Source organism: Burkholderia sp. HAN2018, assembly GCF_024704855.1.
Taxonomy (GTDB): Bacteria; Pseudomonadota; Gammaproteobacteria; order Burkholderiales; family Burkholderiaceae; genus Burkholderia; species Burkholderia cepacia.
In genome coordinates this window covers 1-41,465 of record NZ_QOBB01000093.1, presented here as the reverse complement: position 1 = coordinate 41,465, position 41,465 = coordinate 1, and the positions used below count along the sequence as shown (strand labels likewise).

Here is a 41,465-nt window from a genome sequence, read left to right as displayed (position 1 = left end):
TCGACGCGCCGGGCAACGCGCTCGTCACGCTCAACGATCCGGCCTACCCGCCGCGGCTGCGCGACCTGCACGATCCGCCGCCGCTGCTATATGTAAAGGGCCGTCTCGACCTGCTGCACGCGCGCGGTCTCGCCGTGGTCGGCAGCCGCCACGCGACGCCGCAAGGTCTCGCCGACGCGACGCGCTTCGCCCGCGAGCTGTCCGACGCCGGGCTTCCGATCGTGTCGGGCCTCGCGCTCGGAATCGACGGCGCCGCGCATCGCGGCGGGCTCGACGGCCGGTCAGGCACGGTCGCGGTGATCGCGACCGGCGCCGATCTCGTCTATCCGGCGCGACACCGTGCGCTCGCCCACGAAATCGCCGCTCACGGCGCGATCGTGTCGGAATGGCCGCTCGGCACACCGGCCCGCGCCGCACACTTCCCGCAACGCAACCGGCTGATCGCCGCGCTCGCGATCGGCGCGCTCGTCGTCGAGGCCGCCCCGCGCTCCGGCTCGCTGATCACCGCGCGGCTCGCGAACGAACTGGGGCGCGATGTGTTCGCGATGCCGGGCTCGATCCACGCGCCGCTCGCGCAGGGCTGCCACGCACTGATCCGCGACGGCGCGAAGCTGACGGCGGCGCCGCTCGACGTGCTCGAGGAGTACGGGCTGGGCGAACCGGCGGTTCGCGCGACGGGCGATGCATCGTGCACCGGAAATCAGCTCGCCAGCGCCGCCAACCTCCGCGGAACCGAGGCCGCTAGCGTCGCGCAGGCCGATCCGCTCGTTGCAACCGGCCCGCCGGCGCGAATCGAAGCATCGCCAGCGCGACCCCACAGCCCGTCCGAACAGGCCGTACTCGCCGCACTGGGATACGGCCCCGTCACCTACGAATGGCTTGCCGAACACAGCGGCCTGGCCGACGACGTGCTGCACGGCGCGCTGCTCGCGCTCGAGCTGGCCGGTCGCGTCGCGAGCGTCCCCGGCGGACGCTTCGCGCGCGTTGACGCAGCGCCCACCCCGGCCGCGCACGGCGTGCTACATTCCCCCGCATAGGGGCGGCCACGCCGCCGATGATATCCAAGGAAATCCATGCCCGCGCTGAACCTCGACACCGATGCGGATCGGATCGCCGAGCGCCTCGCCGATCCCGGCACGTTGCTCGTCGCCTGCCTGTGCGCCGAGTGGTGCGGCACGTGCCGCGACTACCGGACGGCCTTCGACCAGCTCGCCGACGCGCATCCGGACGCCTGCTTCGCCTGGATCGACATCGAAACGCATGCCGACCAGCTCGACGATCTCGACGTCGAGAACTTCCCGACGATCCTGATCGAAGATACCCACACCGCACGTTTCTTCGGCACGGTGCTGCCGCATGCGGCAATCGTCGAGCGGATGCTGTCCGACCTGAGTGCGGTACCCGGTGCGCCGCACGCACCGAAATTGCGCAACGTCCTGACCGTCGAAGCCTGAATTCACGAGCCGGCCCGGTGGTTTTGCGCCCGTTTGCGCGCGCCGCCGCGCCGGGCGCTTGCCGCCGTTGCAGGCCCCCTCTATGATGAGCCGCTTTTTGCACGCCGAGCCGCCGTCGCGTCGGCGTGTGCTATAAAGCGGTCGTTAAAGGGACCCACAACCGGCGAACCCGGTCTACCAACACACACCTGTCATGTCCAAAGCACTGATCATTGCGGAAAAGCCTTCTGTCGCGAACGACATCGCACGCGCTTTGGGCGGCTTTACCAAGCATGACGAGTATTACGAGAGCGACGATTTCGTCCTTTCGTCCGCTGTCGGCCACTTGCTGGAAATCGCCGCCCCGGAAGAGTACGAGGTCAAGCGCGGGAAATGGAGCTTCGCGCATCTGCCCGTTATCCCCCCGCATTTCGACCTGAACCCGATCGCAAAAAGCGAGTCGCGCCTCAAGGTGCTCACGAAGCTGATGAAGCGCAAGGACGTCGACCGCCTGATCAACGCATGTGACGCGGGGCGCGAGGGCGAGCTGATTTTCCGTCTGATCGCGCAGCACGCGAAGGCGAAGCAGCCGGTCCAGCGCCTGTGGCTGCAGTCGATGACCCCGCAGGCGATCCGCGACGGCTTCGCGAACCTGCGCAGCGACACCGACATGCAACCGCTCGCCGACGCCGCACGCTGCCGCTCGGAAGCCGACTGGCTCGTCGGGATCAACGGCACCCGCGCGATGACCGCGTTCAACAGCAAGGGCGGCGGCTTCTTCCTGACGACAGTTGGCCGCGTTCAGACGCCAACGCTGTCGATCGTCGTCGAACGCGAAGAGAAAATCCGCCGCTTCATCCCGCGCGACTACTGGGAAGTGAAGGCGGAATTCGCGTGCGCGGGCGGCTTCTACGAAGGCAAGTGGTTCGACCCGAAATTCAAGCGCGATGAATTCGATCCGGAAAAGCGCGACTCCCGCCTGTGGAGCCTGCCGGCCGCCGAAACGATCGTCGCCGCGTGCCGCGACCAGGTCGGCACGGTCTCGGAGGAATCGAAGCCGTCGACACAACTGTCGCCGCTGCTGTTCGACCTGACGAGCCTGCAGCGCGAAGCGAACAGCCGTTTCGGCTTCTCCGCGAAGAACACGCTCGGTCTCGCGCAGGCGCTGTATGAAAAGCACAAGGTGCTGACCTACCCGCGTACCGACGCGCGCGCGCTGCCGGAAGATTATCTGTCGACGGTCCAGTCCACGCTCGAGATGCTCAAGGAGAGCCACAACTACCTGCCGCATGCGAAGCAGGTGCTCGACAAGGGCTGGGTGAAGCCGAACAAGCGCATCTTCGACAACTCGAAGATCAGCGACCACTTCGCAATCATCCCGACGCTGCAGGCACCGAAGTCGCTGTCCGAGCCGGAACAGAAGCTGTACGACATGGTCGTGAAGCGCTTCCTCGCCGTGTTCTTCCCGGCCGCCGAATTCCGTGTCACGACGCGGATCACCGAAGTCGCCGGCCATCACTTCAAGACCGAAGGCAAGGTGCTCGTCGAGCCGGGCTGGCTGCAGGTGTACGGCCGCGACGCCGAAGGCGCGGATGCGAACCTCGTGCCGGTGCAGAAGGACGAGAAGGTGAAGACGGACGAAATCGCCGCCGTCGCGCTCGTCACGAAGCCGCCCGCACGCTATTCGGAAGCGACACTGCTGTCCGCAATGGAAGGCGCGGGCAAGCTCGTCGAGGACGACGAACTGCGCGAAGCCATGGCCGCGAAGGGCCTCGGCACGCCGGCCACGCGTGCGGCGATCATCGAAGGCCTGCTCGGCGAAAAGTACCTCGTGCGTGAAGGCCGCGAACTGATCCCGACCGCGAAGGCGTTCCAGTTGATGACGCTGCTGCGCGGGCTCGGCGTGAAGGAACTGACCGCGCCGGAGCTCACCGGCGAATGGGAATACAAGCTGTCGCAGATGGAGCGCGGCAACCTCGGACGCGACGCCTTCATGCAGGAAATCGCCCGCATGACGCAGCAGATCGTCAAGCGCGCGAAGGAATACGATTCCGACACGATCCCCGGCGATTACGCGACGCTCGAGACGCCGTGTCCGAACTGCGGCGGCCAGGTGAAGGAAAACTACCGCCGCTTCGCGTGCACGAAGTGCGAGTTCTCGATCTCGAAGATTCCGGGCAGCCGGCAGTTCGAGATTGCGGAAGTCGAGGAGCTGCTGCGGGAAAAGACGATCGGTCCGCTTTCCGGATTCCGCAGCAAGATGGGCCGCCCGTTCTCGGCGATCCTGAAGCTCTCGTTCGACGACGAGACGAAGAACTACAAGCTCGAGTTCGATTTCGGCCAGGATACGGGCGGCGAGGAAGGCGAGGCGCCCGACTTCTCCACGCAGGAGCCGGTCGGCGCGTGCCCGAAGTGCAAGGGCCGCGTGTTCGAGCACGGGATGAGCTACGTGTGCGAGCACTCGGTGGCCAACCCGAAGACGTGCGACTTCCGCTCGGGCAAGGTGATCCTGCAGCAGGAAATCACGCGCGAGCAGATGGGCAAGCTGTTGGCCGACGGCCGCACGGATCTGCTGCCGAACTTCAAGTCGTCGCGCACCGGCCGCAACTTCAAGGCGTTCCTCGTGAAGCAGCCGGACGGCAAGATCGGCTTCGAGTTCGAGAAGAAGGAACCGAAGGCTGCCGCCGCGAAGAAGACTGCGAAATCGGCGACGAAGGATGCCGAAACCGTGACGGAAGGTGCAGAAGAGAAACCGGCACCGGCTCGCAAGACCGCCGCGAAGACTGCAGCCACCAAGACGGCGGCTCGCAAGACGACGGCCCGCAAGACGGGCTCGTAACAGCCTGGACGCCGGGACGGGCTTTCTCCCGGCGCGTCCTGCTTCGGCAGGCAGCTATAAAAAAACGCGGATCGACTGCTCGATCCGCGTTTTTTCTTTGTGCCGGCGGTAACCGACGCCCGGTCGCCCGGGCCGTCGCGCCGTTACAGCGGCGACGGCGCCGCGACGCGCGTGCGCGGCGAACGCGGCAGGCGCGGCGACAGGTTCGGGTCGGCCGATTCCGGTTGCTCGGCACGCGTCTCGACACCGATCGGCGCGAGCGCGGAGCTCTGCGCGGCCCACTGCTCACCCATCGTCGCGTCGGTCGCGTGGCTGAAATGCTCGACGAGGTGGTCGATGAACGTGCGCACCTTCGCGGGCAGATGGCGCCGGCTCGGGTAAGCGATGTTGATCTCGACCTGCGGCAGCCGGAAATCCGGCAGCAACCGCACGAGCGCACCGCGCGCGATGTCGCTGCCGATCAGGTAACTCGGCAGGATCGCGACACCCATCCCGAGCAGCGCGAACTGGCGCAGCATCGCGGTGTTGTTCGCGACAATCACGTTGGTCGGGCGCACACGCACTTCGCCGTCCTGCCCCGTGAACACACGCTCGTCGCCCCAGTATTCGGTCGGCAGGCTCAGGCTCGGATGCTCGGCGAGATGCTCCGGATGGGTCGGCACGCCGTGCTTCTCCAGATAGCTCGGCGTCGCGCACACGGTCATGCAGCCGGTGGTCAGGCGCCGCGTGACGATGCTCGCGCTGCGCATCTGGCGCGTGACGACGATGCCGACATCGAAACCTTCCTCGACCAGATCGACCTGCCGGTCGACCAGCGTGAGATCCGGCACCACTTTCGGGAAATTCTCCGTGTACGACTGCAACACGGGCGCGAGGTTATGCAGGCCGAACACGACCGGCGCGACGATGCGCAGCGTGCCGACCGGCTCGTGATTGCGCGCGACGACCATCTGCTCGACGTCTTCCAGCTCATCGAGGATCTGGCGGGCACGCTCCAGATAGACCTGGCCTGACTCCGTCAGGGAAAGGCTGCGCGTGGTGCGGTTCAGCAAACGCGTGCCGAGCCTGCCCTCCAGATCGGCGACGTGACGCGTCGCGACCGCGTTGGAGATATCCATTGCACTCGCGGCCCGCGCGAAACTGCCGAGATCTGCAACCTTGACGAACACGCGCATCGACTGCAAATGATCCATAAACGACTCCTGCCGCTGTTACAACTTCAAAAAGATGAAGCAAATGCGTAATTCTCCTACGACAGCGGAAATGATGCAGAGTTGCTCAACAAGGCCCCGGTTGACGATAAAAATAGTCAAAAATCCTCGCCCTCTGCGGATAGTTGATCCAATTATTCCGATTGGGACAACAATTGGGTGAACCTCGTCGTGTAAGCGGCCGAATCAGGAAGGACGTATTTGATGCGACACAACAGCGCACCCATCTGCCCTTCCCGCGAGCGGCGCCGGGTCAGGCCGCCGCCAATTGCGGCGGAGCGTAACAACCTGTTAAAAAGACACCACGAAGGCGGCTGACATAGCATCATGTCGGCCCCGGCCGGGCGGGACGGGTGCGCGAGGTGCGCCGCCGCCACCGCCGCTTTCAACGCGCGACACCCGCTCATCATGAAAATTGCCATCCTCGACGACTACCAGGACGCCGTCCGCAAGCTGAACTGCTTCGAGATGCTTGCCGGCCACGACGTGAAGGTCTTCAACAATACGGTGCGCGGATTGGGACAACTCGCCAGCCGTCTGGCGGAAGTCGAGGCGCTCGTGCTGATTCGCGAACGGACCCCGATTTCGTCGCAACTGCTCGCGAAGCTGCCGAACCTGCGCATGATCAGCCAGACCGGCCGCGTGTCGAGCCACATCGATCTCGAAGCCTGTACCGATCGCGGCATCGCGGTGCTCGAAGGCACGGGCTCGCCGGTCGCCCCCGCCGAGCTGACCTGGGCGCTCGTGATGGCCGCCCAGCGCCGCATTCCTCAGTACGTCGCGAACCTGAAGCAGGGCGCCTGGCAGCAGTCGGGACTGAAGACGTCGGCCATGCCGCCGAACTTCGGCCTCGGCCAGGTGCTGCGCGGCCAGACGCTCGGCATCTGGGGCTACGGCAAGATCGGCCGGCTCGTCGCCGGCTACGGCAAGGCGTTCGGGATGAACGTGCTGATCTGGGGCCGCGAGCATTCGCTCGAGGCCGCGCGCGCCGACGGCTATACGGCCGCCGAAAGCCGCGAAGCGCTGTTCGAGCAGAGCGACGTGCTGTCGCTGCACCTGCGCATGCATGACGACACGCGCGGGATCGTGAAGCAGGAAGACCTGATGCGGATGAAGCCGACGTCGCTGCTCGTCAACACGAGCCGCGCCGAACTGCTCGAGGAAAACGCACTGGTCAACGCGCTGTCGCACAACCGTCCGGGGATGGTCGCGATCGACGTGTTCGAGAGCGAGCCGATCCTGCAGGGCTACAGCCTGCTGCGAATGGAAAACGTGATCTGCACGCCGCACATCGGCTATGTCGAGCGCGAAAGCTACGAGCTCTACTTCAGCGCGGCGTTCCGCAACATCCTCGCGTTCGACGACGGCGACATGTCGAGCGTTGCCAACCCGGAAGCGCTGACGCCGATCCGCAAGCGCTGACCGCGCGGGCTGCGCACGCCGCGCGGCCCCGCACCTCCGTTCCCGATCGTCAGGCGGCCACGCGGCCGCCCGTCATCGCGTCGACGCGCGTGAGGAAATGCTCGCCGTCGCGCCGACCGAGATCGTACGCATGCCGCATCTGCGACGGGCTCGTGTAATCCCAACTCGAAATCGGCACCTTGCTCGAGGGCTGGACGTACAGCCGACGCTGCTCGCCATGCGCGACCGTGAACATCTGCGGGCGCGGATACAGCCGCGTGACGAGCACCAGCACGTCGCCCGGCGTCGGGTCGAGCGCGTCGACCGGCACGTTGTCGACCATCCCGCCGTCGAGCACCGGCCGGCCGCCGCGGCGCAACACCGGCGTGAACGGCGGCGTGCAGGACGACTGCAGGATCAGGTCGGCGAGTTCCTCGACTTGCGTGCAGGCCTGCGCACGTACGAATTCGGGCCGAAAGCCGAGCGTGCGCCCGAGCGTCGGGTGCAGCGTCTTGCGCACGTACTTCTCGATGTTGTACGCGACGAGACCGGCGGCGACTGCGCTGCGCGCACCGAGCCAGCGCGGCACATGCGACACGCCGATGCGGATCTCCGGCGCCGCGGCAAGCTTCGCGAACGGTTCGCCGTAGATGTCGAGCAGCGCCTGACGATAAATCCGGTAATGCGGAAACACGGGCTCGCGCCCGAACAGGTTGCCCCAGTACGCGTTCTTCCGGTTGTGGCGCAGCGCCTCTTCGTAATAGCGCATCACCCAGGCGGCGTCGCGTGTATACAGCATGCAGGCGGTTGCCGCGCCGGCCGAGATACCGGTGATCACGCGCGGGCGCAGGCCGAGCGCCGGCTGTGCGACGTCCCAGAAGCCGGCCTGCCACCAGCAGCGATTGCCGCCGCCCGCAAAGACGATCTGGTCGAACATCGCGCCGCTCAGCTGACGAGCGCGTAGGTCGACGTCGCGTGAACGGCCATCTTGCCGTCTTCGTCGAACAGCTCGACTTCGCCGAATACGAGATTGCGACCCATCCGCAGCACGCGCGCGGTGACGAGCACGTCGCCCTTGCGCACGGGACGCATGAAGTTCGTGTTCAACGACACGGTCGTCATCGGCCGGAACTCGCCGAGCGCGGCCGAGATCGCGACCACCATCGCGGTATCGGCGGCCGCAGTGAACACCTGGCCGCAGATCACACCGCCCGAATGGCGGAATTCGCCGGAAAACGGCAGGCGCAGCGTGACGCTGTCGTCGCCGATCGACACGGGGACCAGACCGAGCGAGCGGACCCAGGGGGCCAGCAGGCGGTCCAGCAATTCGCGGACTGCGTTTTCGTCCATCTTCGAAAGCCCAGAAAGCGTTGCGCGACCGCCGCGCAACACGTGTGGCGTCATCATACCGGGAGCACGAAAACTGCGATCGCTCGTTATCGGGCCGGCAGCCACCGTTGTCGTGACGAAATATTCTCAGGAAATTTGCAGAAAGGACTTGCCAAGCCTGAAATGCTCGTGCATAATCTTTCTTCTGTTGGGGGCGTTAGCTCAGTTGGTAGAGCAGCGGACTCTTAATCCGTAGGTCGAGTGTTCGAGTCACTCACGCCCCACCAGGAATTTCAAAGGCCGGTCAGCGCAAGCTGACCGGCCTTTTCCGTTTACGCCGCTTTCCTGCCGTTGTTCATTTACGCCGCCTCGCTTCGCGTTGCGCGCCCCTCGCGGTACGCGAGCGCACCCATCTTCCGCATCGTTTCCGCTAGAATCGTCCGACAAATATCACACGACCGGCGCAGGCACTGTCATTCGCCCGTCGGCACTGAGAGAGCATGGGACGTCAGACATGGAAGCATGTGAACGGGACGCGACCATTCAGAGGGCCTGGTTGCGCCGATATCGGCCGGTTCGGCGGGTCACGCCATCCCCCCGATCAGGCCGGAATCCGCAGTGCGAAGCACGAAGAACCGGATCCGGTCATGCCGGGTAGGGACGCACTCGTCGCGATGGCGCTCGGCGTCGTGCTGCTCGTCCTGGCCGGCATGCTCGCCGTGACGGCCGGGCAGGCGACCGGCCAGCTGGTCCGCGCACCGGGCACGGTCGTGCGCATCGTGCAGGACAGCGACGCGATGCGCGCGTACCGGCCGATCGTCGCGTACCTCGCGAACGACGGCCAGCGCCGCGAAGTGGCCGGCAATACCGCATCGACCGTCCCCGCCTACGACATCGGCGAGAACGTCGAGGTATGGCTCGACCCCGGCCACCCCGAACGCCCCGCGCTGATCGACGATTTCGCGCAACGCTGGTTTCCGGCGATCGTGCCGGCGCTGCTCGCCATCGCGTCGTTCGCGATCGGCGGCCTGCTGATCGCCGGTGAGCGCCGCCGCCGGTCGTCCGCCCCGCCGCCGGCCCGCCGCGCCCGCAAGCACGTGCGCAGCCGCTGGGATATCGCGATCGTGCTGATTCCGATCGCGATCGGCACGGGCTTCATCGCCGGCGCCGGTGCAGCCGGCCTGCGCCAGTGGCAGGTCATCCACCACTATGCGCGTTCCACCGGCCATGTCGTCGAGATCGCGAAAAACGCGCACTCGCCCCGCGCGCGCACGTCGCTGTATTCGGCGATCGTCGCGTTCACGACCGACAGCGGACGCCAGATCAAGTTCGCGCAGGGTTCGGCGTCGTCGCATCCGGGCCTGCACGAAGGCGAAGCGGTCAACGTGCTGTACGACCCCGTCACACCCGAGCGCGCGGTGGTCGACCGCTTCTGGGATCACTGGGGCCTCACGGCCATCCTGTTCGCGATCGGCGCGCCGTTCCTCGCGGCCGGGCTGTTCATCGCCGCGACGCTGTGGCCGGAACATCCGCCGCACGAAGCCGCGCCATGACGTTCGCGTGCCGCCCGCGCACCGCGCGGCACGACGACCGGCTCGGCGCGCGCGTCACCGCTCCCTGAACGCCTCCACTTTCGCGCGGTTCCCGCAGGTGCGCATGTCGCACCAGCGCCGCCCGACGCCGCGCCCGCGATCGACGAAGAACCACGTGCAACGGCCGCACTGGCGCACGCGCGCAAAATCGTCGCTGCGCAGCAGATGCTCGAACCCGAGTGCGGCCGCGTCGACCCAGCGCGACGCGACGCGCGCGTCGGGCCGCCACGCGAACCGGCCGTCGACCGCATCGAACGCGCTGCGCCCGATCGCCTCGCGGATCGCAACGGCGAGCCGGCCCGCCGCGCGCGCGCCGGCAGTGCCGCCACTGCCGGCCGTCAGGTGTGCGATCGCGGTGTAGGCCTCCTCGCGAAAGCGATGCAGCGCGACCAGTGCGTCGGCGTCGTCCTGCCGCGCATGACGCAGAAGCCGCGCCAGATCGGCCGGCGCCAGCAACCCCGATCGCTCCGCCCACGCATGCACGGCCGGCCAGTCGACGAACTTGTCCGCGTCGCGCGTCTTGCCCGTGTCGGCCACCGTGTTGAGGAAGTCGAGCGCCGGATGGCCGCCGACAAAATCGGCTGCCCCCCATTCATGCGCATGTCGCACGGGTTCGTGTCGAGTAACCATTTATTTTCACCTATCGGTTTCACACCCGGACGATCCGGAGTAACCTGTTAACAACCAAAATAGGTTAGCACGGAGATGCCGATGCTCGAACTCGCCAACCGCTTCATTTTCGAAGGCCACCGGATTGCCTGGGGAACGTTCGGCGAAGGCCCGCCGCTCGTGCTCGTGCACGGCACGCCGTTTTCGTCGCAGGTGTGGCGGCGGATCGCACCGTGGCTCGCGCGCCGTCATCGCGTGTTCTTCTACGACCTGCTCGGCTACGGTCAATCCGACATGCCGGATGCGGACGTGTCGCTCGGCCGCCAGAACGCGCTGTTCGGCGCGATGCTCGACGCATGGAACATTTCGCGACCGCGCGTGCTCGCGCATGACTACGGCGGCGCCACCGTGCTGCGCGCGCACTTCCTCGACGGCGTCGCCTACGCGGATCTCACGCTCGTGAACCCGGTCGCGATTGCGCCGCAGGGTTCGCCGTTCGTGCGCCACGTCGCGCAGCACGAAGCTGCCTTCACCGGATTGCCCGCGTATGCGCATCACGCACTTGTGTCGGCCTATCTCGGCAACGCCGTCGCCCGGCCGCTGAGCGACGAGGCGCTGTCGATCTACCGCGCGCCGTGGCTCACGCCCGCCGGCCAGGCCGCGTTCTATCGCCAGATCGCGCAGATGCGCCAGCACTACATCGAGGAAGCCGAGGCCCGTTATGCGCCACCGGACTTTCCGGTGCGCATCGTATGGGGCGAGGACGACGCGTGGATTCCGCTCGAACAGGGGCAGGCGCTGGCCGATCGCATCGCCGGCGGCCAGCTGATCAAGGTGCCGCGAGCGGGCCACCTGGTGCAGGAAGATGCGCCGGAAGCGATCGTCGCGGCGGTACTCGACCAGTCAGGGAAAGGTTGACGCCGCCTGTACCGCGTGTCGCTTGTCGCGTGCCGCGTCAGAACACCGGCACGCCCTGCGCGAGCGTCGAGATGAACTTCGCGGTGCGCGGATCGCGCGGGTCGCCGAACAGGTCACGCGATGCACCGGCCTCGACCACGCGCCCTTCCGCGAGAAACACCGCGTCGTGCGCGATCGACGCGGCCAGGCGCAGGTCGTGCGTCGCCATCAGCATCGTCGTGCCTTCGCGCGCGAGCTGGCGCAGCACCTCGACGACTTCGACGGACAGCTCCGGATCGAGTGCCGACGTCGGCTCGTCGCACAGCAGCACCTGCGGCGACGGCGCAAGCGCACGTGCGATCGCGACGCGTTGCTGCTGGCCGCCCGACAGCGTGCCGGGCCACGCGTCGGCCTTGTTCGCGATACCGACCTTCTCGAGCAGCGCGAGCGCGCGTTCGCGGGCCCGTTCGCGCGGCCAGCGCTGCACGGTGACGAGCCCTTCCATCACGTTCTGCACGACGCTCAGGTGCGGAAACAGCTGAAAGTTCTGGAACACCATGCCGGTCTGGCGGCGCACCGCGAACACGGCGTCGCGCGCCGGCCGGTGCGTCGGCGAGAAGTCGATGCGGGCGTCGCCGACCGTCAGCGCACCTGCCTCGGGTACTTCGAGCAGGTTCACGCAACGCAGCAGCGTGCTCTTGCCGCTGCCGGACGGCCCGATCAGCGCCGTCACGCTGCCGGGCTGCAAGGCGAGGTCGATCCCGTGCAACACGCGCTGCGTGCCGAACGACTTGTCGATGCGTTCGAGCCGGATCATCGCAACTCCGCCTGGAACAGCGCGTGACGGCCGAAGCGGGTTTCGAGGCGACGCTGCAGCGTGGACAGCACCGAACTGAGCAGCAGATAGATCAGCGCGGCTTCCGTATAGAGGATCATCGGTTCGTAGGTCACGGCCGCGATCCGCTGAGCGGCCTGGAAGATCTCCGGCACGGTCAGCACGGCCGCGAGCGACGTGTCCTTCACCAGCGAAATGAACGAATTCGACAAAGCCGGCAGCGCGACGCGCGCGGCCTGCGGCAGGATCGCGCGGCGCAGCGCCTGCGGGCGCGTCATCGCCATCGAGTACGCGGCCTCCCACTGCCCCTTCGGAATCGATTCGATCACGCCGCGGATCACCTCCGCGTTGTACGCGCCGACGTTCAGCGAGAAGCCGATCACGGCGGCCGTCAGCGGATCGAGCACGATGCCGACGCTCGGCAAGCCGTAGAAGATCACGAACAGCTGCACGAGCAGCGGCGAGCCGCGAAACAGCCAGATGTAGAACCGCACGACGGCCTGCGCCCAGCGCGGCCCGAACAGCCGCACGAGCGCCGCGCCGAACGCGAGCAACAGACCGATCGCGAACGACGCGAGCGTGAGCGGAACCGTGAACACGAGCCCCGCGACGAGCAGGGGCTTCAGCGATTCCGCCATCAGGTGAAGCCAGGCCGGCATCGTTCAGCCTCGCGTCACGGCTGCGACACGTCGCGGCCGAAATACTTCTGCGAGATCTTCGCGTAGGTGCCGTCGGCCTTGATGTCCGCGAGCGCCTTGTCGATCGCGGCCACCAGCGCGGGGCTGCCCTTGCGCAGCAGCACGCCCGATGCATCGCTGGCGCCGCCCGCGTCGGTCGCCGCGATCTTCAGTTTCGCGTCCGGCTTGTGCTTGCGGAAATCGAGGTACGACAGCGAATCGTTGATCGTCGCGTCGACGCGCCCCGAGCTCAGCAGGTCGATCGATTCGTTGAAGCCCTGCACCGGCACGACGTCCGCGCCATGCGCGGCCGCGAGCTTGCCGAAATTGCTAGTGAGCGTGTTCGCGGACTTCTTGCCCTTCAGGTCGTCGAACGAGCGGATCGTCGTGTTGTCCGCGCGCACGATCAGCACCGCGCGCGACGTGATGTACGGCGTGGAGAAATCGTATTTCGCCTTGCGCGCGTCGGTGATCGACACTTCGTTGACGACCGCATCGTAGCGGTTCACGTCGAGACCCGCGATCAACCCGTCCCACTTGCCTTCGACGAACTGCGGCTTCACGCCGAGACGCTGCGCGATCGCGGTCGCGATGTCGACGTCGAAGCCCGTCAGCTTGCCGGTCTCGTCGTGGTACGTGAACGGCGCGTACGTCCCTTCGGTACCGACCCGGAACACGCCGGACGACTTGATCTGAGACAGGTCGTCGGCCGCCAGTGCGCTCGTGACCGAAACGGCCTGCAGCATGGCGACGACCAGGATGGAGCGAAGGATTTTCATGGTGCGGACCCCGAATGATTGGAGGGAATGATCCCGCGGCACGCGCGTGCCGTTCGAGAAGTCCGCGAATTCTACCGACGCGTCGAGGCACGGCAAAAACGCAAATCGGCTATCGATATGAGCCGATCGAATAACGCGTCGATCAACGCGCCGCTCAACGCACCGATCGACGCGCGCACCGGCCGCGAAACCGGTGCGCGCGGCTTACACACCGCTCACCACGGCAGCGAATACGTCTTCGTGTTCGTGAAGCTCTTCATCGCTTCCTGCACGCCTTCCTTGTACCCCAGCCCCGAGTCCTTCACGCCGCCGAACGGCGTCAGTTCGAGCCGGTAGCCCGGCACTTCACGCACGTTCACGCTGCCGACTTCCAGCTCGGTGATGAAGCGCGTGATGTGATCGAAGCGGTTCGTGCACACCGACGACGACAGCGCATAGTCGGTGCTGTTCGACATCCTGATCGCTTCGTCGATGTCGCGGAAACGCATGATCGGCGACACGGGCCCGAAGGTTTCGTATTTCACGAGCGGCATGTCGGGCGTCACGCGATCGATCACCGTCGGCGAATACAGCGCGCCGTCGCGAACGTTGCCGACCAGCAGCCGCGCCCCGCGCGCGATCGCGTCGTTCACCTGCTGCTCGCAGAACTTCGCGGCCGCTTCGTCGATCACCGTGCCCATGTCCACCGACGGATCGGCCGGATTGCCGTACGACCACGCACGCGTTTTTTCGACGACCAGCCCGGTGAAGCGATCGGCCACCGACTCGTGCACGAGCATCCGCTTGATCGCGGTGCAGCGCTGCCCCGAGTTCCTGTACGAACCCGACACCGCTAGCGTGCTCGCTTCGTCGAGATCGGCGTCTTCCATCACGATGATCGGATCGTTGCCGCCGAGTTCGAGCACCGCGCGCCGGTAACCCATCCGCGCCGCGATCGATTTGCCGATCGACACGCCGCCCGTGAACGTGATGAGGTCGATCGCCGGGTTCGTGATCAGTTCGTCGGCGATCTCCTTCGGGTCGCCGGTGAGCACCTGCAGCATCTGCGGCGGCAGGCCCGCTTCGTACAGGATGTCCGCGAACAGGTAGCACGACAGCGGCACCTTCTCGGACGGCTTCACGACGATCCGGTTGTTGGTCGCGATCGACGGCACGATCTTGTGCGCAACCTGGTTCATCGGGTGGTTGAAGGGCGTGATCGCCGAAATCACGCCGAGCAGCGGATCGCGCTGCGTGTACACGCGGCGCTTCTTGCCGTGCGGGGTCAGGTCGCACGAGAAGATCTGCCCGTCGTCCTTCAGCACTTCGCCGGCGCCGAACGTCAGCACGTCGGCCACGCGGCCCGCCTCGTACGTCGAATCCTTGATGCACAACCCGGCCTCGGCGGTGATAAGGGCCGCGATCTCCGCCGTGCGCGCACGCACGATGTCGGCCGCGCGGCGCAGGATCGCCGCGCGATCGTGACGCGTGAGCGCCGGCCGGTATGCACGCGCGGCCGCGAACGCGCGCCGCACGTCGTCGAGCGTCGCCTTCGGCACGGTGCCGACCAGCACACCGTCGTACGGGTTGCGCACTTCGATCACCGCGTCCCGATGAATCCGTTCGCCGTCGATTCGCAGTGCTTCGCGACGAATCTCGCGGACGTCCGTCGATGCTGCAATGGCGTTCATGAGTGTGTCCCCTTGCGGATGCGTATGCATCACTGCAGATGGTTGAGCGCGATGTCGATGATGTCGAAGTTGCGCAGCCGCGCACGGCCCGTGACGTCGCCGGCGACCGGCTTGCTGAAGATCAGCGGCACGATCTGCTCGGAGATCCCGCCGTGCGAACGCAGCGGCACGTCGAGGCCCGACAGGTCGTGCTTGATGCGGCGCGTGCCGAGCACGACGTCCTGCTTCGAGATCACGATCAGGTCGCCCATGCGCGCGGGCGGCAGCTCGAAGCGCGCGCAGCCCTCGGCGCCCGTCAGCACGACCTCGATGCCGTCGACCGCGGCGAGCCGCGCGCGCAGCGCCTCGGCATCGGCCGACGCCGGCACGTAGACGGTCGCGAACGAGCCGAGCGCGCCGTGATGCACGACGTACGGATCGGTGATCGGCAGGATCACGCGCGCCGCGTCGTGACCGAGCCATTCGTCGAACAGCTCCTGCAGGTAGATCACGTTCGGCTCGCCGGTTTCGTCGTCGTGCTTCGCGTTCATCCCGTGGTCGGCCGTGATCGCGACGATCGCGCCGAGTTCGTCGAGGCGCTGCAGGTACGTGTCCATCATCGCGTAGAACGCGTTTGCGCCTTCCGTGCCGGGCGCGCACTTGTGCTGCACGTAGTCGGTGGTCGACAGGTACATCAGGTCGATCGGGCGCGTCTCGAGCAGGCGCACGCCGGCCGCGAACACGAATTCCGACAGGTCCGCGCTGTACACGCTCGGCACGGGCTTGCCGACCAGCTCGAGCACGTTGTCGATGCCGTTTTCCTCGACGGTCGCCTCGTCGGCCTTTTCCGACGAGAAGCAGATGCCCTTCAGCCCCTTGCCGAGGAGGCGGCGCAGCTTGTCCTTCGCGGTGACGACCGCGACGCGCGCCCCCTGCTCGGCGAAGGCCGCGAGCACGGTGGGGGCGACCAGGTACTTCGGATCGTTCATCAGCACCTCGGCGCCGGTGTCGCGATCGTAGAAATAGTTGCCGCTTATCCCATGCACCGCCGGCGGCACGCCCGTCACGATCGACAGGTTGTTCGGGTTCGTGAAGCTCGGCACCACGCACTCGCCCTTGAGCGCCGTGCCCGGTTTCAGCAGCGTGCGCAGGAACGGCGCGACGCCGGCCCCGGCGGCTTCCTCCAGGTATTCGTATGCGCAGCCGTCGACGCACACGACCACCACCGGCCGGCGCATCCAGTTGTAGCGGCGGCCGTTCACTTCCACGGATACAGGCGTTTCAGTCATGACGTTCATTCCTTTCGGTTCGAAGGGTAGAGCCGTCGGCGCCCGCGCCGCGCCGAAGGGAGGTGCCTTCCATGCTCGACATTAAAATTGATGATCCGTTGATTGTCAACAACATGCAGACGACAGAAAGCAAAACAGCGGAGCGGCAAGAGGGCTGGCCTCCAGTCATCCGCCGTGTGCCGCGGCGCCACTGTCAAGGGGTCTGAAGATGAACGAAGTGCCGGTAAACAGGCGTTTGGATGCATGGCCGGCGGGCGCGGCCCGTCTCGCGCTGGCCACGCTGATGTCGCTGTTCCTGCTCCTGCCGCTCGCGCTCGTCGTGCAGAAATGCTTCGTCGATGCCGACGGGCGATTCGTCGGCGCGCACAACTTCGTCGATTACCTCGAGGACAGCGGCGTGCTGCGCTCGATGCTGCATTCGCTGACGGTCGGCGCGCTCGTCACGATGATCGTCGTGCCGATGGCGTTCATGTTCACGTTCGCGTATGCGCTGACGCGCTCGTACATGCCGCTGAAGAACGCCGCGCGCCCGATCGCGCTCTTGCCGCTGCTCGCGCCGACGCTGTTGTCCGCGACGTTGTTCATCTACCGGTTCGGCAACGCGGGGCTGCTGAAGCCGCTGCTGCACGGCCATTCGATCTACGGGCTGCCGGGCATCGTGCTGAGCAGGGTGTCCGCGTCATTCCCGCACGTGCTGATGATCCTCGTCACCGCGCTGTCGCTGGCCGACGGCCGGCTCTACGAGGCCGCCGACGCGATGGGCACGCGCCGCCTGCGCCACTCGAAACGCCTGATTGGAATCCGACGATATCCCAAAAAATGATGCGCCTTCTGTTATTCGCCGCACTCACCATGACGACCGGTGCGTGCTCGAAATATAAAGACGAGAAGTGGACAGCGCTTCAGAACATGCCTGCGTTTGCCGAGCCAAACGACGGTCAGGAAAGGTGAATCCTGCGTTCCATTGACGGATCGTGTTGCCAAAATTTACGCATACACACAAGTGCACTGCGAATCCGGCACGGGCTGGGTTCTGGACGATGCCTTTGATAAACGACGCGGCAAATGATCGCCTGCCGGCGATCCTTGCATTCAGCCCGCGCGCCCTCGATTTCGACCGGAGCTACGCCTGTCCGATGCGGCAAGCAAGCCAGCCGAAACTCGCCATGCAAGAACGGAAGGCGGTGAGCGCCCGGTCAACGCTCTTTCGTCATCAATGTGCGATGACGCGCACCGCCCCCACTCACGCGCCGGCCTTCTCCCGCGCCGCCTTGCCCGTCGCGGGCAGCCCCTGTTCGTGCGTACGGCGCATCCGCGCAAGGCCATGCGAAACGTGCTCGCGCACCAGCGCGACTGCCTGCTCCTCGTCGCCCCGCGCGAGCGCCTGCACGATCTTGTCGTGCTCGGCGGCGGACACCGCGATCGCGTCTTCCTCGGCCTCGATCGCGGCCTGGCGCAGCAGCCCGAGCTGGCGCACCAGCCGGCGGTAGGTATCGGTGAGGTGCGTATTGCCGACGCCGACGACCATCGCGTCGTGGAACTGCACGTTCAGCTCCGTATAGCGCGTGACGTCGTGGGACTTCGCGGCGTCCTTCATCGACTGGATGATGCCCTTCAGCACCTTCAGCGTGTCGGGCGAGATGCGCTTCGCGAGCGCGCGCGCGACCGACTCGTCGAGCATCGCGCGCACTTCGTAGATCTCCTCGGCCTCGCGCAGCGGCACGACGCGCACCGTCACGCCGCGGTTCTTCTCGTTACGCAGCAGGCCGGCCTGCTCGAGCGCCCGGAACGCTTCGCGCACGGGGCCGCGCGACACGTTCAGCCGGGTCGCGATCTCGACTTCGTTGAGCTTCTCGCCAGGTGCGTATTCGCCGGAGACGATCGCGCGCTCGAGCATGTCCTGGACGATCATCGCGAGCGACTGGCTTTGCAGGAGTTCGATGGCGCTGAGCGCGTTCGGGGCTGTCATGGTCGGGCAGGCAGCAAGGCTGCGGTAGGGAACGAGGGCGCCATATCGGCGAATGATCCTTGTATATCCTCGGCCCGACACATTGTCAACAGTTTTCAGTTTCCAAAAGCCAATTCCACGTACCGGGATGCAATCGGGATGCAGCCGGCAGGCGGTGCTCGCGCGGCGGGCCGACCTCGCCCGCATCGCGCGACGCGTGACGGCCGTCAGGCCGTCGCGTGCTTCACCGGCCCCGGATCGCTGTGGCTCGGCCGGCCCGTCTCGACGTGGCCCGCGAAGCGGCGCACGACCTTGTCGTCGCCGCCGCGCAGCGTCGTCGCGGTAATCGTCAGATCGTACCAGCCGTGGCTCGACGACAGCGCGAAGTGATCCTCGACGCGTTCGCCCGGCTCCAGCGTGTAGGTGCGCGCATGCGCATGGCTGTACGCGTTGTCGACCGTCACGCGGCAGGTCGCGCGCCCGCTGTTGCGCAGTTGCAGGTATACGTGACGGTTGCGCACGTCGTAGCCGATCCGCGCTTCGGGGTTCGCGTGGCGGCCGTCGGCCGCGAGCCGCGTGTTGCCCTGGAACTCGCACAGATAGCCGTTCGGGCCGTATGCCGCGAGATGGTAATCGCCGCGCGCGGCCGACGTGTTCCACGTGTCGACGAAGCGATCGTGCGCGGACACCGCATAACGACGCGGCGGCGTTGCCGGATTGCGGCGGTCGTATACGTAGAACGCCGCACCCGCGTCGCCGGTGTTCGCGAAGTCGAGCGACACGCTGTCGTCATGGCCGCTCACGCGGCTGTGCACGAACAGCTCGTACGGCAGCGCCCGCGCCGGTCGCGTGCCGGGTTCCTGCGCCGGCATCGCCTGCTGCGCGGGCACCTGGTACGCCTGGCCAGCCGTCGCGATGTGCTGCGGCACCGTGAAGCTCACCGTGCGCGTGTCGGGGCGCGCGGAGAAGTCGAACGCCGACGTGAGGTCGCCGCAGATCGAGCGGCGCCACGCGCTGATGTTCGGCTCCTTCACGCCGAAGCGCGCTTCGAGGAAACGCAGCACCGACGTATGGTCGAACGTCTCCGAGCAGACCCAGCCGCCCTTCGTCCACGGCGAGATGATGATCAGCGGCACGCGCGGCCCGAGGCCGATCGGCTGGATGCCGCCCGGGTCCGCGCCCGGCACGAGCGGGCTCATTTCGCCCGGGTACTTGTTCAGGTCGAGCAGCTCGTCGCCGAGGTTCGACAGCAGGTTCGACGACACGATGCCCTGGCCGCCCACGCCGCTCGTGACCGGCGGCACCGGCGGCACGACGTGGTCGAACAGCCCGTCGTTCTCGTCGTAGTTGAGGATGAACACCGTCTTCGCCCACACCTCCGGGTTCGACGTCAGCGCCTCGAGCACCATGTTGATGTAGAACGCGCCGTCGGTCGGCGACGCCTGCGGGTGCTCGCTGTACTTGTACGGCGCGACGATCCACGACACCTGCGGCAGCCGGTTCGCCTGCACGTCGGCCTTCAGCTCGGCGAGCGTGTGGTCCGACGCGCCCTTGTCGACCAGCGGACCGCTCGCGCCTTCCTTCACCTGGAACTTCTTGAAGAACATCAGCGAGTTGTCGGTGTAGTTGTCGGTCGGGTCGCCCGGGATGCCCGTGCCGCCCTGGTACACCTTCCAGCTGATCTTCGCGTGCTCGAGGCGCTCGGCGTAGGTCGTCCACGTGTAGCCGTTCACGTCGTCGCGCTCGCCGATGCCCGGGCCGTTCGGCGGGGTGCCGTAGATGTTGCGCGGGTCGACCGTGCCGGTCCACAGGTAGATGCGGTTCGGCGCGGTGTCGGCGTGCGCGGAGCAGAAGTACGAATCGCAGATCGTGAACGCGTCGGCCAGTGCGTAGTGGTACGTGAGGTCCTGGCGCTTCAGGTAGCCCATCGTCAGCACGTCCTGCTTCTGGTTCACCCACTGGTCCCACTGGCCGTTGTTCCAGGACAGGTGGCCGCTGCTCCAGCCGTGGTTGGTGCCCGGCTGGAATTCGGTCGTCTGCTTCGGGTCGAGGTAGAACGGCAGCACGTACGGCGCCGACGGATCGAGGCCGCGCGAATGGTAGTTCTTCGTGAACACCGATGCCGGCGGCTGCTGCCACACCGGCGCGCCGCTCGGCAGCAGATGCGGGCGCGGGTCGTTGAAGCCGCGCACGCCGCGCAGCCCGCCGAAGTAATGGTCGAACGAACGGTTTTCCTGCATGAAGATCACGACGTGCTCGACGTCGCGGATCGTGCCCGTGCGGTAGGCGGCCGGCATCGCCAGCGCATTGCGGATCGCGGGCGGGAAGCCCGCGTAGGCGGCCATCGCACCGGCCGACTGCGCGGCGAGGCGCAGGAAATCGCGTCGATTGTTCGAAGACATGAAGGGAACCCTGTTGTCGGTAGGAGTGGGGCGCCGGTCGAGCGGGGCCGGCGGTCGGTGTGTTACGCGCTATTACCCCGCACCGGCATGTCCCGGCCGTGACCGGTTCCAGCAGGTTTCTTGCGCTCACCCCCAGCTTTTTTTCGAAGCGGCGCACGACGCGCCTTTCATGGGGCCGACACACGCATGCGCTACGCTGACGCGCGATGAAGAGGGGAGAAGCCGAGTCGTGTTCGATCAGCTGAAGGCGTTCCACGCGACCGTCCGGCAGGGCAGCATCACGCGCGCCGCGCGCCACCTGGGCGTGAGCCAGCCGACGATTGCCGCGCAGATCCGGCAGGTCGAGCAGCTGTACGGCGTCGAGCTGTTCTACCGCAGCGGCCGCAAGCTCGAGGTCACCGAGACGGGTATCGAGCTGCTGCCGCTCGTCGAGAAGATGATCGCGCTCGAGGCGCAGGCCGATATCATGCTGCGCAACGTCGGCGGCCTGTTCGAAGGTCATCTGCGGATCGGTGCGACGGGGCCGTACTACATCATGGACGCGGTCGGCCGCTTCTCGAACGCGCATCCGTCGATCGCGCTCGCGTGCCGGATCGGCAACTCCGAGGAAATCCTGCAGGCGCTGCAGGAATTCCGCATCGATCTCGCGGTATCGTCGCAGCGCAACGACGCCGAAGGCCTCGAACGCAAGGTGATCTCGACCGACCCGCTCGTGCTTGTCGTGCATCGTACGCATCCGCTCGCGCGTTTCGACGCGATCGATCCGGCGCAGCTCGCCGACGTGCGGCTGTTGATTCGCGAGGAAGGCTCGGTGACGCGCCGCTGCACGGAGACGATCCTCGCGGCGGCCGGTGTCGCGGCCGTATCGATGGCCGAGATCGGCAGCCGCGAAGCGATCCGCGAGGCGATCCTGCACGGCGTGGGCGGCAGCCTGTTTCCGCTCGGCGAGGCCGAGCGCCATCCCGACCTGCGCGTGATCGCGCTGCGCGGCGTGGACACGACGATCGACGAATACGTGTACTACCTGAAGGCGCGCCGCCAGAGCCCCGCGATCGACGCGTTTCTCGCGTGCATCCTGCCGGCCGACGGCAACACGGCCGCGGCGGCCTCGGCAGCCGGGGCGGATGAAGCAGGACGAACGGCGCGGCGGGCGAACGCGCGCTGACGTGCCGCGCGTTCGCCGGTTCCGCACTTTGCCGGCGCTTTTCCCGCGCCTTCCCTCGTTTTTCCTCGTGCCTTCCTTCTGTCGTTGCGCTCACCTCATTTCGGCAGTGCCGGAATCATCCACGTCAGCACGTGCTGCTGCAGGAACACCAGCACGCCGAGCAGCAGCGTGAGGATCACGCTGTGCCAGAAGGTGCGTGCAAACACGACACCTTCCTGCCCTTTCAGGTCCGTCGTCGACACGCCCGTCGCGATGTTCTGCGGCGAGATCATCTTGCCCATCACGCCGCCCGACGAGTTGGTCGCGGCCATCAGCACCGGATCGAGGCCGAGCTGCCGCGCGGCCACGACCTGCAGGTTGCCGAACAGCGCGTTGCCCGACGTGTCGCTGCCGGACAGGAACACGGCGATCCAGCCGAGCGACGCGGACACCAGCGGGAACAGCGCCCCCGTCGACGCGACGCCGGTGCCGAGCGTATAGCTGATTCCCGAGTAGTTCAGCAGGTACGCGAGCCCGACGATCATCATCACCGTGACGATCGCGATCCACGTCTGCCGCCAGGTCTTGACCACGCACTCGAGAAACGCGCCGGCACCGGTGCGCGTCAGCGCGGCCGTGATGATCGCCGAGAGCAGGATCGCGGTGCCCGTGCCGAGCGGCTGGAAGTCCCAGATCGCCGCATACGGCTTGTGGTACAGCGACACGAACACCGCGTTGTGCAGGCCCGGCCACTTGATCTTCACGTCGCCGATCGCCGCGACGTTCGCGTGCACCCACACGATCACGACCACCGACACGACGAGCCACGGCAGCCAGCCGCCGAAACCCGCGCGGGCGGCACCGGCTGTTGCAGGCACGCTGCGCGCGAGCGCGTATTGCGGATCGGGTTGCGGCTTCCACACCTGGAGGAAACCGATCGTGACGATCAGCGACGTGAGCGACGACAGCACGTCGGTGAGCTGGTAGCCGAGGAAGTTCGACGTGACGAACTGCGCGATCGCGAAACTGCCGCCCGACACGAGCAGCGCGGGCCACAGCTTCGAGATCGAGCGCAGCCCGCCGTACGCGCCGACCACGTAGAACGGCAACAGCAGCGCGAAGAACGGCAACTGGCGGCCGACCATCTGCGCGAGTGTCGCGGGCGGCAGCGACGTCACCGCGCCGAGCACGGTGATCGGCACGCCGAGCGCGCCGAACGCAACCGGCGCCGTGTTGAACAGCAGCGTATAGGTGAGCGCTTCGAGCGCGGGGAAGCCGAGCGCGATCAGGAGTGCGCTCGTGATCGCGACCGGCGTGCCGAAGCCGGAGATCCCTTCGAGCAGGCAGCCGAACGAGAACGCGACGACGAGCAGCACGAGGCGCCGATCGTCGGGCAGGTTGTCGAGCATCCACTGCCGGAACTGGTCGAAGCGGCCCGACTTCACCGCGATGTTGTACAGCAGCAGCGCGTTGAAGACGATCCACATCACCGGCACGACCGCGAGCGCCATGCCCGCGCCGACCGCGTTGAACGCAAGCCCGGCCGGCATCCCCCACGCGCCGATCGCGACCGCGAGGCCGGCGACCAGGCCGGCGAGCGACGCCTGCCACGCGGGGCGGCGCAGCACGCCGAGCGCGATCAGCGCGACGGCGATCGGAATCGCGGCGACGAGGAAGGACAGCAGCAGCGAGTTGGCGACCGGCGTCAACGGCTGCGCGAAGACAATGCCGGGCGGCAGGGCGTCGGTGGGATTCATCGCGTCTCCAAAGTCGACCCGGGGCTGGCGCGGCGGCGCCCCCGGATTCGGTGCAAAGCGGTCCTTCCGCAATCGCGACGGCGCTCAGGCGCTTGTGCACGCAACGACGTCGCACGGCCAACCGATCGGTCGCTTAAAAGAGGTTAGGAGGCGCGGGGCGCTTGTACAAGGAGGACAAGCCCGATGCGTGCCGACCCGATACGGGCCTGCCGCCGCAGGCTGACAGGCAGCGGGCGGGCCGCTGTCGCGTTCGACAGGATGCCCGTCACGCGCGGCTCACCCGCGCAATGTTGCACATGCGGCAAAGGTGCCTGACGGCGGGCGGGATGTTTCGTCTGGCGTCCGAAGCCTAGACTGGCTGCATCGATTCCGCCCGCGCCGGCCACGGCACGGCACCGGAACCTCACGGAGTGAACACGATGAAGACGATGAAACAAGCCGTATGCGCATGCGTGCTGATCGGCGCGGCCTTCGCCGCGCACGCGCAGGCCGCGTCGACGCTGACGCGCGCCGAGGTCCGCCAGGAACTCGTGGAGCTGCAGGCCGCCGGCTACCGGACGAGCCTGGCAAGCAGTCCCGACTTTCCGGAAAAGATGCAGGCGATCATGCACCGTGCCGCGCAGGCACGCGGCGGGGACACCGGCTACGGCAGCGACGGCAGGGCAAACGGGGAATCGGGCAAGCCGGCGCTGCCGCAGGCGATCGATCGCGGCACGTACGCACACCACTGACGGTGGATCGCCCCGGATCGGGGGCGCCACGGCGCACATCGACCGGCGACGGAGGACGCATCGCGCACCGCGCCAACCGACGCGGTGCGCGTGCGCCAGGCATCACACGCTGAAGCGGTTCAGCGTATATGCGCGATAGGCCGCGACGAATGCGTCGAACGAACCGGCCTCCTTCGCTTCGAGCTCGGCCTGCTCGGCGAGCGACTTCGCGGCGAGCGCCTGCTCGGTGCGCAGCGTCTCCGCCGACGGCGGGTGCGCGCGGAAATGCGCGGCATGCGCTTCGCTCTGTGCCAGCGCGAACCCGAGGAACGATTGCCCGTGCTCGCGCATCGTGCGCAGCACGCGTGCGGACGGCGTGCGCTCCGGATCGGCGAGCTTCTCGCGCTGCGCGGCGATCGCGCGCGCATGTTCGTCGCCGCCGCGGATTTCGTCGAGACGGCGGCCGACGGTTTCGATATCGGCCATCAGTTCGTCCGCCCACGCATGCAGCGTGATCGGCGCACCGTCGCGCTGCAGCGTGAGCCCGGGCTTGCGCCCTTCCATCGTCACGCTGCCGAAGTTCGCGTTCGCCTCCTGGTACGCGGGGCAATCGAGCACCGGGCTCTCGTCGAGCGCGCACGCGAGCAGGAAGGCGTCGATGAAGCGCGCGGTTTCCAGTGCGATGCCGGTCGGCTCGAACGGATCGATGTCGAGACAGCGCACCTCGATGTACTGCACGCCGCGCGACGCGAGCGCATGCAGCGGACGCTCGCCCGAATACGTGACGCGCTTCGGCCGGATCGTCGAATAGAACTCGTTTTCGATCTGAAGCACGTTCGTGTTGATCTGGATCCACTCGCCGTCGCGATGCGTGCCGATGGCCTCGTACGCCGGATACGGCTCGCTCACGGCCTTCGACAGCGCGTCGAGATAACCGGGCAGCGTGTTGTAGTCGACGTGCAGCGCGGCCTGGGCGGTCGTGTTCGAGTAGCCGAGATCGCTCATCCGCAGGCTCGTCGCATACGGCAGGTACAGCGTATCGGCGTCGAACGTGTCGAGCCTGTGCGGCTTGCCGCGCAGGAACTTCGTGTCGAGCGCGGGCGAGGCGCCGAACAGGTACATCAGCAGCCAGCTGCGGCGACGGAAGTTGCGGATCTGCGCGAGATAGCGCTCCGACTGGTAATCGACGAGCGTGGCCGTCGACCCTTCTTCCGCATGCAGGCGCCGCCACACTTCCTCGTGCAGCGAGTAGTTGTAGTGGATGCCGGCGATGCACTGCATCGTGCGGCCGTAGCGATACGCGAGGCCGCGCCGGTACACCGTCTTCAGGCGGCCGATGTTCGACGTGCCGTAGTCGGCGATCGGGATCTGGTCGTCGGCCGGCAGCAGGCCCGGCATCGAGTCGTTCCACAGCATCTCGTCGCCGAGCGACGCATAGACGTAGCGATGCAGATCGTCGAGGCGTTCGAGCGTGATCGCGGCGTCACGTTCCGCGGGCGTGATCAGCTCGATCAGCGCTTCGGAATAGTCGGTCGTCAGTGCCGGATGCGTGAGCGCCGAACCGAGCGCGCGCGGATGCGGCGTGAACGCGATCATCCCGTCGCGCGTCACGCGCAGGCTTTCCTTTTCGATGCCGCGCAGGCCGTCGGGCAGATGCTGCCGCGTCGGGCCCGAGCTCAGTGCTTCGAGGCGATTCAGCAGCAGTTCGGACTGGCGGTGAGTCATGGTGTTCGACATGGAGACGCAAGTGCGTGACGGCCGCGCGCGGCCGGCTGGATTGTTGGTCGCTTCGTTGGTAGCGGGCACTTTAACATCTCGCCGAAACCCGCGCTTGAGGTGGCGCCGGGCATGGTGCGCGGGCCGGAGCGGGCCGCCGGACGGGCCGGCCGCGGCGATCGCCGCATCTCCCGACGGTTCCAGGCGGCGACGACGGGCACGCCGGTTGAGCGCATTCGTCCGACGGAACGTGACGCGCGAACCGGTGACGGCAGGTGCAACCGTGCCGCCGAATCGACCGCGGAGAGAGGCGAAAGTGTGCGTCGTGCGCCCTGCATCGGGCGGACGACGGATTCGAGAAACAGCCTTGATGGTCGAAGTCCGGCGGTAGCCAACGAACACCGGCACGGCCTGCGCGACGGGTTGCATCGCGGCTTCGCCGGGTCGCACCCGGTCGCGAAACTCGGTGATCGGCAGTTGCCCTCACCCGCCGCGCGCGCCGCCCGCCCGGTCGGCCACTTCGTTCCACAAATGCAGCGCCGCGTACGCGCGCCACGGTCGCCAGCCTTCGGTGCGGCGCTTCTGGGTCGCGAGCCGGTCGAGCGCCGGATCGCGCGCGGCGATCGACTGCATCAGCACGAGATCGGAGGCCGGCCAGGCATCCGGATCGCGCCACGCGCGCATCGCGATGTATTCGACGGTCCACGGGCCGATGCCGGGCAGATCGAGCCACGCACCGCGCAGCGTCGCGAGATCGGCGTGCTCGCGATCGACCGGCACGTCGCCGGCCGCCACCGCGCGCGCCGTGCCCGTCAGTGCCGCCACCCGCTTGCCGGGCATCCCGATCTTGTCGAGATCGCAGGCGGCCAGCGCCTCCGGCGTCGGAAAACGCCATGCGGGCGCACCGTCGTCTTCATGAACCACGCGCTCGCCGGCCCGCTCGACGAGCCGGCCGACGATCGTCGTCGCGGCCTTCACGCTCACCTGCTGGCCGACGATCGCGCGCACGGCCAGCTCGAACCCCGACCATGCACCCGGCACGCGCAGCCCCGGCGCGGCCTCGACGAGCGGCGCGAACCACGGATCGCGCGCCAGCCCGCAGCCGATGACGGCCGGATCGGCGCCGAGGTCGAACATCGTCGCGACGCGCGCGGCGAACGCATCATCGACATGACGCGCGACCGCGCCTTCGACCGTCGCGACCAGGCAATGCTTGCGCGGATGTTTCGCGACCGTGAGCCGGCCGGCGTCGCCGTGCAGGTCGACGATGCGGCGATACACGCCGTCCGCCACCTGCTCGACGCCCGGAATCGCGCGCCCGCTGAAGAAGCGCAGGACGCGCGCCCAGTCGTAAGGCGCATTGAAGCGCAGTTCCATTTGCGCGGACGGCGGCACACGGCCGCCGTTCACGATGGACGTAATCGTCGTTCTTGCGATGCTCAAACTGCGCTGCCCTCCGCGACGGATTCGGTTTCATCGTCGTGCACGTGACGCGCCTCGGCAGCGAGCAGCGTCGCCTTGCGGCGCACGCCCCAACGATACCCGGACAGCGCGCCGCCCTTTTGTACGACGCGGTGGCACGGGATCGCGAGCGCGACCGGGTTCGACGCGCACGCGGACGCGACGGCGCGCACCGCACGCGGCGCGCCCAGCGCCTCGGCGATCTCCGAGTAGCTGCGTGTTTCGCCGTACGGAATATGCGTCAGCGCTTCCCACACGCGCTGCTGGAAGGCGGTCGGCGCGATGTCGAGCGGCAGGTCGAACGCGTGCCGCGTGCCGTCCAGGTACGCGCGGATCTGCGCGACGAACGGCGCGAGCCGTGCCGACGCTTCGACCAGCTCGGCGCGCGCGAACGCGTCCTTCAGCTCGCCGACGAGCGCGGCCGGTTCGTCGCCGAACGCGATCCGGCAGATGCCCTGCCCGGTCGCCGCGACGAGCACCGTGCCGAGCGACGTCGAGGCGGTCGCAAAGTCGATCCGCAGGCCGGCGCCCTGGCGGCGGAACGCCGACGGCGCCATCCCGAGCTCGCGCGGTACCGACGCATAGAGTCGCGACGGCGAGTTGAAACCCGCGTCGACGGCCGCCTGCGTGACCGGCTGACCGCTTTGCAACGCCTGCCGCAGCGCGGCGCCGCGCTGCGCGGCCTGGTACTGCCGCGGCGACACGCCGACCACGCGCTTGAAGAGCCGCTGAAGATGAAACGGGCTCACGTGCACGGCATCGCTCAGCTGCTGCAGCGTGAGCCGCTCGGCATGCGCGTCGAGCACCGCGCACGCGCGGTTGACGATCTCGAGCTCGCGCGGCAGCCCTTCCGGCTGGCAGCGCTTGCAAGGCCGGAAGCCGGCCGCGCGCGCGGCGGCCGGATCGGCGAAGAAGGACACATTTTCGCGACGCGGCAGCCGCGACGCACAGGTCGGACGGCAGAACACGCCGGTCGTGCTCACGGCATAGAAGAACGCGCCGTCCGCATGCGGATCGCGCTCGGTCACGGCGCCCCAGCGGGCATCATCGGTCGGATAGGCGGTTTTCATCTGAACCTCGCACTCTCTAGTGTAGATGGTGCCTACTCTAGACATCGGCACGTGCCGTCGCGCCCTGAATCTTGCTCTGTGATTCGCCCCGGATAATCAGGGGCGCATCACCCGAAAATAAGTCCGGCGAAACGCGCGCGCCGGCTGCTGCAGCGCGGTTTTCGTCACCGTCCCGTCACCCTTTGCTGCACCGCAGATGCGACAAATCGCCGTCCTGACGTTTTTTTGCATTCGGAATATTGCGCCGCACCATCGCCGTGTGTATAGTTGGAACTGTCTCCTCCATGTCTCCTCCTGATATGGATTAAGCCCGTTCCGCTCCGCGTGAACGGGCTTTTTTTCGTCCGTCGATTGTGCCTCGTTCCGGCAGGCGGCGCAGGCGCGATGCGTCTACACTCGATGCTCGTCGACTGCGAAGGAGCGCCTGTCCATGAAACCCACCATCCGCGCGATCGATCACATCGTGCTGCGCGTGACCGACATGGCCGCGATGACGCGCTTTTACTGCGACGCCGTCGGCTGCCATGTGGAAAAGGAACAGCCCGACCTGGGCCTCGTGCAGCTGCGCGCAGGTGATGCACTGATCGACCTGCTGTCGGTCGGCGGCCCGATCGACCGCCCTGACAGCGGCCCGCCCGGCACGGGGCGCAATCTCGATCACCTGTGCCTGCGCGTCGAGCCGTTCGATCCCGACGCATTGACCGCCCATTTCACCGCGCATGGCGCACGGCCGGGCGCGCCTGCGGAACGCTACGGCGCCGGCGGCTACGGGCCGTCGATCTACCTGTTCGACCCGGAAGGCAACATGCTCGAATTCAAGGGGCCGCCGGCCGCGATCGGCTGAACGCGGCCGGCGCGCGGGCCGTCATGCATCCGCGCGCGCCTTCAGCACCGTCCATTCGACCGCGACCGGATCGTGGTCGGCGCTCGAGATCCACGCGGTGCCGTCCTGCACCGTGCACTGCAGGCGCATCGAGCGCTCCGCGAGCCGCCCGAGCGCGGCCGCGACGCCGTCGGCCAGCGACAGCACCTGCACGTTGCGCAGCCGCTCGACCTTGCTGCGCACGCCCTGCCACCAGATATCCGACGTCTTGCCGCCGTACGCGATCACGGTGACCTGCCCGGCGCGGCCGGCCGCCTTCGAGATGCGCCGCTCGTCGGGCTGGCCGGCTTCGATCCAGACGTCGATCGCGCCCGTCAGGTCCTTCTGCCACAGATCGGGCTCGTCGACGTCCGACAGCCCCTTGCAGAATTCGAGCCGCTCGTGCGCGAACAGCGCGAACGCGACGATGCGCACCATCATCCGGTCGTCGGTTTCCGACGGATGGCGCGCCACCGTCAGCGCGTGATCGGCGTAGTAATGCCGATCCATGTCGGCGATTTGCAGTTCGGCTTTGTAGATCGTGGATTTCAGCGCCATGCGGATGCGGCCCGGGCGGGCATTCGGTTCGGTCGGGCCGTGATGATACCGAATGCGCGCCGTCCGGCGCGTGTCATGCGCAACCCACAGCGCAACGGCCCGGCATGTGCCGGGCCGTGTTCGGTTCGCGCCGCCGGCTCATCGGGCCGGCGCGCTCGCGCGTCGTGCGACTGCGCGGTGAATGGACGGTTACTGCTTGACGAAGCGCGAATCGGTCCAGAGGCCTTGCTGGTCGCTGTTGTCGGCGCTGACGAACTGCACGTCGCCCTGGTCGACCGACACGACGCGGAAACGCTGGCCTTCCGGTACCGACAGGCAACGGTAGTCGTCGAAGTATTGCTGCTTCGCCTGCGACTTGCCGTCACGTTCGTGACTCAGTACGGAATCCAGATTGTCTTTCGACAGGCAGCCCCATGCATTCTTCGTCAACTGGATTTCCTGCGTCGGCTTGACGGCCGAATCGCCGCCCGCCTGGGCAATCGACACCGCGCAAAATGCGCCGACGAGGGCAAAAAGGATACCGGTACGCTTCATCATGTTCTGTCTCCAGGCTTGCGGGCACCAGGCTTGGGTTAGCTATGTGTTTAAAGGTGATCGTGAACCCGCGTTTTTCACTTTAGAAGACCGGCAAGCGATAGCAAGCACATTTGTTGTGCGACCGCAATAGCGGCGGATTGTCGCACCCCGTGCGCAGCCTGTTTTTCGCGCGGCACGCGCGGCGGGCAACACCCGTTGCGTGGCGGACAGGCCCGTCACGCCGGGCGGAAAGCGTTATCCGGCAGGGCTTTCATCCAAGTTACATTGCGGCGATTGAACGGTTTGGATAATCCATTTCGTCATCCGGATCATTTTGATGCGCCGCACATAAAGTCATTCGAAACGAATCGACTTTACCGCAGCGCGGAATCGCAAATACCTGATACAAGAAAAATGCCAGGTATAAGCGAATCCGTATTTATCCGTAGTTCCCCGAATGTATTCGGTGCCCGTGAACACCCGCTGCAAGCGCCTTTCGCCAGCGCGTTTACCCTGCCTTGTTCGGACTGGATTGCTGGCGTTCGAAATAATCGCGTTGAAAGATGCACATACGATAAGCGTTGTGATACGCGCCGTTTCCGAAAAATTCTTCCTTCAATTCGGCCTCGTGCTGGAATCCGCATTTTTCGTACACATGAATCGCCGCCGCATTCGACGTATCGACGATCAGGTACAGCTTGCGCATGTTCAGCACCTTGAACGCGTACTCGATCGCGAGGCGCGTCGCCTGGCCCGCATAACCGCGCCCCTGGCATTGCGGCGCGATGATGATCTGGAACTCGCCGCGGCGATGGATGTAGTCGAGCTCGATCAGTTCGACGAGGCCGACCAGTTCGCCTTGCGCGTCGACCGCGACGAAACGGCGCTCGCGCTGGTCGTGCACGTGGCGGTCGTACAGTTGTGACAGTTCCGAGAAGGTTTCGTACGGCTCCTCGAACCAGTAGCGCATGATCTTTGCGTCGTTGTTCAGTTCGTGGACGAAGCGCAGGTCCTGGCGCTCCAGCGGCCGCAGCACAAGCGTGTTGGTATCGTTCTGGAGTTGCATGTTCATGTCCTTTTTGATGCCGGCGCACGTGCGGGCAAGGCCGCTTCCGGGCCTGTTTCGCACTGTAAGAAGTTGAACGCGGGCGAAGTTCAGAGCCTAGAATGGGAGCAAGGGTTCCTGCCACCGCAAGGAGGCTATCGTGATCGAGCAAGTGATACTCGGAATTTTCCTCGTGCTGCCGCTCGTGATCGTGGCGGCGCTGTTTTCCGACGAACTGTGGCAGGAACATCGGCGCCAGCATCCGCGCGACGAAAACGCACCGCACATCGACTGGAAGCATCCGTGGCGCCGCGTGCGACGCGGGCATTGAGTCGACTGGCGTTCATCCGCGGGGCGCGCCGGCCTGGCCGCCCTGGCGTGTGAACGCATGACGCGCCCCGGTACGCACCCGGTTACACGCCCGAATTCCGCCTCGATCCGATTCCCGCTCAACCCGCTCACTCAGCGAGACGCCGCCGTGAACGACCAGCCCGCCCAGCCTCCGCACGACATTCCCAACGAAACGATCGACCTGCAGATCGCCGACGTGCTGGCGGCCGTCCGCTATCCGGCCAACAAGGATGCGATCGTCGATGCCGCGCGCGACGCGGGCGCCAGCAACGAAGTGCTGTCGATGCTCGACGGCCTGCCCGAACAGGACTACGCGGACGTCGACGCCGTCACGCACTGGGTTGCGGGCAACTTCGGTCCCGGCCTCGGGGTTTGAGCGCACAACCATAACGCGATAGGATCAGGCCGCACCGGTCGCATAGCGGCCGGCTGCCTGTCGCCCGGCGCAAGACCGGGCGTTTCCGCGTACGTGCCCGGGGAACTCCATGGAAGGCATCCTGATCCAGCACACGACACGCCGTCAGCTCTGGTTCGGCACACTGACGGCGCTCGTCATCGTGCTCGCGCTCGGGATCGCCGCACCGCACGCGAACGTCGCGCTGCCGGCCGTCGAGCCGTTCATGCCGATGTGCGCGCTCACCGTGTTCACCACCGCGAGCATCGCGGCGTTCTTTCTCGGCGCGCAGTTCACCGTGACCCGCCAGCCAGTGCTCGGCGCACTCGGCGGCGCCTACGCGTTCACCGCGCTCGCCGTCGCGCTGCAACTGCTCACCTTTCCCGGCGTATTCGCGCCGCACGGGCTGTTCGGTGCGCAACCGCAAAGCGCCGCGTGGATGTGGATCTTCTGGCATGCCGGCTTCCCGAGTTTCGTGATGGTCGCGCTGCTCGCGCGCGCGCGGCTGGCGCGCGCACCGGTCGGCGCACGGCAGACACGGTGGTGGACGCTCGCACTGATCGGCGGTCCGGCTGTCATCGCGGGATTGCTGTGCCTGTTCGCGCTGAACGTGTCGCTGCCGCCCGCGTTTCATCCGCCGGGCGACGCGGCCGTGCTGCCCGTCAACGCCGTCGCGCTGGTCGTGTGGCTGCTCAATGCGCTGGCGCTCGTTGCCGTGCTGGCCACCGGCCGGCTGCGCACGACCCTCGACCTGTGGCTCGCGATCGCGGTGCTCGCATGCCTCACCGACACCACGCTGAACCTGATGAGCACCAATCGATTCACGGTCGGCTGGTATCTCGCGCGCGTGTTCAGCATGTTCACGCCGGGCGTGCTCGTGTGCGTGCTCGCATGGGAAGTGACGATGCTGTACCAGCGGCTGTTCGAGGCGCACGCGACGCTGATCCGTTCGTCCGCGCGCGACGGCCTGACGGGCGCATTCAACCGCATGCACTTCAACGATCACTTCCACACGCTGTTCCTGCAGTCGCGACGGCAAGGCGAACCGCTGTCGCTGCTGATGGTCGACGTCGACCACTTCAAGGCATACAACGACGCGTTCGGTCACGTGAAGGGCGACGCATGCCTGATTGCCGTCGCGAACGCGTTGGCCGGCGCGGTGAGGCGGCCCGCGGACATGGTCGCGCGTTACGGCGGCGAGGAGTTCGCGATCGTGCTGCCGAACACGGGCGCGCGCGGCGCGCGGGTCGTCGCCGAGGAAGCGCGCGAGGCGGTACTTCGGCTCGATCTCGCGATGCCGACATCACCCGCCGGACGCGTGAGCGTGAGCGTCGGCTGCGCGACCGTGGCGGCCGACGATCTCTCGACACCCGATGCGTTGATCGAAGCCGCCGATGCCGCGCTTTATCGCGCGAAGGATACCGGGCGAAACAGGGTCGTCACTGCCTGAAAACGTCTGCTGTTTGGGGATTTGTTACGGTCATTGTGACCGGAATAATCCGCCGTTACGGATTGCGGGGCAGGGAAACGATCGCTTACAGCCGGTGTTGCGGGCGCTCGCTATGCTGGGTTTCATATTGAACCCGAGCAGGTGAACCCGATGAAGAAGACCCTTTTGCTGATTGCCGGCGTCGCCGTGTTGCTGAGCGGCTGTATCGTGGTGCCTGACGGCGGCGGGTATTACGGTGGTGGCGGGTATTACCATCACCGGCATTGGGATTGAGGCAGGTGAGGATCTCGCCGTTTCGATCGTGTAAAGGTCGAGGCGCCGTTGTCGTCGTGAAGGGTTCGGATGCATCGATCGCCTTGTTTCCCGCAACGCGATCGACGCATCGGACCGAAGCCCGATCAGACCGGCTTGGTCAGATCGGCGTGCATCAGGAACACCTGTAGCGCGGCCAGCGTTTCGCAGTGGAGCCACTCCAGACGGGCATCCTTTTTCCCGTCCTTGACCAGATTTCCCCCGGCATCCCGCTTGTACGGCTCGCCCAACAGTTCCGCCATGTAGAACTGGTAGTACATGCAATCTCCATACGGCCGCTTGCCGTCGATATAGGGCATCGGCCAGAAATCCCTTTCGCCCAGTACGTCGTCGATCGAGGTCACATCGACGGTCCGCCAGCTGGCGCCCCGCAGCACGGCGAGATACGCAGCGCGAAATTCGAAACGCCCTGACGCATCGACACCGCTCTCCTTGAATGCGAACAGCTTGTGCAGCGCTGGCGGAATCGTGTATCTCCCGGGCGCCAACGTGCCCGCACTCGTGACAAACACGGGCACGAGATGTCCGAGTTCGGCGAGCGTGCGAATGGCGAGCGCATCGTCATCGGTTTTGAGTGCTGACCTAGCCAGTGCAATCGTCGGCCCTTCGCCGATCCGCGGATGCAACGGATCGATGTCCGGTGCGCCGGATTCGACAGGCACCCACATCACCCGCAACTTCTTCATCAATGCAACGTGATGCGAGGTCAGATCGGGGAGAGACGCGCCATCGGCGAAGATGTCGCGGATGATCGCGTTGCGGTCCGCTGGCCGCGACGGCACGGGAGCGCTCGATGCGGCGCGTGCGGCAAACATCGGCAACGCGGCGAGGGCGGCGACGAAATGTCGGCGGGACGGGGCTTGAACCCGGCGGAATGTAGCATCGGGACGGCGACGCGCCATCTGACAAGGCTGTCAGGTCAGCGCGGAAGGACGTTCATCGATCGAATCGATGCGGTTATCGCTGTGGTAAAGGTTTCGGACGTTCAATCCCGAACAATTGCTCGATCACGGCATCCAGTCCGTCGAGAGACACGAAGTCCGATCGCGATAACGAACGTTGCCCGTCTCGAACCGCCTTCTCGCCGCGGGCATTGGCCCGCGTATGGCGCACGACACCATGTTCCGAAATGTCGGGCAACGGCTCGCCGGGCAGTCCGCCAAACCATTGATACTCGACGATCTCGAGATCGTGATCGACGATGATCCAGATGACGCAACCACTCGGCGTTTTTCCCAGTTTCAAGTTGATGTTGATCCGGGACCGCGCACCATCGACGAGCGATACCTTGAGCTGGATATGACGCAGGACGCTCGCGCTGCTCATGACGAGGTCGTAGCCGCTCGTGTCGAACTCCGCACGCAGCACTTCGATATCCATGATGTCTCGCTGCCAAAGTCGGCGCATGACATCACCGATGAATACATGCTCGACGATGCGCTCCCTCAACACCGAATACGTTGCGTGCTTGGCTCGAACTTCTCGGTCCACGCTTTCACTCTCAGGCACTTTGCCCTCTTCTCTCTTTCGTTGTTTTTTCGTGGGACGCATTAGCGCCGCGCAAGCTTCGTGGACGTTGGGCTACCGTAAGCGCCCGTTCACTTCCCGATACAAAACCTGCTGAAAATCACCCCCAGCAGATCATCCGAAGTGAACTCCCCGGTAATCGAATTGAGTTGCTCCTGCGCGAGCCGCAGCTCCTCGGCAAACAGATCGAGTGACTGAGCGCGTTGCTCCGCATGATCCGCCGCCTGCGCGAGATGCTCCTGCGCGGCTCGCAGCGCGATCAGATGCCGCTCCCGCGCGAGATACACGCCTTCCGCCCCCGCCTGCCACCCGGCGATCCGCAGCAGCTCCGCGCGCAGCATGTCGATCCCGTCGCCGAGCTTCGCCGACAGATGCACCTCGGTGAGGTCGCCTTCCGCCGCCGGATGCTCGACGCACGCCGCCACGCCGGTCAGATCCGTCTTGTTCAGCACACGCACCACCGGCACGCCGCCCGGAAACCGCGCGGCGATCGTCTCGTCATCCGCCGTCATCCCGGTGCGCGAATCCAGCAGATGCAGCACGACGTCCGCACGCTCGATCTCGCTCCACGTGCGCGCAATGCCGATCCGCTCGACCTCGTCCTCCGTCTCGCGCAACCCGGCCGTATCGATGATGTGCAGCGGAATCCCTTCGACCTGGATCGTCTGCGCGACCTTGTCGCGCGTCGTGCCCGCGATCGGCGTGACGATCGCCAGCTCCGCGCCGGCCAGCGCGTTCAGCAGCGACGACTTGCCGACGTTCGGCTGCCCCGCGAGCACGACCGACAATCCTTCGCGCAGCAGCGCGCCTTGCCGCGCATCACCCAGCACGTGCGCGAGCTGCGCGCGAATCTTCGCGAGCTTGCCGCGCGCATCGGCCGCTTCCAGGAAATCGATCTCCTCTTCAGGAAAATCGAGCGTCGCCTCGACCAGCATCCGCAGCGTGATCACGTCGTCGACGAGCGCATGGATCTGCCGCGAGAACACGCCGTCGAGCGAGCGCCCGGCCGAACGCGCCGCCGCTTCGGTGCTCGCCTCGATCAGGTCGGCGACGGCCTCGGCCTGCGCGAGATCGAGCTTGTCGTTCAGAAACGCGCGTCGCGTGAATTCGCCCGGCTCCGCGAGCCGCAGCCCGAAACCGCGTCCCGCATCCAGGCAGCGCTGCAGCAGCAGCTGCATCACGATCGGCCCGCCGTGCCCCTGCAGCTCGAGCACGTGCTCGCCGGTGTACGAATGCGGCGCCGGGAAATACAGCGCGATCCCGCGGTCGAGCGGCGTGCCGTGCTCGTCGAGGAACGGCACGTAGCTCGCATGGCGCGGCGCGAGCTTCTGCCCGCACAACGCGTCGATCAGCGGCAACGCGGCCGCCTCGCCGCCGCGCCCGAACGACACACGGACGACCCCGATGCCACCCCGGCCGGCAGCAGTGGCAATGGCGACGATCGGATCGGAATCGGTAGCGAGCATGGGAATCGGTTGAGTCGGGTGATCAGTGAATATGGTGCGCCCGCGCAACAGTTCGGGCATCGGAACGCCGGCATTGTAGCGTGCCGGCTCACACGCCATCGGTCGCCGCGCTGGATTCGGACGCGCCCGAATTTATCCCGCCGGGGATAAGCCAAGTATCAGTCCAGCGCAATGTCACAGCCGCCGTTTCGGACGAGTATGCCTGCTGGAGCGGCCCAACACTGTGACCCTCAATTTTGCATCCCACTCCGATCGAGATCGGGATTCGTCTGAACGAGATACGTTTAGCCCGAATGGTTGTCTGAAACGTGGTGGTGGAATTGCACAATCTCCCCCATGCCGACATCCGAAGAAAAAGCCGCGTTCTCGGAACGCCTGAAATTCGCCCTGCGGCGCAGCCCGGAGAAGATCACCGGTGCGACCGAACTGGCGAACCGATTCAATCTGCGTCACCGCGGAGCGCAACCCGTTTCGCCGCAAACCGCGCATAAGTGGCTGACGGGTCGCACGATTCCGACGTCGGACAAACTCGCCACGCTCGCCGAATGGCTGCGCGTCGAACTCCACTGGTTGCATTACGGCCCGTCGCCGAGCGTGATCGAACATCCGACGCCGCAACCGCTGCCGCGCGACGAGCGCTATCCGCCGACGCCCGAGACGATCGAACTCGCGTCGAAGATTGAAGCGCTGTCGCCGCATCATCGCTACCTCGTGCAGGAACTGGTCGAGCAGTTCTACGGCGACTCGGGCGAAGCGAAGAAAGGCTGAACCCGCACCGGAACCGCAAAAGCAAAAAGCCGCATGGCGCGAACCATGCGGCTTTTTTTGCGTGCATCGCGGGCGGCTCGCCGCCCGCGTGTGCAACTGGCGTCAGGCCGGTTTCTTCTTGGCCCCGCCGAGCTTGCGCGTGATGTAGTACTGCTGTGCGATCGACAGCACGTTGTTCACGACGTAGTACAGCACGAGGCCGGCCGGGAAGAAGAAGAACATCACCGAGAACGCGATCGGCATGAACTTCATCATCTTCGCCTGGACCGGGTCCGGCGGGGTCGGGTTCAGGCTCGTCTGCACGTACATCGACACGGCCATCAGCACCGGCAGGATGAAGAACGGATCGCGCTGCGACAGGTCGTGAATCCACAGAACCCACGGCGCGCCGCGCATTTCGACCGAGGCGAGCAGCACCCAGTACAGCGAGATGAACACCGGGATCTGGATCACGACCGGCAGGCAGCCGCCGAACGGATTGACCTTCTCGGTCTTGTACAGCTCCATCAGCGCGGCGTTCATCTTCTGCGGATCGCTCTTGAAGCGTTCGCGCAGCGCCTGCATGCGCGGCGTGATTTCCTTCATGCGCGCCATCGACTTGTAGCTCGCAGCCGACAGCGGGAAGAACACCGCCTTGATCAGGATCGTGAGCAGCACGATCGACCAGCCCCAGTTGCCGATGTAGCCGTGGATCTTCTCGAGCAGCCAGAACAGCGGCTTCGCGATGATCGTCACCCAGCCGTAGTCCTTCACGAGTTCCAGGCCCGGCGCGATGCCTTCGAGCATGCGCTCCTCTTCCGGACCGGCGAACAGGCGTGCCTGCACGTCGGCCGACTGGCCCGGCGCGATCGCGGCGACCGGCTGCTTCACGCCGACGCGGTACAGCGTCGGATCGATCTTTTCAGCGTAGATGTCGCGCTTCACGCCCTGCTGCGGAATCCAGGCCGACGCGAAGTAGTGCTGCACCATCGCGACCCAGCCGTTGTCGGCGGAGGTCACGTAGTCGGCCTTGTTCTTGTCGAGGTCGCTGAAGTTGATCTTCTGGAAGTGCTTCGCGTCCGTGTAGACCGCCGGCCCGAGGAACGTATGCGAGAACATCGGCGTTTCGACGGCCGTGTTGTCGCGCACCAGTTCCATGTAGACCGTCGGCGTGACAGGTGCCGTGCCGACGTTGTCGATCTTGGTGTCGACGCCGATCACGTAGCTGCCGCGCGTGAACGTGTAGGTCTTCACGACCTTCACGCCGCCCTTCACCGGCGATTCGAACGACAGCTTCAGCGCGTTCTGGTCACCCGTCAGCGACGTCGAGCCGGGGTTCAGCTGCGTGTAGACGTCGTTGTGGTTCGGGAAATCGCCGCCGAGCAGGCCCGAGCGTGCGAGATACGTATGGCCGGCCGTGTGGTCGAACAGCGTGATGTACAGGTCGGGCTGCTTGCCGTCGCCCTGCTTCTTCAGCGTCAGCTTTGCGAGCGTGCCGCCGCGCGTGTCGATTTCGCCGTCGTACACGTCGGTCGAGAACTTCACGAGCTGCGCCTGGGCGGCCGGAGCAGTGGTCGACGGGGCGGCGCCGGCTGCGGCGGCAGGCACTTCACCTGCGGTCGTCGTCGCGCCCGTGCCCGATGCACCGCCGGCAGCGGCCGCGGGGGCCGTCTGCGTGGCGCTCGGGAAGAACATCGACGGGCGTCCATGGGACCGCTGCCAGTTGTCGTACAGCATGACAGCTGACATGAAGAAGATCACCCATAGGACGGTGCGTTTGATATCCATGCGTTGTCTCAGAGTCGATGGGACCGCGCGTCGGCTTCGCCGCGAGCGCGAGTGTCGGAGTTGGGCGGCGGGACGAGGTCGATGCCGCCCGCGGAAAACGGATGGCATCGGCACACGCGCCTGACGGCGAGATACGTGCCGCGCGCGGCGCCATGATACTGGATTGCCTCGCGCGCGTAATCCGAACAGGAAGGATAAAAACGGCAACGGTTGCCGAGCATCGGGCTCACGGCAACCTTGTAGAAGCGCAGCAAGGCGATCAATACCGTTTCCATACCTTGGGCGGCGCCGTACGACGCCGCGTCAAAACCGGCCGGGCAGGCGCGAACGCCGCACCGGGCACGGATGCGTCACTCGGACGCGGGCTTCGACGCACGGCGGGCGATTTCCCGGACTGCCCTGTCGAGCAGTTCGCGGATCTCGGCCGCGCACATCGCCGCGAGCGGGGCGGAAGCCGCGCTCGGCAGCGCTTTCTTGTCGAAGCGCGTGTGCTGCCGCAGCAGCAGGTCGTAACCGGCGAATTCGGCCCGGCGCAGGCGAAACGCGTCGCGCGCCAGCCGCTTCACGAGGTTACGTGTTACTGCACGCGGCGCATACTTCTTGCCGACGACGAGCCCCAGACGCGCGGGCTGACCGGTCGGCTTGCCGTAAATCACGAAGTGCGCGGAGCGCCGCCAGGGGCGCAAACGAAAAACGGATGAAAATTCATCCGTTTTCAGAAGTCGCGCAGCTTTCGGGAAGGCGGCTTTCGTCTGCGACGGATTCGCACCCGGCTCGACGGCACCTTCCGCAGGACTGCGGACGGCGGACACAGCGCGCAACCTGCCTTAGATGGCGAGGCGCTTGCGGCCCTTCGCGCGGCGAGCGTTGATGACCTTGCGGCCACCTGCCGTCTTCATGCGGACACGGAAGCCATGGGTGCGCTTGCGGCGCGTCACGGACGGTTGGTAAGTACGTTTCATGATGTTCTCACTTGTTCGAGAATGTCGAAATTCAGGGGACCGCGTGCCCTTAACCGTAGGCATTCGGGCGAACGCAATCGCCGGGAATACAGGATTGGTTTTCGCGGAACCCGCTATTTAAACCGTTTTTCTCTTGACGGTCAATACTTTAGGAGTCGCTCGCCTGTGCCGGCCCGCGCCGATCCGGCCCCGCGACCCACAATCCCGGCCTGTGGATAACTCGCGCTGTGGTCGCGTTTGGCGGTAGAATCTCGCCTTATCTCCAAGAATCCCGCACGCCGCCTCGGCCCGCGCCTGCCCCTCCAACACTGTGACGCAGGCGTCCGAGGCACGCTCGCACGACCGCTTCGGGCCTTGTTGCGCAACCGCGACAAGGGCGCCGGCGAGCCGCGCTGTGCACGCAAAAAACGACAGTTACTTGATGAACGATTTCTGGCAACACTGTTCCGCACTGCTGGAGCGCGAGCTGACGCCCCAGCAGTACGTGACGTGGATCAAACCCTTGGCCCCGGTGGCCTTCGATGCGTCGGCGAACACGCTGTCCATCGCCGCGCCGAACCGCTTCAAGCTGGACTGGGTCAAGAGCCAGTTTTCGGGACGGATCTCCGATCTGGCCCGCGAATTCTGGAACACGCCGATCGAAGTCCAGTTCGTCCTCGATCCCAAGGCAGGCATGCGCAGTGCCGCGGCCGGCGCCGCATCGGGCGCAGCCGCCCCGCGCGCGCCGCTCGCACCGAGC

41 protein-coding genes, 1 tRNA gene and 1 pseudogene are annotated in these 41,465 nt (G+C 66.3%); 18 read left to right on the top strand and 25 right to left on the bottom strand.

Annotated features, from left to right (window positions below; genetic code table 11):
- The 3 genes from dprA to DPV74_RS22475 form a co-directional block, all read left to right on the top strand.
- On the top strand, positions 1-1,037 hold a 1,037-nt coding region (gene dprA, locus DPV74_RS22485), incomplete at its 5' end, for a DNA-processing protein DprA (protein ID WP_119337983.1).
- Positions 1,038-1,073: 36 nt separating this feature from the next.
- On the top strand, positions 1,074-1,454 hold the full coding sequence (locus tag DPV74_RS22480; protein WP_021159864.1) for a thioredoxin family protein: 381 nt from the start codon (positions 1,074-1,076) through the stop codon (positions 1,452-1,454).
- A 193-nt stretch (positions 1,455-1,647) separates the two neighbouring features.
- Positions 1,648-4,272 carry a DNA topoisomerase III gene (locus tag DPV74_RS22475; protein ID WP_060174254.1) on the top strand — a complete coding sequence of 875 codons (2,625 nt, stop codon included), beginning with the start codon at positions 1,648-1,650 and terminating at the stop codon, positions 4,270-4,272.
- Positions 4,273-4,415: 143 nt separating this feature from the next.
- On the opposite strand, the gene DPV74_RS22470 is transcribed toward DPV74_RS22475, so the two are convergent.
- Positions 4,416-5,465, bottom strand: coding sequence for a LysR family transcriptional regulator (locus DPV74_RS22470; protein WP_027788845.1), 1,050 nt, complete (start codon positions 5,463-5,465; stop codon positions 4,416-4,418).
- Between the two features lie 426 nt (positions 5,466-5,891).
- Here DPV74_RS22470 and DPV74_RS22465 point away from each other — a divergent pair, with 426 nt between their 5' ends.
- Complete coding sequence (locus tag DPV74_RS22465) at positions 5,892-6,905, top strand: D-2-hydroxyacid dehydrogenase family protein (RefSeq protein WP_027788844.1); 1,014 nt, start codon at positions 5,892-5,894, stop codon at positions 6,903-6,905.
- Positions 6,906-6,954: 49 nt separating this feature from the next.
- On the opposite strand, the gene DPV74_RS22460 is transcribed toward DPV74_RS22465, so the two are convergent.
- Positions 6,955-7,821: a patatin-like phospholipase family protein gene (locus DPV74_RS22460; protein ID WP_021159859.1), complete on the bottom strand. Its 867-nt coding sequence runs from the start codon at positions 7,819-7,821 to the stop codon at positions 6,955-6,957.
- Between the two features lie 8 nt (positions 7,822-7,829).
- Positions 7,830-8,234, bottom strand: a complete 405-nt coding sequence (locus tag DPV74_RS22455) for a PaaI family thioesterase (protein ID WP_027785770.1) — start codon at positions 8,232-8,234, stop codon at positions 7,830-7,832.
- A gap of 190 nt (positions 8,235-8,424) precedes the next feature.
- Between DPV74_RS22455 and DPV74_RS22450 the strand changes: the two genes are divergently transcribed.
- Both DPV74_RS22450 and DPV74_RS22445 read left to right on the top strand, forming a co-directional pair.
- Positions 8,425-8,500 (top strand) — tRNA-Lys (locus tag DPV74_RS22450).
- Positions 8,501-8,713: 213 nt separating this feature from the next.
- Positions 8,714-9,766, top strand: coding sequence for a DUF3592 domain-containing protein (locus tag DPV74_RS22445; protein ID WP_060197782.1), 1,053 nt, complete (start codon positions 8,714-8,716; stop codon positions 9,764-9,766).
- A gap of 54 nt (positions 9,767-9,820) precedes the next feature.
- Here DPV74_RS22445 and DPV74_RS22440 read toward each other — a convergent pair whose 3' ends face one another.
- The gene (locus tag DPV74_RS22440; RefSeq protein WP_060082957.1) at positions 9,821-10,435 is read right to left on the bottom strand and encodes a CGNR zinc finger domain-containing protein; all 615 of its coding nucleotides are present in this window, start codon (positions 10,433-10,435) and stop codon (positions 9,821-9,823) included.
- 81 nt (positions 10,436-10,516) lie between these two features.
- Between DPV74_RS22440 and DPV74_RS22435 the strand changes: the two genes are divergently transcribed.
- Positions 10,517-11,332: an alpha/beta fold hydrolase gene (locus DPV74_RS22435; protein WP_060174264.1), complete on the top strand. Its 816-nt coding sequence runs from the start codon at positions 10,517-10,519 to the stop codon at positions 11,330-11,332.
- 37 nt (positions 11,333-11,369) lie between these two features.
- Here the strand turns inward: DPV74_RS22435 and DPV74_RS22430 are convergent, their stop codons facing one another.
- The 5 genes from DPV74_RS22430 to phnA all read right to left on the bottom strand — a co-directional run bounded on the left by DPV74_RS22430 (position 11,370) and on the right by phnA (position 16,540).
- Positions 11,370-12,128, bottom strand: a complete 759-nt coding sequence (locus DPV74_RS22430; RefSeq protein WP_060174258.1) for an amino acid ABC transporter ATP-binding protein — start codon at positions 12,126-12,128, stop codon at positions 11,370-11,372.
- Positions 12,125-12,805: an amino acid ABC transporter permease gene (locus tag DPV74_RS22425; protein WP_059496608.1), complete on the bottom strand. Its 681-nt coding sequence runs from the start codon at positions 12,803-12,805 to the stop codon at positions 12,125-12,127. The genes DPV74_RS22430 and DPV74_RS22425 overlap by 4 nt, the downstream gene beginning before the upstream one ends.
- A gap of 14 nt (positions 12,806-12,819) precedes the next feature.
- A complete protein-coding gene (locus DPV74_RS22420) occupies positions 12,820-13,602 on the bottom strand; it encodes an amino acid ABC transporter substrate-binding protein (protein ID WP_048025642.1) in 783 nt (260 codons plus the stop codon).
- Between the two features lie 215 nt (positions 13,603-13,817).
- Positions 13,818-15,272, bottom strand: coding sequence for a phosphonoacetaldehyde dehydrogenase (phnY, locus tag DPV74_RS22415; RefSeq protein ID WP_119337989.1), 1,455 nt, complete (start codon positions 15,270-15,272; stop codon positions 13,818-13,820).
- A gap of 29 nt (positions 15,273-15,301) precedes the next feature.
- A complete protein-coding gene (gene phnA, locus DPV74_RS22410) occupies positions 15,302-16,540 on the bottom strand; it encodes a phosphonoacetate hydrolase (protein ID WP_119337988.1) in 1,239 nt (412 codons plus the stop codon).
- 71 nt (positions 16,541-16,611) lie between these two features.
- On the opposite strand from phnA, the gene DPV74_RS22405 reads away from it, so the two are divergent.
- On the top strand, positions 16,612-16,746 hold the full coding sequence (locus DPV74_RS22405; RefSeq protein ID WP_257943095.1) for a hypothetical protein: 135 nt from the start codon (positions 16,612-16,614) through the stop codon (positions 16,744-16,746).
- A 53-nt stretch (positions 16,747-16,799) separates the two neighbouring features.
- Positions 16,800-17,318: pseudogene (locus DPV74_RS22400) on the top strand (putative 2-aminoethylphosphonate ABC transporter permease subunit); the annotation flags it as partial.
- A gap of 465 nt (positions 17,319-17,783) precedes the next feature.
- Here DPV74_RS22400 and DPV74_RS22395 read toward each other — a convergent pair.
- Together DPV74_RS22395 and DPV74_RS22390 are read right to left on the bottom strand one after the other, a co-directional pair.
- The gene (locus tag DPV74_RS22395) at positions 17,784-18,509 is read right to left on the bottom strand and encodes a phosphonate utilization associated transcriptional regulator (protein ID WP_027788819.1); all 726 of its coding nucleotides are present in this window, start codon (positions 18,507-18,509) and stop codon (positions 17,784-17,786) included.
- Between the two features lie 206 nt (positions 18,510-18,715).
- Positions 18,716-20,890: a phosphocholine-specific phospholipase C gene (locus DPV74_RS22390; RefSeq protein ID WP_060173369.1), complete on the bottom strand. Its 2,175-nt coding sequence runs from the start codon at positions 20,888-20,890 to the stop codon at positions 18,716-18,718.
- Between the two features lie 229 nt (positions 20,891-21,119).
- On the opposite strand from DPV74_RS22390, the gene DPV74_RS22385 reads away from it, so the two are divergent.
- Positions 21,120-22,055: a LysR family transcriptional regulator gene (locus DPV74_RS22385; protein WP_119337982.1), complete on the top strand. Its 936-nt coding sequence runs from the start codon at positions 21,120-21,122 to the stop codon at positions 22,053-22,055.
- Between the two features lie 95 nt (positions 22,056-22,150).
- Here DPV74_RS22385 and DPV74_RS22380 read toward each other — a convergent pair whose 3' ends face one another.
- A complete protein-coding gene (locus tag DPV74_RS22380; protein WP_027788816.1) occupies positions 22,151-23,791 on the bottom strand; it encodes an L-lactate permease in 1,641 nt (546 codons plus the stop codon).
- Positions 23,792-24,210: 419 nt separating this feature from the next.
- Between DPV74_RS22380 and DPV74_RS22375 the strand changes: the two genes are divergently transcribed.
- Positions 24,211-24,522: a DUF4148 domain-containing protein gene (locus DPV74_RS22375; protein WP_119337987.1), complete on the top strand. Its 312-nt coding sequence runs from the start codon at positions 24,211-24,213 to the stop codon at positions 24,520-24,522.
- Positions 24,523-24,624: 102 nt separating this feature from the next.
- On the opposite strand, the gene gshA is transcribed toward DPV74_RS22375, so the two are convergent.
- The 3 genes from gshA to ada form a co-directional block, all read right to left on the bottom strand.
- Positions 24,625-26,238, bottom strand: a complete 1,614-nt coding sequence (gene gshA / locus DPV74_RS22370; RefSeq protein WP_162923107.1) for a glutamate--cysteine ligase — start codon at positions 26,236-26,238, stop codon at positions 24,625-24,627.
- A 462-nt stretch (positions 26,239-26,700) separates the two neighbouring features.
- Positions 26,701-27,660 carry a DNA-3-methyladenine glycosylase gene (locus DPV74_RS22365; protein WP_119337981.1) on the bottom strand — a complete coding sequence of 320 codons (960 nt, stop codon included), beginning with the start codon at positions 27,658-27,660 and terminating at the stop codon, positions 26,701-26,703.
- Entirely contained in the window at positions 27,657-28,748 is a 1,092-nt protein-coding gene (gene ada / locus DPV74_RS22360) for a bifunctional DNA-binding transcriptional regulator/O6-methylguanine-DNA methyltransferase Ada (RefSeq protein WP_027788812.1), read from the bottom strand. Before ada ends, DPV74_RS22365 begins: the two co-directional genes overlap by 4 nt.
- Positions 28,749-29,178: 430 nt before the next feature.
- Here ada and DPV74_RS22355 point away from each other — a divergent pair, with 430 nt between their 5' ends.
- The gene (locus DPV74_RS22355) at positions 29,179-29,592 is read left to right on the top strand and encodes a VOC family protein (protein ID WP_059700513.1); all 414 of its coding nucleotides are present in this window, start codon (positions 29,179-29,181) and stop codon (positions 29,590-29,592) included.
- 21 nt (positions 29,593-29,613) lie between these two features.
- Here DPV74_RS22355 and DPV74_RS22350 read toward each other — a convergent pair whose 3' ends face one another.
- The 3 genes from DPV74_RS22350 to speG all read right to left on the bottom strand — a co-directional run bounded on the left by DPV74_RS22350 (position 29,614) and on the right by speG (position 31,750).
- A complete protein-coding gene (locus tag DPV74_RS22350; protein ID WP_021157976.1) occupies positions 29,614-30,168 on the bottom strand; it encodes a YaeQ family protein in 555 nt (184 codons plus the stop codon).
- Between the two features lie 189 nt (positions 30,169-30,357).
- Positions 30,358-30,705, bottom strand: a complete 348-nt coding sequence (gene sap1, locus DPV74_RS22345; RefSeq protein ID WP_027788811.1) for a surface attachment protein Sap1 — start codon at positions 30,703-30,705, stop codon at positions 30,358-30,360.
- 487 nt (positions 30,706-31,192) lie between these two features.
- Positions 31,193-31,750: a spermidine N1-acetyltransferase gene (gene speG, locus DPV74_RS22340; RefSeq protein ID WP_119337985.1), complete on the bottom strand. Its 558-nt coding sequence runs from the start codon at positions 31,748-31,750 to the stop codon at positions 31,193-31,195.
- 139 nt (positions 31,751-31,889) lie between these two features.
- Here speG and DPV74_RS22335 point away from each other — a divergent pair, with 139 nt between their 5' ends.
- The 4 genes from DPV74_RS22335 to DPV74_RS22320 all read left to right on the top strand — a co-directional run bounded on the left by DPV74_RS22335 (position 31,890) and on the right by DPV74_RS22320 (position 34,197).
- Positions 31,890-32,060: a hypothetical protein gene (locus tag DPV74_RS22335; protein ID WP_006489933.1), complete on the top strand. Its 171-nt coding sequence runs from the start codon at positions 31,890-31,892 to the stop codon at positions 32,058-32,060.
- Positions 32,061-32,207: 147 nt separating this feature from the next.
- Positions 32,208-32,456, top strand: coding sequence for a DUF2795 domain-containing protein (locus tag DPV74_RS22330; protein ID WP_027788809.1), 249 nt, complete (start codon positions 32,208-32,210; stop codon positions 32,454-32,456).
- A 109-nt stretch (positions 32,457-32,565) separates the two neighbouring features.
- Complete coding sequence (locus tag DPV74_RS22325) at positions 32,566-33,924, top strand: sensor domain-containing diguanylate cyclase (protein ID WP_119337980.1); 1,359 nt, start codon at positions 32,566-32,568, stop codon at positions 33,922-33,924.
- 150 nt (positions 33,925-34,074) lie between these two features.
- Positions 34,075-34,197: a hypothetical protein gene (locus DPV74_RS22320; protein WP_021157980.1), complete on the top strand. Its 123-nt coding sequence runs from the start codon at positions 34,075-34,077 to the stop codon at positions 34,195-34,197.
- Between the two features lie 125 nt (positions 34,198-34,322).
- On the opposite strand, the gene DPV74_RS22315 is transcribed toward DPV74_RS22320, so the two are convergent.
- The 3 genes from DPV74_RS22315 to mnmE form a co-directional block, all read right to left on the bottom strand.
- Complete coding sequence (locus DPV74_RS22315; protein WP_060082966.1) at positions 34,323-35,051, bottom strand: hypothetical protein; 729 nt, start codon at positions 35,049-35,051, stop codon at positions 34,323-34,325.
- A 142-nt stretch (positions 35,052-35,193) separates the two neighbouring features.
- Positions 35,194-35,727, bottom strand: coding sequence for a hypothetical protein (locus tag DPV74_RS22310; protein WP_240440006.1), 534 nt, complete (start codon positions 35,725-35,727; stop codon positions 35,194-35,196).
- Between the two features lie 107 nt (positions 35,728-35,834).
- Positions 35,835-37,229: a tRNA uridine-5-carboxymethylaminomethyl(34) synthesis GTPase MnmE gene (gene mnmE, locus DPV74_RS22305; protein ID WP_119337978.1), complete on the bottom strand. Its 1,395-nt coding sequence runs from the start codon at positions 37,227-37,229 to the stop codon at positions 35,835-35,837.
- Between the two features lie 336 nt (positions 37,230-37,565).
- Between mnmE and DPV74_RS22300 the strand changes: the two genes are divergently transcribed.
- Entirely contained in the window at positions 37,566-37,997 is a 432-nt protein-coding gene (locus DPV74_RS22300) for a helix-turn-helix domain-containing protein (RefSeq protein ID WP_119337977.1), read from the top strand.
- 102 nt (positions 37,998-38,099) lie between these two features.
- Here the strand turns inward: DPV74_RS22300 and yidC are convergent, their stop codons facing one another.
- The 4 genes from yidC to rpmH form a co-directional block, all read right to left on the bottom strand.
- Positions 38,100-39,764 (bottom strand): membrane protein insertase YidC, encoded by a 1,665-nt coding sequence (gene yidC / locus DPV74_RS22295; protein ID WP_027788804.1) that lies wholly within the window; start codon positions 39,762-39,764, stop codon positions 38,100-38,102.
- Between the two features lie 8 nt (positions 39,765-39,772).
- A complete protein-coding gene (gene yidD, locus DPV74_RS22290) occupies positions 39,773-40,039 on the bottom strand; it encodes a membrane protein insertion efficiency factor YidD (protein ID WP_006750110.1) in 267 nt (88 codons plus the stop codon).
- Between the two features lie 75 nt (positions 40,040-40,114).
- On the bottom strand, positions 40,115-40,576 hold the full coding sequence (gene rnpA / locus DPV74_RS22285) for a ribonuclease P protein component (RefSeq protein ID WP_021157986.1): 462 nt from the start codon (positions 40,574-40,576) through the stop codon (positions 40,115-40,117).
- Positions 40,577-40,591: 15 nt separating this feature from the next.
- On the bottom strand, positions 40,592-40,726 hold the full coding sequence (rpmH, locus tag DPV74_RS22280) for a 50S ribosomal protein L34 (RefSeq protein ID WP_004198824.1): 135 nt from the start codon (positions 40,724-40,726) through the stop codon (positions 40,592-40,594).
- A gap of 421 nt (positions 40,727-41,147) precedes the next feature.
- Between rpmH and DPV74_RS22275 the strand changes: the two genes are divergently transcribed.
- A partial coding sequence (locus DPV74_RS22275; RefSeq protein ID WP_276138759.1) for a DnaA N-terminal domain-containing protein occupies positions 41,148-41,465 on the top strand: 318 nt, incomplete at its 3' end.

Excerpts from the sequence above, each read along its gene's own strand:
- DPV74_RS22480 (WP_021159864.1), top strand. The coding sequence starts at position 1,074 with ATGCCCGCGCTGAACCTCGACACCGATGCGGATCGGATCGCCGAGCGC.
- DPV74_RS22475 (WP_060174254.1), top strand. The coding sequence starts at position 1,648 with ATGTCCAAAGCACTGATCATTGCGGAAAAGCCTTCTGTCGCGAACGAC.
- DPV74_RS22470 (WP_027788845.1), bottom strand. The coding sequence starts at position 5,465 with ATGGATCATTTGCAGTCGATGCGCGTGTTCGTCAAGGTTGCAGATCTC.
- DPV74_RS22465 (WP_027788844.1), top strand. The coding sequence starts at position 5,892 with ATGAAAATTGCCATCCTCGACGACTACCAGGACGCCGTCCGCAAGCTG.
- DPV74_RS22460 (WP_021159859.1), bottom strand. The coding sequence starts at position 7,821 with ATGTTCGACCAGATCGTCTTTGCGGGCGGCGGCAATCGCTGCTGGTGG.
- DPV74_RS22455 (WP_027785770.1), bottom strand. The coding sequence starts at position 8,234 with ATGGACGAAAACGCAGTCCGCGAATTGCTGGACCGCCTGCTGGCCCCC.
- DPV74_RS22445 (WP_060197782.1), top strand. The coding sequence starts at position 8,714 with ATGGGACGTCAGACATGGAAGCATGTGAACGGGACGCGACCATTCAGA.
- DPV74_RS22440 (WP_060082957.1), bottom strand. The coding sequence starts at position 10,435 with ATGGTTACTCGACACGAACCCGTGCGACATGCGCATGAATGGGGGGCA.
- DPV74_RS22435 (WP_060174264.1), top strand. The coding sequence starts at position 10,517 with ATGCTCGAACTCGCCAACCGCTTCATTTTCGAAGGCCACCGGATTGCC.
- DPV74_RS22430 (WP_060174258.1), bottom strand. The coding sequence starts at position 12,128 with ATGATCCGGCTCGAACGCATCGACAAGTCGTTCGGCACGCAGCGCGTG.
- DPV74_RS22425 (WP_059496608.1), bottom strand. The coding sequence starts at position 12,805 with ATGCCGGCCTGGCTTCACCTGATGGCGGAATCGCTGAAGCCCCTGCTC.
- DPV74_RS22420 (WP_048025642.1), bottom strand. The coding sequence starts at position 13,602 with ATGAAAATCCTTCGCTCCATCCTGGTCGTCGCCATGCTGCAGGCCGTT.
- phnY (WP_119337989.1), bottom strand. The coding sequence starts at position 15,272 with ATGAACGCCATTGCAGCATCGACGGACGTCCGCGAGATTCGTCGCGAA.
- phnA (WP_119337988.1), bottom strand. The coding sequence starts at position 16,540 with ATGACTGAAACGCCTGTATCCGTGGAAGTGAACGGCCGCCGCTACAAC.
- DPV74_RS22405 (WP_257943095.1), top strand. The coding sequence starts at position 16,612 with ATGCTCGACATTAAAATTGATGATCCGTTGATTGTCAACAACATGCAG.
- DPV74_RS22395 (WP_027788819.1), bottom strand. The coding sequence starts at position 18,509 with ATGACAGCCCCGAACGCGCTCAGCGCCATCGAACTCCTGCAAAGCCAG.
- DPV74_RS22390 (WP_060173369.1), bottom strand. The coding sequence starts at position 20,890 with ATGTCTTCGAACAATCGACGCGATTTCCTGCGCCTCGCCGCGCAGTCG.
- DPV74_RS22380 (WP_027788816.1), bottom strand. The coding sequence starts at position 23,791 with ATGAATCCCACCGACGCCCTGCCGCCCGGCATTGTCTTCGCGCAGCCG.
- DPV74_RS22375 (WP_119337987.1), top strand. The coding sequence starts at position 24,211 with ATGAAGACGATGAAACAAGCCGTATGCGCATGCGTGCTGATCGGCGCG.
- gshA (WP_162923107.1), bottom strand. The coding sequence starts at position 26,238 with ATGTCGAACACCATGACTCACCGCCAGTCCGAACTGCTGCTGAATCGC.
- ada (WP_027788812.1), bottom strand. The coding sequence starts at position 28,748 with ATGAAAACCGCCTATCCGACCGATGATGCCCGCTGGGGCGCCGTGACC.
- DPV74_RS22355 (WP_059700513.1), top strand. The coding sequence starts at position 29,179 with ATGAAACCCACCATCCGCGCGATCGATCACATCGTGCTGCGCGTGACC.
- DPV74_RS22350 (WP_021157976.1), bottom strand. The coding sequence starts at position 30,168 with ATGGCGCTGAAATCCACGATCTACAAAGCCGAACTGCAAATCGCCGAC.
- sap1 (WP_027788811.1), bottom strand. The coding sequence starts at position 30,705 with ATGATGAAGCGTACCGGTATCCTTTTTGCCCTCGTCGGCGCATTTTGC.
- speG (WP_119337985.1), bottom strand. The coding sequence starts at position 31,750 with ATGCAACTCCAGAACGATACCAACACGCTTGTGCTGCGGCCGCTGGAG.
- DPV74_RS22325 (WP_119337980.1), top strand. The coding sequence starts at position 32,566 with ATGGAAGGCATCCTGATCCAGCACACGACACGCCGTCAGCTCTGGTTC.
- DPV74_RS22320 (WP_021157980.1), top strand. The coding sequence starts at position 34,075 with ATGAAGAAGACCCTTTTGCTGATTGCCGGCGTCGCCGTGTTGCTGAGC.
- DPV74_RS22315 (WP_060082966.1), bottom strand. The coding sequence starts at position 35,051 with ATGTTTGCCGCACGCGCCGCATCGAGCGCTCCCGTGCCGTCGCGGCCA.
- mnmE (WP_119337978.1), bottom strand. The coding sequence starts at position 37,229 with ATGCTCGCTACCGATTCCGATCCGATCGTCGCCATTGCCACTGCTGCC.
- DPV74_RS22300 (WP_119337977.1), top strand. The coding sequence starts at position 37,566 with ATGCCGACATCCGAAGAAAAAGCCGCGTTCTCGGAACGCCTGAAATTC.
- yidC (WP_027788804.1), bottom strand. The coding sequence starts at position 39,764 with ATGGATATCAAACGCACCGTCCTATGGGTGATCTTCTTCATGTCAGCT.
- yidD (WP_006750110.1), bottom strand. The coding sequence starts at position 40,039 with ATGGAAACGGTATTGATCGCCTTGCTGCGCTTCTACAAGGTTGCCGTG.
- rpmH (WP_004198824.1), bottom strand. The coding sequence starts at position 40,726 with ATGAAACGTACTTACCAACCGTCCGTGACGCGCCGCAAGCGCACCCAT.